Annotated in this window: 48 protein-coding genes, 1 tRNA gene and 2 pseudogenes; 24 read left to right on the top strand and 27 right to left on the bottom strand. The window is 62.6% G+C overall.

The window, feature by feature from the left end; translation table 11 throughout:
- Nucleotides 1–341: pseudogene (locus ACFDTG_RS06435) on the top strand (metal-binding protein); the annotation flags it as partial.
- Here the strand turns inward: ACFDTG_RS06435 and lexA are convergent.
- The 10 genes from lexA to ACFDTG_RS06385 form a co-directional block, all read right to left on the bottom strand.
- A complete protein-coding gene (gene lexA / locus ACFDTG_RS06430) occupies nt 335–1024 on the bottom strand; it encodes a transcriptional repressor LexA (protein ID WP_375290188.1) in 690 nt (229 codons plus the stop codon). The pseudogene ACFDTG_RS06435 and the gene lexA sit on opposite strands and share 7 nt — an antisense overlap.
- A gap of 86 nt (nt 1025–1110) precedes the next feature.
- Complete coding sequence (locus tag ACFDTG_RS06425; RefSeq protein WP_375290187.1) at nt 1111–2295, bottom strand: molybdopterin molybdotransferase MoeA; 1185 nt, start codon at nt 2293–2295, stop codon at nt 1111–1113.
- On the bottom strand, nt 2292–2768 hold the full coding sequence (moaC, locus tag ACFDTG_RS06420) for a cyclic pyranopterin monophosphate synthase MoaC (RefSeq protein WP_375290186.1): 477 nt from the start codon (nt 2766–2768) through the stop codon (nt 2292–2294). Before moaC ends, ACFDTG_RS06425 begins: the two co-directional genes overlap by 4 nt.
- Nucleotides 2769–2942: 174 nt before the next feature.
- A complete protein-coding gene (trpC, locus tag ACFDTG_RS06415) occupies nt 2943–3728 on the bottom strand; it encodes an indole-3-glycerol phosphate synthase TrpC (protein WP_375290185.1) in 786 nt (261 codons plus the stop codon).
- Nucleotides 3725–4717, bottom strand: coding sequence for an anthranilate phosphoribosyltransferase (gene trpD, locus ACFDTG_RS06410; RefSeq protein ID WP_375290184.1), 993 nt, complete (start codon nt 4715–4717; stop codon nt 3725–3727). The genes trpC and trpD overlap by 4 nt, the downstream gene beginning before the upstream one ends.
- Nucleotides 4714–5316 carry an anthranilate synthase component II gene (locus tag ACFDTG_RS06405; RefSeq protein WP_375290183.1) on the bottom strand — a complete coding sequence of 201 codons (603 nt, stop codon included), beginning with the start codon at nt 5314–5316 and terminating at the stop codon, nt 4714–4716. Before ACFDTG_RS06405 ends, trpD begins: the two co-directional genes overlap by 4 nt.
- Complete coding sequence (pip, locus tag ACFDTG_RS06400) at nt 5313–6278, bottom strand: prolyl aminopeptidase (protein WP_375290193.1); 966 nt, start codon at nt 6276–6278, stop codon at nt 5313–5315. Before pip ends, ACFDTG_RS06405 begins: the two co-directional genes overlap by 4 nt.
- Entirely contained in the window at nt 6271–7110 is an 840-nt protein-coding gene (locus tag ACFDTG_RS06395; RefSeq protein ID WP_375290182.1) for a phosphodiester glycosidase family protein, read from the bottom strand. Before ACFDTG_RS06395 ends, pip begins: the two co-directional genes overlap by 8 nt.
- The gene (trpE, locus tag ACFDTG_RS06390) at nt 7107–8621 is read right to left on the bottom strand and encodes an anthranilate synthase component I (RefSeq protein WP_375290181.1); all 1515 of its coding nucleotides are present in this window, start codon (nt 8619–8621) and stop codon (nt 7107–7109) included. Before trpE ends, ACFDTG_RS06395 begins: the two co-directional genes overlap by 4 nt.
- Nucleotides 8622–8643: 22 nt before the next feature.
- Complete coding sequence (locus ACFDTG_RS06385; RefSeq protein WP_375290180.1) at nt 8644–10584, bottom strand: SurA N-terminal domain-containing protein; 1941 nt, start codon at nt 10582–10584, stop codon at nt 8644–8646.
- Nucleotides 10585–10767: 183 nt separating this feature from the next.
- On the opposite strand from ACFDTG_RS06385, the gene tpiA reads away from it, so the two are divergent.
- The 3 genes from tpiA to ACFDTG_RS06370 all read left to right on the top strand — a co-directional run bounded on the left by tpiA (nt 10768) and on the right by ACFDTG_RS06370 (nt 13684).
- Nucleotides 10768–11529, top strand: coding sequence for a triose-phosphate isomerase (tpiA, locus tag ACFDTG_RS06380; protein WP_375290179.1), 762 nt, complete (start codon nt 10768–10770; stop codon nt 11527–11529).
- A gap of 63 nt (nt 11530–11592) precedes the next feature.
- Entirely contained in the window at nt 11593–11955 is a 363-nt protein-coding gene (gene secG, locus ACFDTG_RS06375) for a preprotein translocase subunit SecG (RefSeq protein WP_375290178.1), read from the top strand.
- Nucleotides 11956–12049: 94 nt separating this feature from the next.
- Nucleotides 12050–13684 carry a CTP synthase gene (locus ACFDTG_RS06370; protein ID WP_375290177.1) on the top strand — a complete coding sequence of 545 codons (1635 nt, stop codon included), beginning with the start codon at nt 12050–12052 and terminating at the stop codon, nt 13682–13684.
- A 317-nt stretch (nt 13685–14001) separates the two neighbouring features.
- Here ACFDTG_RS06370 and ACFDTG_RS06365 read toward each other — a convergent pair whose 3' ends face one another.
- Complete coding sequence (locus ACFDTG_RS06365) at nt 14002–14469, bottom strand: Hsp20 family protein (RefSeq protein ID WP_375290176.1); 468 nt, start codon at nt 14467–14469, stop codon at nt 14002–14004.
- Nucleotides 14470–14642: 173 nt separating this feature from the next.
- Here ACFDTG_RS06365 and grxC point away from each other — a divergent pair, with 173 nt between their 5' ends.
- The 4 genes from grxC (at nt 14643) to ACFDTG_RS06345 (ending at nt 16351) form a co-directional block, all read left to right on the top strand.
- Nucleotides 14643–14906, top strand: coding sequence for a glutaredoxin 3 (gene grxC / locus ACFDTG_RS06360; RefSeq protein ID WP_375290175.1), 264 nt, complete (start codon nt 14643–14645; stop codon nt 14904–14906).
- 1 nt (nt 14907) lies between these two features.
- On the top strand, nt 14908–15762 hold the full coding sequence (locus ACFDTG_RS06355) for a carbon-nitrogen hydrolase family protein (RefSeq protein ID WP_375290192.1): 855 nt from the start codon (nt 14908–14910) through the stop codon (nt 15760–15762).
- 8 nt (nt 15763–15770) lie between these two features.
- Complete coding sequence (locus ACFDTG_RS06350; protein ID WP_375290174.1) at nt 15771–16232, top strand: DUF1178 family protein; 462 nt, start codon at nt 15771–15773, stop codon at nt 16230–16232.
- A 42-nt stretch (nt 16233–16274) separates the two neighbouring features.
- A tRNA-Arg gene (locus ACFDTG_RS06345) sits at nt 16275–16351 on the top strand.
- On the opposite strand, the gene ACFDTG_RS06340 is transcribed toward ACFDTG_RS06345, so the two are convergent.
- The 5 genes and pseudogenes from ACFDTG_RS06340 to hppD all read right to left on the bottom strand — a co-directional run bounded on the left by ACFDTG_RS06340 (nt 16352) and on the right by hppD (nt 20171).
- Complete coding sequence (locus tag ACFDTG_RS06340; RefSeq protein WP_375290173.1) at nt 16352–17539, bottom strand: MFS transporter; 1188 nt, start codon at nt 17537–17539, stop codon at nt 16352–16354. It abuts the tRNA gene before it with no gap.
- Between the two features lie 35 nt (nt 17540–17574).
- Entirely contained in the window at nt 17575–17952 is a 378-nt protein-coding gene (locus ACFDTG_RS06335; RefSeq protein WP_375290191.1) for a hypothetical protein, read from the bottom strand.
- 39 nt (nt 17953–17991) lie between these two features.
- Nucleotides 17992–18372: pseudogene (locus ACFDTG_RS06330) on the bottom strand (mechanosensitive ion channel domain-containing protein); the annotation flags it as partial.
- 126 nt (nt 18373–18498) lie between these two features.
- Nucleotides 18499–19062, bottom strand: coding sequence for a VOC family protein (locus tag ACFDTG_RS06325; protein ID WP_375290172.1), 564 nt, complete (start codon nt 19060–19062; stop codon nt 18499–18501).
- On the bottom strand, nt 19059–20171 hold the full coding sequence (hppD, locus tag ACFDTG_RS06320; protein WP_375290171.1) for a 4-hydroxyphenylpyruvate dioxygenase: 1113 nt from the start codon (nt 20169–20171) through the stop codon (nt 19059–19061). The genes ACFDTG_RS06325 and hppD overlap by 4 nt, the downstream gene beginning before the upstream one ends.
- Before the next feature lie 184 nt (nt 20172–20355).
- Between hppD and ACFDTG_RS06315 the strand changes: the two genes are divergently transcribed.
- The 8 genes from ACFDTG_RS06315 to ACFDTG_RS06280 all read left to right on the top strand — a co-directional run bounded on the left by ACFDTG_RS06315 (nt 20356) and on the right by ACFDTG_RS06280 (nt 27761).
- Nucleotides 20356–20673, top strand: a complete 318-nt coding sequence (locus tag ACFDTG_RS06315) for a septum formation initiator family protein (RefSeq protein WP_375290170.1) — start codon at nt 20356–20358, stop codon at nt 20671–20673.
- Between the two features lie 114 nt (nt 20674–20787).
- A complete protein-coding gene (gene pdhA / locus ACFDTG_RS06310) occupies nt 20788–21876 on the top strand; it encodes a pyruvate dehydrogenase (acetyl-transferring) E1 component subunit alpha (RefSeq protein WP_375290169.1) in 1089 nt (362 codons plus the stop codon).
- Nucleotides 21876–23264, top strand: a complete 1389-nt coding sequence (locus tag ACFDTG_RS06305) for a pyruvate dehydrogenase complex E1 component subunit beta (RefSeq protein ID WP_375290168.1) — start codon at nt 21876–21878, stop codon at nt 23262–23264. Before pdhA ends, ACFDTG_RS06305 begins: the two co-directional genes overlap by 1 nt.
- A 91-nt stretch (nt 23265–23355) precedes the next feature.
- Complete coding sequence (locus tag ACFDTG_RS06300) at nt 23356–25311, top strand: pilus assembly protein TadG-related protein (RefSeq protein ID WP_375290167.1); 1956 nt, start codon at nt 23356–23358, stop codon at nt 25309–25311.
- Between the two features lie 20 nt (nt 25312–25331).
- A complete protein-coding gene (locus tag ACFDTG_RS06295) occupies nt 25332–25907 on the top strand; it encodes a TadE/TadG family type IV pilus assembly protein (protein WP_375290166.1) in 576 nt (191 codons plus the stop codon).
- On the top strand, nt 25904–26581 hold the full coding sequence (locus ACFDTG_RS06290; protein ID WP_375290165.1) for a TadE/TadG family type IV pilus assembly protein: 678 nt from the start codon (nt 25904–25906) through the stop codon (nt 26579–26581). The genes ACFDTG_RS06295 and ACFDTG_RS06290 overlap by 4 nt, the downstream gene beginning before the upstream one ends.
- 26 nt (nt 26582–26607) lie before the next feature.
- Entirely contained in the window at nt 26608–27273 is a 666-nt protein-coding gene (locus tag ACFDTG_RS06285; protein ID WP_375290164.1) for a hypothetical protein, read from the top strand.
- A 29-nt stretch (nt 27274–27302) separates the two neighbouring features.
- Nucleotides 27303–27761 carry a hypothetical protein gene (locus ACFDTG_RS06280; RefSeq protein ID WP_375290163.1) on the top strand — a complete coding sequence of 153 codons (459 nt, stop codon included), beginning with the start codon at nt 27303–27305 and terminating at the stop codon, nt 27759–27761.
- Between the two features lie 7 nt (nt 27762–27768).
- Here ACFDTG_RS06280 and ACFDTG_RS06275 read toward each other — a convergent pair whose 3' ends face one another.
- The gene (locus ACFDTG_RS06275) at nt 27769–28737 is read right to left on the bottom strand and encodes an NAD(P)H-dependent flavin oxidoreductase (protein ID WP_375290162.1); all 969 of its coding nucleotides are present in this window, start codon (nt 28735–28737) and stop codon (nt 27769–27771) included.
- Nucleotides 28738–28803: 66 nt separating this feature from the next.
- On the bottom strand, nt 28804–29850 hold the full coding sequence (locus tag ACFDTG_RS06270) for an amidohydrolase family protein (protein WP_375290161.1): 1047 nt from the start codon (nt 29848–29850) through the stop codon (nt 28804–28806).
- Nucleotides 29851–29969: 119 nt separating this feature from the next.
- Here ACFDTG_RS06270 and ACFDTG_RS06265 point away from each other — a divergent pair, with 119 nt between their 5' ends.
- The 3 genes from ACFDTG_RS06265 (at nt 29970) to prsR (ending at nt 33854) form a co-directional block, all read left to right on the top strand.
- The gene (locus ACFDTG_RS06265; protein ID WP_375290160.1) at nt 29970–30269 is read left to right on the top strand and encodes a hypothetical protein; all 300 of its coding nucleotides are present in this window, start codon (nt 29970–29972) and stop codon (nt 30267–30269) included.
- Nucleotides 30270–30411: 142 nt separating this feature from the next.
- Nucleotides 30412–32490 (top strand): XrtA/PEP-CTERM system histidine kinase PrsK, encoded by a 2079-nt coding sequence (prsK, locus tag ACFDTG_RS06260; RefSeq protein ID WP_375290159.1) that lies wholly within the window; start codon nt 30412–30414, stop codon nt 32488–32490.
- Complete coding sequence (prsR, locus tag ACFDTG_RS06255) at nt 32490–33854, top strand: PEP-CTERM-box response regulator transcription factor (RefSeq protein ID WP_375290158.1); 1365 nt, start codon at nt 32490–32492, stop codon at nt 33852–33854. The genes prsK and prsR overlap by 1 nt, the downstream gene beginning before the upstream one ends.
- A 5-nt stretch (nt 33855–33859) precedes the next feature.
- Here prsR and ACFDTG_RS06250 read toward each other — a convergent pair whose 3' ends face one another.
- Both ACFDTG_RS06250 and panB read right to left on the bottom strand, forming a co-directional pair.
- Nucleotides 33860–34924 (bottom strand): DUF475 domain-containing protein, encoded by a 1065-nt coding sequence (locus tag ACFDTG_RS06250; protein ID WP_375290157.1) that lies wholly within the window; start codon nt 34922–34924, stop codon nt 33860–33862.
- Nucleotides 34925–34932: 8 nt separating this feature from the next.
- Complete coding sequence (gene panB, locus ACFDTG_RS06245) at nt 34933–35805, bottom strand: 3-methyl-2-oxobutanoate hydroxymethyltransferase (protein WP_375290156.1); 873 nt, start codon at nt 35803–35805, stop codon at nt 34933–34935.
- Nucleotides 35806–35943: 138 nt separating this feature from the next.
- Between panB and ACFDTG_RS06240 the strand changes: the two genes are divergently transcribed.
- On the top strand, nt 35944–37521 hold the full coding sequence (locus tag ACFDTG_RS06240; protein ID WP_375290190.1) for an amino acid permease: 1578 nt from the start codon (nt 35944–35946) through the stop codon (nt 37519–37521).
- A 72-nt stretch (nt 37522–37593) separates the two neighbouring features.
- On the opposite strand, the gene ACFDTG_RS06235 is transcribed toward ACFDTG_RS06240, so the two are convergent.
- Complete coding sequence (locus tag ACFDTG_RS06235) at nt 37594–38079, bottom strand: pyridoxamine 5'-phosphate oxidase family protein (RefSeq protein WP_375290155.1); 486 nt, start codon at nt 38077–38079, stop codon at nt 37594–37596.
- Between the two features lie 288 nt (nt 38080–38367).
- On the opposite strand from ACFDTG_RS06235, the gene ACFDTG_RS06230 reads away from it, so the two are divergent.
- Both ACFDTG_RS06230 and ACFDTG_RS06225 read left to right on the top strand, forming a co-directional pair.
- Nucleotides 38368–38952 carry a hypothetical protein gene (locus ACFDTG_RS06230; protein ID WP_375290154.1) on the top strand — a complete coding sequence of 195 codons (585 nt, stop codon included), beginning with the start codon at nt 38368–38370 and terminating at the stop codon, nt 38950–38952.
- Between the two features lie 20 nt (nt 38953–38972).
- Nucleotides 38973–40538 carry a DUF6504 family protein gene (locus ACFDTG_RS06225; RefSeq protein ID WP_375290153.1) on the top strand — a complete coding sequence of 522 codons (1566 nt, stop codon included), beginning with the start codon at nt 38973–38975 and terminating at the stop codon, nt 40536–40538.
- A gap of 86 nt (nt 40539–40624) precedes the next feature.
- Here ACFDTG_RS06225 and ACFDTG_RS06220 read toward each other — a convergent pair whose 3' ends face one another.
- The 6 genes from ACFDTG_RS06220 to ACFDTG_RS06195 form a co-directional block, all read right to left on the bottom strand.
- Entirely contained in the window at nt 40625–41020 is a 396-nt protein-coding gene (locus ACFDTG_RS06220; protein ID WP_375290152.1) for a PilZ domain-containing protein, read from the bottom strand.
- A gap of 96 nt (nt 41021–41116) precedes the next feature.
- A complete protein-coding gene (locus tag ACFDTG_RS06215) occupies nt 41117–41728 on the bottom strand; it encodes a DJ-1/PfpI family protein (protein ID WP_375290189.1) in 612 nt (203 codons plus the stop codon).
- A gap of 160 nt (nt 41729–41888) precedes the next feature.
- Nucleotides 41889–42713 carry a glycosyltransferase family 2 protein gene (locus ACFDTG_RS06210; RefSeq protein ID WP_375290151.1) on the bottom strand — a complete coding sequence of 275 codons (825 nt, stop codon included), beginning with the start codon at nt 42711–42713 and terminating at the stop codon, nt 41889–41891.
- A 5-nt stretch (nt 42714–42718) separates the two neighbouring features.
- On the bottom strand, nt 42719–43924 hold the full coding sequence (locus ACFDTG_RS06205; protein ID WP_375290150.1) for a nitric oxide synthase oxygenase: 1206 nt from the start codon (nt 43922–43924) through the stop codon (nt 42719–42721).
- Between the two features lie 61 nt (nt 43925–43985).
- Nucleotides 43986–45521 (bottom strand): B12-binding domain-containing radical SAM protein, encoded by a 1536-nt coding sequence (locus ACFDTG_RS06200; protein WP_375290149.1) that lies wholly within the window; start codon nt 45519–45521, stop codon nt 43986–43988.
- Between the two features lie 137 nt (nt 45522–45658).
- A complete protein-coding gene (locus ACFDTG_RS06195; protein WP_375290148.1) occupies nt 45659–46153 on the bottom strand; it encodes a PilZ domain-containing protein in 495 nt (164 codons plus the stop codon).
- A 150-nt stretch (nt 46154–46303) separates the two neighbouring features.
- Here ACFDTG_RS06195 and ACFDTG_RS06190 point away from each other — a divergent pair, with 150 nt between their 5' ends.
- A complete protein-coding gene (locus ACFDTG_RS06190) occupies nt 46304–47548 on the top strand; it encodes a putative DNA modification/repair radical SAM protein (RefSeq protein WP_375290147.1) in 1245 nt (414 codons plus the stop codon).
- On the top strand, nt 47545–48993 hold the full coding sequence (locus ACFDTG_RS06185) for a UdgX family uracil-DNA binding protein (protein WP_375290146.1): 1449 nt from the start codon (nt 47545–47547) through the stop codon (nt 48991–48993). Before ACFDTG_RS06190 ends, ACFDTG_RS06185 begins: the two co-directional genes overlap by 4 nt.
- The last annotated feature ends 105 nt before the right edge of the window (nt 48994–49098 follow it).

Here is a 49098-nt window from a genome sequence, read left to right as displayed (position 1 = left end):
ATGCTACATGCAGCGCCGATTTCTGCGCCGTCCGCATCGAGAGGGGAGAGCGCGAATGGCAACTCCTCGTGGCGCGGAGCAAGCACTACGTCGAGGCGAGGCAATTGATCGAGGCCTGCGCGCGCGCCGACATCGTGATCGCAGCCCGCAGTATGCCCTGGAGCTGCCGCCCCCGCTGGCTCAAGGCCGACCGCCGATATCTCGCCGAGCAGGGCGGCCTTGCCCTGTTCCTCGACAAGACACCCACACTGCAGGCGGTCGCCGATAGCCAGGGTGACCATGGCTGGTGGCACGGGCGGGGCTCCACCCGCGCGCCCTCAGCCTACCAACCCAATCAGTGATAGCGGCGCAAAAGTCCCGCCAGTTTTCCCTGAACGGCCACCTGAGCCGGTTCATAAAGCTGTGCTTCATAGGCACCATTGGCAGGATCGAGGCAGATCTTGCCATTCACCCGGCGCAGATATTTCAGGGTCGCTTCCTCATTGTCGACCAGAGCCACGACGATTTCGCCGTCGCGCGCCGTGTCGGTACGACGAACCAGCGCGTAATCGCCATCGAAAATCCCGGCTTCGATCATGGAATCGCCTGAAACCTCTAGCGCGTAGTGTTCGCCAGGGCCGAGCAAGGCTGCCGGAACTTGCAGGCTCGATTGACCCTCCAGCGCTTCGATCGGGGCGCCAGCCGCAATCCGACCGTGAAGCGGGATGTCCAGCACGTCGTTGGCGGGCGCCGGCGCGCCGACGCGTGACGGTTTTGCAGGCGCACGATCGTTGGCGGCGACCGGCGCGCTACGGCTCGTCAAGACCGCCTCCTCCGGAGTCTTGATCACTTCCAGTGCACGCGCGCGATTGGCCAGCCTGCGAATAAAGCCGCGCTCCTCAAGCGCGGAAATCAGGCGATGGACGCCGGACTTGCTCTTGAGATCAAGCGCTTCCTTCATCTCCTCGAACGATGGGGATATCCCGGTCTGCTCAAGGCGGACTTGAATAAACCGGAGTAATTCGTGCTGTTTGGCCGTCAGCATTGGGTACGCTCCTGCGTTACGAAGAGATCTTCCCGCAAAAGGAAGGTGAACGAACGAGGAACAAGTAGGCAACTAAGGACGCAACGTCAAGTCAGTCCGCCGTTTTCGAGCCAATAGCAACTCACCATGGATCCTGCCGGTGCCTCCGGAGCGGCTGCGGGTCGGTCAATGAGAAGGTCGGCTTGCGCCAGAGCCTTAAGGGCGCTGCTGTCTCTTTGCGGCAGCGGCCTGGCCCAGCCATCGACGAAGGTAGAGCGCCAAAATTCCCTTCGGTCTCCCCCTACCGGCAGGCTATCCGACACCGGGAGCGTGATGGCCGCAGGCACGGATCTGACCGCCCCCTGTAGCGCCCTGACGAGAGGGAGCACAAACAGGAAAGCGGTCACATAGGCCGAGACTGGATTACCCGGGAGGCCAATAACGATCCGCTTTCCAAGCCTTGCGACCATCAGCGGCTTGCCCGGCCTTATCGCCACGCGCCAGAACGTGATGTCCGCTCCGCAATCCTCTAGCGCGCCATAGACGTGATCGTGTGCGCCAACCGATGCGCCTGCCGTGGTGACGATGACATCGGCATTCCCGGCTGCTTCGACAGCCTCGGTCAATTCTTTGCGCGCATCCGGAAGAGGGCCGATAACGTCTGCATCGGCGCTTGCCGCCCGGACCATCGCGGCAACCATCGCTCCGTTGGAGGACGGTAATTTGTCGGGCGGACAGGTTTCGGGGTTCGCCACGAGCTCATCACCGCATTCGATGATTGCAACGCGCGGGCGGCGGGCAACAGGTACAAGGCCGTGGCCACCGGAACGGGCGAGGGCGATCTGGGCGGGGCTCAGGCGAGTTCCGGCTGCAAGCAGCAACTCGCCTTCCGAAAAATCGAAGCCGCGTCGGCGGATGTGCTTGTTTTCTCGCGGCGGTGAGGCCGTCAACGTCTCGCCAGCCACCTCGCCCTCCTCGACGATGACGATCCCGTCCGTCCCACCGGGGCAGCGGGCGCCGGTGGAAATGCGAACCGCCTGTCCCGGAGAAAGCTCGCCATCAAACTCATGGCCGGCGCGCGCTTCCCCGACCAGGGCCCAGGGGCCGGGGCCCGAGACCGCGAAACCGTCCATCGCGGAGAGATCGGCATAGGGTTGGGTCCGGAAGGCACGAAGGTCGGCAGCCAGCCATCGTCCTCCAGCATCGTCTATCCGGATGTCCTCGGGGGCAAGCGGATCCGCCAGGTTAAACAGGCGCTCCCAGGCCTCTTCAAGCGGAATAGGGGCGCTCATTCCGCGGCGCGCCAGTCGCCCGACTTGCCGCCCGATTTCGCGAGCAGCCGCACGCTTTCGATGATCATGCCCTTGTCCAGCGCTTTGCCCATATCGTACAGAGTGAGCAGGGCGATCGATACTGCCGTCATCGCTTCCATTTCCACGCCGGTGCGTCCGTTGAACGACGCCGTGGACGTCACCCGGATGCCGTTTTTTTCTTTCGCGAATTCAACCGAAACGGCATCCAGTGCCAGGGGGTGGCAAAGCGGGATGAGTTCGCCCGTTTTCTTCGCTGCCATGATGCCTGCGATACGTGCGGTGGCCAGCGCATCGCCCTTGGGCCCGGTTCCATCCCACATCGCGACCAGCGCATCTCCGCTCATCCGGATGCAGCCCGTGGCCGTGGCCGTTCGCGCGGTTCCTGTTTTGCCTCCTACATCGACCATGCGCGCCGCGCCGGATTCATCCAGATGTGTCAGTCGGTTATCCAAGGCTCGCGTCCTTGTCGGGCGAGACCTGGACCGCTTGGACCACGGCCCAGGCAGAAGAATACTGGTATCGAGCGAGAGCGACGCGGGGCGCCTGCGTCGGCGTGGGCGAGTCGGATTTTAGAGGGCATGACATCCACTTTGCATGGCACAAACCGCGCCATGTAGGACAGAACTTTAGCCGTTCAGCAACCTGCGGGTCGCCGCCTCGACATCGTCCTCTCGCATAAGGCTCTCGCCAACAAGGAAGCTCCGCACCCCGGACCGCGCCAGGCGTTCGCAATCCGCATGGCTGGCAATTCCGCTCTCGCCCACCAGCAGCGCGCCTTCGGGCGCGAGGGCAGCGAGACGTTCGGTAGTGGCAAGATCGGTCGTAAAAGTCTTCAGATCGCGGTTGTTGACCCCGATCAGACGGGAGGAGAGGCGCACCGCTCGCTCCATTTCGGCTTCGTCGTGGACTTCAACCAGCACGTCCATGCCCCGCTCCATGGCCGCCGCTTCGATCTCCGCCATCTGCTGATCATCCAGCGCCGCGACGATGATGAGGATGGCATCGGCCCCGATCGCGCGCGATTCGGCCACCTGCCAAGGATCGACCATGAAATCCTTGCGCAGGACGGGAAGGGCGCAACTTGCCCGGGCGTCCATCAGAAAGTCCTCATGCCCCTGGAAGAAACGCGCATCGGTCAGCACCGAAAGGCAAGCCGCGCCCCCCCGGGCATAATCCATTGCGTGCTGGTGCGGGCGGAAGTCCGCGCGGATCAGACCCTTGGACGGGGATGCCTTTTTGATTTCTGCGATCAGGCCGAAGCCGTCCTGCGACTTCGCGGCGAGGGCATTGCGAAACCCGCGCGGTGCCTCGGCGAGCCGGGCGCGGCGATCGAGGTCGTCCAGGGTGGCAAGCCCCTTTCGCGCAGACACTTCCTCGCGTTTGAAGGCGCAGATTTCCTCCAGCTTGTTCATCGGGCCATCGCAATCCAGTTAGCCAGAAGCTGCCGCGCGCGCCCGCTGTCGAGGGCATCGCCGGCCATATCCGCACCTTCCGCCCAGTCCGCCGTCTTACCCGCCACAATCAGCGTTGCCGCTGCGTTGAACAGCACCGCATCCCGATAGGGGCCGGGCGTGCCGAGCAGGAGGGCTTCAAGCGCGCGGGCGTTATGCGCTGCATCTCCGCCCCGGATCGCCTCGATCGGGGCATGGCCCAGCCCGGCGGCGCTCGCATCGACGCGCCGCATCGCGAAATCGTGCTCCTCCACCGCCGCCACTTCATTGCCCCCGGCCAAGCTCAGTTCGTCCAGCCCCTCGTCGCCGGAAACGATGAACGTGCGCGTGGTGCCCAGGCTCGCCAAGGCCTTGGCATAGATAGGAACATAAGCAGGGCGCGCGATACCGATAAGTTGCCTTGAAACACGCGCGGGGTTCGAAAGCGGACCCATCAAGTTGAAGATCGTTCGGATGCCCAATTTCTGGCGGATGGGCTGTATGCGCGCCATCGCAGGATGGTGGTTTTTCGCGAAAAGGAAGCAGATGCCGAGTTCCGTGAGCGTCTGTTCGGCGGTGCGCCCGGCGGCGTCCATATCCAGCCCGAGTTGTTCCAGCGTGTCTGCGGCGCCGGCCTTGCTGCTGGCGGCCCGGTTGCCGTGCTTGGCCACTGGAACGCCGCAGGCCGCTACCACCAAACTCACGGCCGTGGAGACGTTGAGCGTATGGTGCCCGTCCCCGCCGGTGCCGCAGCAATCGACGGCGTCGGTCGGCGCGGCGATCGGAAGCAACCGCGCCCGCAGCGCGCGCGCCGCCCCGGCGATTTCTTCCGCTGTCTCTCCGCGACTGGAGAGGTCGGTCAGAAACCGGGCAATATCATCCTCAGCGGCGTCACCGTCGAGAATCCATCCGAAAACCTCACGCGCCTCGTCCTTGTCTAGGCGCGCTTCGGCTGTGGGGAGTTTCCTCATGCCGACACCGCCTCGACTTCGATGCCGCAGATGGCCAGAAAATTGGCGAGGAGATCGTGTCCGTGTTCCGTTGCGATGCTTTCCGGGTGAAACTGCACGCCATGGATGGGCAGCTCGGCGTGGCGGAAGCCCATGACGGCCGTGCCGTCGAGCCCCGGGGTCTCGCTGGTGGCGTTGATCTGGAGGCTCCCCGGAACGTCCTCGACGATCAGCGAGTGATACCGCGTCGCGGTGAACGGCGAGGGTAGGCCAGCGAACACGCCCGACCCGTCATGCGTGACCGGCGAAGTCTTGCCGTGCATCAGCCCGCCGCGCACCACGCGGCCGCCGAAATGCTGGCCGATGGCCTGATGACCGAGGCAGACGCCGAGCAGGGGCTTGCCCGCATCGGCGCAGGCAGAGACCAGATCGAGGCTGATCCCTGCATCATTGGGGGTGCAGGGGCCGGGGGAGATGAGAAAACCCGCCGCATTCGCTCGCAGAGCGTCGGCAGCGCTCAGCGCGTCGTTGCGCTCCACGCGAACCTCGGCGCCCAGCTCCATCAGGTAATGGACCAGGTTGAAGGTAAAGCTGTCGTAATTGTCGATGACCAGGATCATGCCGGTGGCTTGCCTGCCAGCTTGTCGGTCGCGCGAACCAGACCGTCGATGATGCCAGATTCGCCTGCGCTGTGCCCCGCGTCGTGGACGATCCACAGTTCCGCTTCGGGCCATGCCTTCTTCAGCTCCCATGCCGATGTCGGCGGGGTGCAGATATCATGCCGGCCCTGAACGATGATCCCGGGAATGTCGCGTATCTTGGCGACGTCCCTGAGCAATTGCGCTTCTTCCAGGAAGAAATCTTCCAGGAAGAATTTGGCGCAGATGCGCGCGAAGGGCACCGCTTTGCCCGGATCGCCGAAGCTGTCCATCAGAGCGGGATCGGGCAGCAGTGTGGCAACGCTGCCTTCCCATAGCGACCATTCGCGTGCAGCCGATAGACGGACCTGTTCGTTATCGCTGGTGAGACGATCGTAATAGGCCTGTACGAGATTGCCCCGCTCGTCTTCGGGAATGAGGCCGGTGAAATCGTCCCACTGCTCGGCCATGATCTCGCTCGCACCATAGGTGTAGAGCCAATCCTTTTCTTTCTGCCGCGCCAGGAAAACCCCGCGCAGAACCAGTTCGGTCACGCGTTCGGGATATCTCTGCGCATAGGCAAGCGCGAGCGTCGATCCCCAGCTTCCGCCGAAGGCCTGCCATGCGTCGTGCCCGCACATTTTGCGCAGCTTTTCGATATCTTCCACGATGCGCCAGGTGTCGTTGTGCTCTATCTCGGCGAAGGGCGTCGACTTGCCGCAGCCGCGCTGGTCGAAAAGCAGCACATCGTAGAGGTCCGGGTCCCACTGGCGGCGATGATTAGGGCTCATTCCGCCGCCCGGACCGCCATGCAGGAACACCGCCGGCTTCGCGCCGCGCGTGCCGACCCGTTCGTAATAGAGCGAATGGCCCTCGCCAACCTCGTACATGCCGGCCTCGTATGGCTCGATTTCCGGGTAGAGAGAGCGGTGGGCGTCATTCATCATCGGGCACCTTACGTTCGACGACCAGGATCGGCCCGATCGGGGCGCCGGTGTCCAGCCGTTCGGTAGTGGGATTCCAAAGCTCAGATACGTTGCCGTCCAGGTAGAGCGCGTTGTCGATCTTCAATTCGTCGCGGTAGAAGCGCGCCAGCTTGCCGAAGCTGAGCGGCGCGTTGGAGATGACGAAGTGAGCCCGGCCCTTGTCGTCAACTCCCACCCCATTGCGGATGGCCTTCGACGGGCCATCTTGCGTGATGTCCGGATGCAGTTTTCCATCGATGACGAGCATCGGGCCGGACTGTGTGCCGAAGTCAGGGCGGTCCTGGACGTTCGCCAGAAAATCCTCGGTGCTGCGCACTTCCCAGCGGTCGCCCGTGCCGAAGAACACGCCGTTGGGCTTCATGTGAAAATTGCCCTCGCCGTCGTTGGTATTGAGCGTCTGGAGGCGATTACCATCTTCGACGAAATAGCCGATGGGGGCGCCGTCATCGTCGTACATGCCGGCGTTGACCGCAAAGGCTATATCGCCTTTCTCGCGGGTGGCAGCAAAGGCTGAGAGGCTTCGGAAAATCTTGCCTTCACCATCGGCGAGCGCCGTCGCGATGCGGTGCCGCGTGGGGACGGCGATGCAATCGGTAAGCGATGTGTTCTCGAAAATGATTGATCGGCAGGCGCTTTCCACTGCGCTGCCGACCATCGCGCCGGGGGAAGGTGCGGGGGACGCAGGTCCGGTGGCTCCGACTTCCACGCGTGCCACGGCCTCTCCCGCAGGCTCCGGCTGACACCCGGTAAGCACGGCGAAACCTGTCAGGATCGCGAAGAAGGGCTTCATTGACCGTACCCCGTTTCGCCAGCGAGACGGAATGCCTCAGCGGCCGCTGCGCGCAACGCTCCTGCCTTCGCCTCGCATTCCTTGCGTTCGGACTCCGGGTCGCTGTCGGCGACGATGCCCGCTCCGGCTTGCACATGCATTATACCATCCTTCACCACTGCCGTGCGGAGCACGATGCAGCTATCGATCGAGCCATCGGGCGCAAAATAGCCCACGCCACCGGCATAGGCGCCGCGTGCCTCCGGCTCCAGTTCTGCGATGATCTGGCACGCGCGGATTTTGGGCGCGCCGCTCACGGTGCCGGCTGGGAATCCGGCAAAAAGCGCATCGACGGCATCGCGGCTTGGGTCGAGCTTGCCCACGACCTGGCTAACAATATGCATGACATGGCTGTATCGTTCGATGGTGAAGCTGTCAGTCACCGAAACGCTGCCCCGAGCCGCAACCCGGCCGACATCGTTGCGGCCCAGGTCGAGCAGCATCAGATGTTCAGCGCATTCCTTGGGATCGGCCAGAAGGTCCGTTTCGGCGGCGCGGTCCGCGGACGGAGTGGCACCTCTTGGCCGGGTTCCCGCGATAGGTCGAACGGTGACTTCGCCGTCACGCACACGCACCAAAATTTCGGGACTGGAGCCGACGACCGCAAAGTCCGGCAGATCGAGGAAGTAGAGAAACGGGGACGGATTGACCCGGCGCAGCGCACGATAAAGGGATAGCGGGGGCAGGGGGAACGGACACGTGAAGCGCTCAGCCAGCACCACTTGGAAGATGTCCCCTGCCGCGATGTAATCCTTCGCCCTCAGCACCATATCCCGATAGTCGGCGGGGTCGACCTGCGGTGCGAGAAGAGCTTCGGGCGGCTCCTGAGCGAGGCGCGGTTCAGGGGGTAGAGACGCCGTCAGTCGCGAGAGCGCGCTGTCAATCCGTTCGGATGCGGCGGAAATGGCGAGGTCCGCGTCTTCCGCTTTCCAGATCGGCGCGATGCAGAACAGCTCCTCGCCGAGATTGTCGAACACCAGAAGAAGGGTAGGACGAACGAACAGAAGATCGGGCAGGCCGATACCGGGAGCTTGCGGCCGGTCGATATCTTCGACCAGTCCCACGGTTTCATAGGCAAAATAGCCGACCACGCATGCAAGCGCAGGGGGCAGCCCCTCTGGCACGTCGATGCGGCAGGTGGCGAGCAGTTCGCGCAGTTCCGAAAGCGGATCGCCGTCAACGGCCACAAATGCCTCACGATCGGTTTTCCACCGCCTGTTCAGCTCGGTCTGGCCATGAGCGCTTCGCAGCACCAGGTCGGGATCGATGCCCAGCAAACTGTAGCGACCGCGCGACTGCCCGCCTTCCACCGATTCCAGCAGGAAATCGCCGCGGCCAAGCTCGATCAGCCGCAATGCGGCGCCCACCGGAGTTAGCGTGTCCGCCACCACTCGGCGCCACACCAGCGCTGGGTTGCCACTTGCCAGGCATTCTCGCGCCCGCGCCGCGCCCTCCGGCTGCTGATTGCTCATGGAATGGGCCGTCCCGACAGGATCAGTTCTCGCCGGTAAGCTGCCTGCGCACAGCCTCCAACGCCTCGGGATTGCGCGCAACCCCGACAGCCTCGCGCATCGCCAAGACGGCCTGCTGCGCCAGCTCCTGGCTGAAAGCGGTCGAAAGCTCGCTGTTGATCTGCGCCGCGATCGGATCGTTGTTTTCGAGTTTGCCAAGCTCGACCCGGTCGAGATCGACAACATACCAGCCGGCATTCGCGGGCGCTTCGAGACGCTTTGCCGTACCTTGCGCCATGCTGAACAACAGGGCCAGCGGAGGAGGTGTACGTCCCCCCTGTTCCAGAAGCGCCTGGCGCGTCATCGAGACATTCTCAGGAGCGGGAATCGAAACCTTTTCGGCTGCCATCGCGGCTGCAAGAGTCGATCCCTTGCCAACCTTGGCCAGAATACGGTCGGCCGCAGCCTTGGCGCGCTGCGATCCCACCGACTGCCGCCAAACGCTCGTTACATCGTCCCTTATTTCCGCAAGCGGAGCAACGGCAGACGGCGTAATTCTGTTCACCTCGAAGATTACGAAAGACTCCGTGTCCGGAACCTGCGCCACCTGCGGCATCGATTCATCCATCTGGAATGCAGTGGCCAGCACCGGACGCAGATCGTCAGGCACACCCTCCGTCGTACCGGCGGCGTAGGCCCGCCCATCCGCCGTGAGCGGTGCAGTCGACTTGGGCTCTACTCCGATTTCGCGCGCGATTTCGGCCAGCGTCGCACCCCCATCGAGCTCCTCTTCGGCCCGCGCGGCCAGATCGGACAAGACGCGGACGCGGTTTTCGGCGGTCAACGATTCGCGAATGGCCGGCGCTGCGGCGTCACGAGAGATGCCCGCTATCCTTTCGACATTGTCCACCCTTGCGATCTGCCAGCCAAGTGCGCTCCGCGCCGGTGCGGTAAGGCTGCCCTCGGCCGCTTCGAAATAGGCCTTGGCAACCGCTTCCGAGGCACTGTCGACGAGGCTGGCGCGGCCGACATCGGAGAGTTGCGAGGTTCGCAGCCCCGCTGCGCGGGCGGCCGCATCCAGCGATGTGCCCCCTGCGACCTGCTGCACGATTGCATCGGCAGCTTGCTTCGTAGGCACAACCAGCTGGGTGAAGCTTCGCTGCTCCCGGGCGCGATATTGCGCGATGTTTTCCTGATAACGCGCGGTTATTTCCGCTTCGGTCGGCGCAATACGGCCCTGCACCTGGGCCGGTCCGAACAGGGCATATCTCAGAACCCGGCGCTCGGGGCGTATGAATCGCGAGCGTGCCGACTGATAGAATTGGGACAGGGTTGCCGCGTCCGGATCGCCCGTTGGTGCAAAGGCAGCGGATGAGAGCAACCCGATGGAACCGGTCCGCCTTTCCTTGAAAAGACGAGCGTATTGGGTCGTTGCTGCCTGAGGGTAACGCAGGCCAACGGACGAGGAGCCAAGCAACTGCTGGGCCAGAAGGCCGCTGGCGAGATCGTCCCGCACCATGCCATCGGAAATGCCCTGGGCGGCAAGTGCAGCCTTGTAGGCGTCGGCACTGAAATTGCCGTCGGCACCGCGGAAGGCCCCGATCTGGCGAATCTCGCTGTTCACCAGATTGTCGCCGGCGCGCAGGCCCTGAAGGCGCGCATATTCGGAAATGGCCGCCCGATCGATGAGCTGATTTAGAGTCGCCTGCAACCCGCCCTGGGCAATGAAGGCTGGCATGGAAAGCGTGGGATTCTGTTCGCGAGCACGCTCCAGGGCCGCGCTGGCGGCGCGCGCCAGCATGGTTTGGGTAATCTCGGTCTCCCCCACCACCGCGGCGTTTTCCCCGGTTGAGAGGCCCTGTCCGCCCCCGGCGGTGTTGGCGACATCGGCACTGGCAAACGCCAATGCAATCAGGCCGAGAAATACCAGCGTGAGAAGCAATCCCAGCTTGGACTTGAAGATATTACGGAAAAAACTGAGCATGGAAGTTGGCCGGATCGCTTGCGTTGGATCGTGAGGGGGAGTGCAGCCGCGCGCTTTATCGACCCTGTCGCGCGGGCACAACACTCTCTCAAAGGGTTTTGACTGATCGGCTGCTCTCGGCTAGCGAGCCCGACCGGCCGCCATGCTGTTGCGGCGCTACATCCACAAAGGACGGGACAGACTATGGCCGAGAGGCCCTATATCGTGGGTAATTGGAAGATGAACGGCGGGCGGGCGATGCTCTCCGAAGCGCGCGCGATCGACCGCGCCGCGCAGCGCCTGATGAAGGCCGAGGTCGCACTGGCACCGCCTTTCACGCTGATTCACGCGGTTCATAAGGAAGTCGAGCAGATCGGTGTCGGCGCGCAGGATTGCCATGCCAAGCCTGACGGTGCGCATACAGGCGACATCTCGGCGACTATGGCTGCCGATGCGGGCGCCAAATTCGTCATTCTCGGCCACAGCGAGCGCCGCACGGACCACGCGGAAAGCGATGAGCTGATTGCCGCGAAGATGACGGCGGCGCTCGATGCCGGGCTGCGCATCATCCTGTGCTGCGGCGAAAGCCTGGAAACGCGCGACGCCGGCGAGGCAGAAGCGTTCGTTTTGGGTCAGCTTCGCTCCGCGCTCCACCTCGTCGAGGAGCCAGCGGAACGCCTGACGATCGCTTACGAGCCGATCTGGGCGATCGGCACGGGGCGCACCGCCGAGCCCGACGATATAGAGGGAATGCATGGTGCGATCCGCCAGCTTCTAGTGGAAACTTTCGGCGAGGAAACCGCACGGCAGGTTCGCATTCTCTATGGCGGTTCGGTCAAGCCGGAAAACGCCCGCGACATCCTGGCTCTCGAGAATGTCGACGGCGCTCTTGTCGGCGGAGCGAGCCTGTCCGCCGAAAGCTTTCTCGGCATCGTCCACGCCGCAGTCGACGACGATCAGGGTTGACCTTGCCCGCCCGGTGGGCGGCGCTTACATACCCGACGATCCATTCCGAACGGACCCCTACGCATGTTTCTCTTCATCACCGTCATCCAGGCCATCGTCGCCGCCGCTCTGGTCGGCGTCGTCCTCATGCAGCGTTCCGAAGGGGGCGGGCTGGGGATCGGGGGCAGCCCCACCGGCATGTTGAGCGCACGCGGTGCCGCTGACTTCCTGACTCGGGCAACCAAATGGCTCGCGGTGCTTTTCGTGGCCCTTTCGATCATCCTCGCCGCCATGGCAGTGGAAGGTGCCGGCACTGGCGACCTGGAGACGACACTCGACCGCACCGCCGCTCCGGCTGCTCCGGTAGACCCGCTGGCAGCGCCGCCTCCGGCGTCCGCGCCTGAATCGACGACCGCTCCGGCGGAATCGGATCCGCTCGCCAACTGATCCGCCGATTTCTGTGGATCGTGCGTCTTCCCGCCTGAAAGCGGGCAGTTCCCACTTGCGCCGAATCCCTCACTCTGACTAAGGCTCGCCTCCCATGGCGCGGTATATTTTCATCACCGGCGGCGTGGTCTCCTCGCTCGGCAAAGGTCTCATGGCGGCATCGCTTGGCGCCCTTTTGCAAGCGCGGGGCTACAAGGTCCGCATTCGCAAGTTCGATCCCTATCTGAACGTCGATCCGGGGACCATGAGCCCCTATCAGCACGGCGAGGTCTATGTGACCGATGACGGGGCCGAAACCGACCTCGATCTCGGGCACTACGAACGCTTCACGGGCGTTTCCGCCAAGCAGGCGGATAACGTGACGTCGGGCCGGATTTATCAGGAGATCATCGCGCGCGAACGGCGGGGCGATTATCTCGGCGCGACGGTTCAGGTCATCCCTCACGTCACCGATGCGATCAAGGCATTCGCGCTGGCGGATCAGGACGATCACGATTTCATTCTGTGCGAGTTCGGCGGCACCGTCGGCGATATCGAAGGCCTGCCTTTTATGGAGGCTATCCGGCAGCTGAGAAACGAGCTGGAACCGGAGCAGAGCGTGAGCGTGCACGTGACCCTGGTGCCTTACATAAAGGCGGCGGGCGAACTGAAGACCAAGCCCACGCAGCACTCCGTGCGCGAACTGGCAAGCCTCGGCATTCAGCCGGACATCCTGCTGTGCCGGGCGGAGCATCCCATACCCGACGGCGAGCGGCGAAAGATCGCGCAGTTCTGCAATGTCCGCAAGGAAGCGGTGATCCCGGCGCTTGATGCGTCTTCGATCTACAGCGTACCCTTGCAGTATCACCACGAAGGGCTGGACGCGGAAGTCTTGCGGGCATTCCGCATTGACGATGCCCCCGATCCGGACCTTTCGCGCTGGCACGATGTGGTGGATCGCTTCACCCATCCGGAGGGCGAGGTTACGATCGGCGTGGTCGGTAAATACGTCGGTCTTCCCGATGCCTACAAGAGCCTCAACGAGGCCTTGATTCACGGTGGAATGAAGCACCGGGTCAAGGTTCACGTCAAATGGCTGGACGCGGAGTTGTTCGAGGGGAACGATGCCGATCTGGCGGCCAGGCTTGAACCGATGCACGGCATCCTGGTTCCAGGCGGGTTCGGCGAGCGTGGGAGCGAGGGGAAGATCGCCAGCGTCCGTTTCGCACGCGAGCGCAAGGTTCCGTTCCTGGGTATTTGCCTGGGAATGCAGATGGCCTGCATCGAAGGCGCCCGCACTGCCGGCTTCTCGAACGCATCCTCCACCGAGTTCGGCGAGACCGAAGAGCCGGTCGTGGGCATCATCACGGAGTGGATGAGCGAGGAGGGCCTGCAGACCCGCGAGGCGGAAGGGGATCTCGGCGGAACGATGCGGCTTGGGGCTTATGAAGCCAAGCTCGATGGCAACAGCCGGGTTTCGAGCGTCTACGATGGGGCGACGTCGATTTCGGAACGCCATCGTCATCGTTACGAGGTGAACGGAAAATATATCGAGCCGCTGGAAAAGGACGGCCTGATCTTTTCAGGGATGTCTCCCGACGGGTTATTGCCCGAGATCGTCGAACGGCCAGACCATCCCTGGTTCATAGGGGTGCAGTTTCACCCTGAACTGAAGTCTAAACCGTTCGATCCGCACCCGTTGTTCGCTGGATTCATTGGCGCGGCGCTCGATCAGGCACGACTGGTGTGATTTTTTTCGCTTCGATTGAGTAGCATTAACTACCTAGGTTAATTGGTGAAAATCAATCAAACGAGATCGGCGGAAAAGTCTGATCTGCGCACCTGTTTGTCGATGCGCTTTATCTTATGCTAATAATTTGGCACGGCAGGCCTGAAGGATCTGGCGCGGCGATATCTTCAGCCTAGCGCCTCAGACCAAGAGCTTGCTTCGGCACGGGCTGTCTTTTGCGACCCGGACAGCCGATATCGAGGCAGGGCGGCGTACATACGTCGCGGGGGTGGCGCGCAAGCACCACCCCCTATTGATTTTCAGACTATCGAAGGTTGTCAGGCGGCTTTGGTATCGCCTTCATCCTTCTGCACGATCTCCAGGCCTTGCTTGCCCAGAGCGATCTTCTTGGGCTTCATGGCCTCAGGAACTTCGCGCACCAGATCGATGACCAGCAGACCATCCGCCAGGTCAGCATTGGCCACGCGCACATAGTCGGCCAGTTCGAAGCGACGTTCGAACCCGCGATTGGCGATGCCTACGTGCAGCATTTCGCCATCGCTCTCGTCGTCACGCTTCTTGCCAACGATGGTCAGCAAATTCTGCTGCGCAGTGATATCCAGATCGTCGGACCGAAAACCGGCCACGGCGAGCGTGATGCGATACGAGTCCTCGCAGCGCCGCTCTATGTTGAAAGGGGGGTAGTTTTCGCCGGAATTCCCGCGTGCCTGACTTTCGAGCAGATCGAAAAGACGGTCGAAACCAACGGTGGTGCGGCGATAAGGGGTAAAATCAAGTCGGTTCATTGAAACAAATCCTCCATTGAGCAATTCGTTAAACAAAGGCCCGAATAACCGGCGCCTTCGATACACACCCGGCAGACCGTGTGGTCCTGCCGGATACATTCCAGATAAGTGCGCGCACTTGCCTTTCAAGTGTGCAGCGCACAGGATCGAACGAAGCAATTCAGGAAGCTGCGATGTCCCAGCCCGAAGTCACCATCTACACCAAATTCGGTTGCGGTTTCTGCGCCCGCGCCAAGCGCCTGCTCGATTCGAAGGACGTTCAGTATACCGAGCATGACATTACATTCGGGGGTGAAAAGCGCGATGAAATGCTGTCGCGCGCGCCGGCGGCGCGCACCGTTCCCCAGATCTTCATCGGTGATATGCACGTCGGCGGATCCGACGATCTTGCGGCACTGGAAAGTCAGGGGAAGCTGGATGAAATGCTGACGGCGTGACCTGATGCGGATTGCCGTGCTTCAGATGAATTCGGGCATCGATTCCGATGCGAATTTCGAGGCCATCAGGGACGCCGCTTTCGCTGCCGCGGACGGTGGAGCAGACGTGCTGTTCACACCCGAAATGTCGATGCTCCTCGATCGTGACCGCAAGCGTGCCGCTTCAAAGATCGCGAGCGAAGCAGAGAGTGCTTTCGTCTCGTCACTGGTCGATCTTGCCAAAAATAGCGGCACTCACATCTGTCTGGGTTCCATGGCGGTGGCGACGCCGGACGGGCGCTGGGCCAATCGCTCGATGATCTTTTCGCCGAGCGGCGAAGGCGTGGTCGCGCGTTACGACAAAATGCATATGTTCGACGTGGACCTCGCGAATGGGGAAAGCTGGCGCGAATCGAACGCCTATCGCCCGGGTACCGAGGTCGTTACGCAAGATCTTGCGGTCCAAAGGACGACGGAAACCGGAGAGCAGGACGAGACGATCCGGGTCGGCCTCTCGATATGTTACGATCTTCGCTTTCCCGCGCTTTACGATGCGCTGGGCCGCAAGGGCTGTGATGTAATCGCGATCCCGGCCGCCTTTACCGTGCCGACCGGCGATGCCCACTGGCATGTGCTCTTGCGGGCGCGGGCAATCGAATCGAGCGCATATGTCGTCGCGGCGGCTCAAGTGGGTGAGCATGAGGATGGGCGGCGCACCTATGGCCACAGTCTGGTGGTCGACCCATGGGGGGAAGTCCTGCTCGACATGGGTGACGACAAGCCCGGTCTTGGCTTTGCGGAAATCGATTTGTCGCGCATCTCGGCAGTGCGGAGCCAGGTGCCCAGCCTTGCCAATCGGCGAAAAATCGCCACTTGAGTTGGCCGATGATGGTGTTTCAACTTGCTTGCGACGATGCGCACAGTTTCGAAGGCTGGTTCCGCTCGTCCGACGACTTCGCCCGGCAAATGGCTGAAGGCATGCTTCAATGTCCGGTGTGCGGGAGCCTTTCGATCGAAAAGGCGCCGATGGCCCCTGCGGTAGCTGCCAAGGGCAACCAGGTTAGCGGTGGTACGCGCGTGGATCGCCAGATGTCCAAGGGACTCGTGCCCAAGGAAGTGGCGGAGGCGTTCAAGGCTCTTGCAGCCGCCCAGGCCAAGGCCCTGAGCAAGAGCGAATGGGTGGGCGACCGCTTCGCCGAAGAAGTCCGTTCGATGCATTATGGCGAGAGCGAAGAGAAGCAGGTACACGGCAGCGCGAGCGGCAAGGAAGCTGCGGCCCTGATCGAAGAGGGAATTTCCGTCGCGCCCCTTCTCGTACCCATCGCGCCACCCGACAAACTCAACTGAACATTGTCACGCACGCCGTGCTCGCCTATCGAGCCGCTCGGCGCGCCCGTAGCTCAGCAGGATAGAGCATCAGATTCCTAATCTGGGGGCCACAGGTTCGAATCCTGTCGGGCGCACCATCAGCTTTCTGCCTGTCGAGCCAAGAAGCACAGGCCGGTGAGCACGATGGAGAGAGTGAGCAGAAGCGCGCAGGTTCCGTTCCAACCGAAGCTTTCGTAAGCTGCCGTTCCAGCGACGCTGCCAATTCCGCCGCCCACGAACATTATCACGATGTAAATCGTCGTCAGTCGATTACGCAGTGACGGAGCGAGCGACAGGAAGGTCATTCTTCCGGTAACATCGATCCCCGGTCCGACGAGATTGACGAGCACTAGCGGGACGACGAGGCCTAACAACGATCCGCCCATCAACCAGAAGAGAGCTATCCCGCACAATTGGATCGACGCGAGAATGGACCGCGCCTGTCGCGCGCCGATTCTGTCGGACCAGCGCCCGAGGCGAGGTGTCGAGAATATGCTGACTGCGGCAATCGCGGCGAGATAGCCCACCGTATCCGTGCCATATCCCATGGAAGGGCTGGTGAGGTAAAGGGCGAGGGCAAGCCAAAGGCAGATGAACTGCGCGAAATTCAGTCCCTGGATAATGCCCGACAGCAAAACCTCGCGATGGCGCGCGATCAGGGGAAATAGCGACACCACCAGGGACAGATATGGTTCTGAAGCGCGATCGCGCTCGCCCGATTCCATGACCTTCGGCATTGCCAACGTCACCGCCAGCATCATCGCGGTAGCGATCCAGTAGACCCATCGCCAGCCAGCATATTCGGCCACGACACCTGCACCGACCCGCGCAACCAGAATGCCGAAGATGACCCCAGCAGTCAGCAAGGCGGTGACATGGCCCAGCCGCTCAGGCGCCACCCTCTTCGAAGCGTATGCGGGCAGGATGTAAGGAGCTATAGTGAAGAAGCCCAGAACCGTCGATCCAACGAGAAACCAGACAAAGTCGTTCGCCACGCTCATGCAGAGCAGAGATGCCGTCTGACAGGCAGTGAAGATTATCGTCAGCCGCTTGTTGGAAATCCGGTCCCCCAAAGGCAGCAGGAGCAGGATGCCGAGCGCGAGGGCGATCTGGTTCGCGGCCGGGACCAAACCGATCTGTGCGTGGCTGACTGCGAAATGGTCCGCCACCTCGCCGATTATCGGATGGATGTAATACGCATTGGCCGTGACGACCGCCGCCGCCATCGCCAAGGCATATTCCTGACCGCGAGACAGAGTGTGGACCTTGGCCATCTGCCTCGTCACGTTCCTTCACGTTCGCTCAGCGGGCGCTGACGTGTTCAGTCCGCTGAGCTGTTTGCACCGCCTAGGGGCACGCGCTCCTTGAAGGTATGTGTGATGTAGGGGAAGGGGATTTCGATGCCGGCGTCGTCTAGCGCGCGCTTGATGGAACGAATGACGACATCCTTGGTTTGCCAGCCTTCTTTCGGCTTGGCACCGGACCACCATCGCACGAGGTAGTCGACCGAACTCGAATTGAACTCCCGGGCATACACCTCGACGCCGCGATCGGTTTCTACGGTTTCGGCCCCGCTTACGGCCTTGGTGATAATCTCCGCCGCCCGGTCGAGATCGGTATCGTAAGACACGCCGACCACGATCTCGTGGCGACGCAGCGTCTCGTCGGTCAAGATCTTTACCGGGTTCTTGAAGATCATCGAGTTGGGCACAACAGTGAGTTCGTTGGAAAGCGCGCGCACATGCGTTTCGCGAAGCGTGATGTGCTCAACCTTGCCAATGATACCTTCGCACTCAATGACGTCGCCAATGCGCATCTTTTCGCGCAGCATGATGAGAACGCCAGCCAGGAAATTCTCGAATATGTCCTGAAACGCAAAGCCGATAGCGACCGCCCCGATGCCCAGACCGGCGAGGGCACTGGCAGGCGTGAACCCGGGAAGCACGACAGCCGCGGCAATCAGCAGACCCATAATCCATACACCCAGGCGCGCGAGCGTGCGCACAAGTTGCTTGAGGCTTTCGCGCATTCTGGCGTGATCGACGGCACGCCCGGCGACATTTGCTGCAAAGCGGGCGACGAAAAACGTGATGAAGAGGACGACTAGCGCAATCGCCATACTCGGAAGCGCGGCAACGAATTCCGCACTCATCGATCTGAGCTGCCTGCTCAGCACGCCAATATAATCCACCGTAGACTCCCTTTCGCCACCCAACGATAAAACGCTAGCGGGGGTTCCGAAGCGTCAGGCCTTCGTATGTTCCTGGCGGGCAAGGTCATGCAGCCAATCCGCGTGGCGCGGCGCCTTCTTGGTCTTGCTCCATTCGTCCAGCATCAGCGGCGCGACGCGCTTGAGCTCGGCATATTGCTCGTCCGTGCCGATGTCGGCGGCAAGTTCGACGCGATGCCCATTGGGATCGAAGAAATAAATCGACTTGAAGATACCGTGATGGGTGGGACCCAGCACTTCGACGCCTTCACCCTCGATATGCGCCTTCGCGGCGAGCAATTCCTCTTCCGAACCGACACGAAAGGCGAGGTGCTGCACCCATTTGGGCGTATTCTCGTCGCGGCCCATATCCTGCTGGTTGGGCAGCTCGAAAAACGCCAGGACGTTTCCGTTTCCGGCATCCAGAAAGACATGCATGTACGGATCGTATTCGCCCGTGGAGGGGACATGGTCCTCGGCAAAGGCAGTGGTGTAATCCATCCCGAGCACGCGGCCATACCATTCAACCGTTTCCTTGGCGTCCTTGCACCGGTACGCGGAGTGATGAATTCCGCCCAGCTTGACCGGATGGGCGCTCATTGCGCAGGCTCCGTTTCGGGCTGTTCGACTGACAAAGCGCCACGGCGGATCTGATCGCGCTCCATGCTTTCAAACAGGGCCTTGAAATTGCCTTCGCCGAAACCGTCATCGCCCTTGCGCTGGATGAACTCGAAAAAGACCGGTCCGACCTGCGCTTCGGCAAAAATCTGCAACAGGAGGCGGGGGCTATCCCCCTCAGTGGTGCCATCGAGCAGGATGCCGCGCATCTGCAACTGCTCCGTGTCCTCGCCATGGCCGGGCAGGCGTTCCGGCAACATCTCGTAATAGGTGGCGGGCGGGGCCGTCATGAACGGGACGCCAAGCTCTTTCAGGCGATCCCAGGCGGTGAGAAGATCGTCGGTGATCAAGGCGATGTGCTGGATTCCCTCGCCATTGAACTGCTTGAGGAACTCCTCGATCTGGCCCTTGCCGCCTTCGCCCTCTTCGTTGAGCGGGATGCGGATTTTGCCGTCCGGGGCAGTCAGGGCCTTCGAGGTGAGGCCGGTGTATTCGCCCTTGATGTCGAAGAACCTGATCTCGCGGAAATTGAAGAGCGTCTCGTAGTAGTCGGCCCAATACTTCATCCGGCCGTTATATACGTTGTGAGTGAGGTGATCGATCACGTCGAAGCCGGCGCCTTCGGGATGCCTTTCGACGCCCGGAAGGTACTCGAAATCGATGTCGTAGATCGAAAGCCCTTCGCCGTTTTCATCGGCGTAGCGATCGATCAGATAGACTATGGCGCCGCCGATTCCGCGTATTGCGGGAATGCGTAGTTCCATCGGACCGGTCTCGACAGGCACGGGCTCCGCGCCCCGCTTCAGAAGCTCGTCGTAGGCGCGCCGCGCGTCGCGGACCCTGAAACCCATGCCGCAGGCGGATGGCCCATGTTCGCGGGCGAAAAACCATGCCGCACTGCGCGGCTCGTAGTTGAGGATGAGGTTGATCTGTCCCTGGCGCCAAAGATCGACATCCTTGCTGCGATGCGTTGCCACTTGCGTGAAACCCATCGCCTTGAAGACAGGCTCGACGATGCCCTTTTCAGGGGCGCAGAACTCGACGAATTCGAAGCCGTCGAGCCCGATCGGATTTTCGAAAAGGTCGGTCATGGTCTCTCCTAAAGGATTTAGTTTCAATAGTTACCAACTATGGATTGGGGCTCGCTTCGTCAAGTCAACGGGGTGGCTGCATTTCGGGTTCCGCGACGGTTTCGCGATAAACTGCGCGTAATTCCCGACCCGAAGCGCCGACGCCCCTTGTCTTGTTCGACCAGTTGTGATTCTAGAGATAGTCATGGTTCGCAAACGCCACTCTCTTCGTTTCTCCCTGCCGGAAAGGCGCGCGGATGCGATTGCCCTGGTCGGCCTGCTCGCGCTCGCGGGGCTTGCCATTGCCGGGCCGTCAGGTCTGTTCGCGTGGAGCGAAAACCTTCGTCTGAGCGAGGCGCGTCAGGCGCGGCTCGCCGTTCTCGAAGCGGAGCACGGCGAATTGAAGAACCGCGTCGATCTGCTCGATCCCGAGCATGCCGATCCCGATCTGGCGGGCGAATTGGTTCGCAGCGAGATGGGGCTGGTCCATCCGGACGAGGTTGTCATCCGCATCGACGACTGAGGAAGGTCGCATTATCGTGCGGTCAGTTGTTTTCGCCCCGTTGCACTAGCGTCAATCCTGCGCCTATAGGCCGCGAGAAACAGCCTGCCAGCTACCATCCAAGAGGACATACAATTGGCTCGAGCGCCCAGCAAGAAAGCATCGCCCAAGACCAAGGCGCCGTCTCCGTCAGAGCCCGGCGAGGACTTTGCCCTTCGCAGTTTGCAGGAAGCGCACGAAGAGCAACGACGGTTCGATGCGAGCGTCGACCAGATGCTGCATTTTTACGAGCAGATGCTGTTGATCCGCCGGTTCGAGGAACGCGCCGGCCAGCTTTATGGGCTCGGCCTGATCGGCGGGTTCTGCCACCTCTACATCGGGCAGGAAGCCGTCGCCGTCGGGTTGCAGTCAGCCCTCACCGAGGGGCTGGACAGTGTGATCACCGGTTATCGTGATCATGGGCACATGCTGGCCTATGGTATCGATCCTAAGGTGATTATGGCCGAGCTGACCGGTCGGCAGGCCGGCATATCCAAGGGCAAGGGTGGGTCGATGCACATGTTCTCGACCGAGCATCGCTTCTACGGCGGACACGGCATCGTGGGCGCACAGGTGCCACTGGGCGGCGGGCTGGCCCTCGGGCATCAATACCGCGGAGACGGTGGGCTGTGCCTCGCCTATTTCGGGGACGGTGCCGCCAATCAGGGGCAGGTCTACGAAACCTTCAACATGGCATCGCTGTGGAAGCTCCCCATCGTGTTCGCGATCGAAAACAACCAGTACGCCATGGGTACCGCCGTTGGCCGATCCAGCGCCGAAACGGAATTCTACCGCCGCGGCACCGCCTTCCGCATTCCCGGTATGGACGTGAACGGGATGGATGTCCTCGAGGTGAGGCAGGCCGCTGAAATCGCGTTCGATTACGTTCGCGAAGGCAACGGCCCGGTTCTGCTGGAGCTCAACACCTATCGCTACCGCGGGCATTCGATGTCCGATCCGGCAAAGTACCGCACCCGCGAGGAAGTGCAGGACATCCGCGAGCACAAGGATCCGATCGAAGGGCTCAAGAAGCAACTGATCGAAGCCGGGAAGAGCGAAGAAGAATTGAAGGATATCGACAAGCGCATCCGATCGACCGTCTCTGAAGCGGCCGACTTTGCCGAGAATTCGCCGGAGCCCGATGCGTCCGAGCTCTACACCGACGTACTGGTGGAGAACTACTGATGGCAATCGAACTCAAGATGCCCGCCCTTTCTCCGACGATGGAAGAAGGGACGCTCGCCAAATGGCTGAAGAGCGAGGGGGACGAAATCGTCGCCGGTGACATCATCGCCGAAATCGAGACCGACAAGGCGACGATGGAGTTCGAAGCCGTGGACGAGGGTACGCTCGCCAAGATCCTGATCCCCGAAGGGACGGAAAACGTGAAAGTCGGAGCCGTCATCGCCACGATGGCAGGCGAGGGTGAAGACGTGGACAGCGCTGCCTCCGCACCGCCGCCACCCCCCGCCGAAGAGAAGCAGGACGAGAAGAAGGAAGCCGAAAGCGACGAAGGCGAGCAGAAGGCGGCTAAGCCATCGCGCGATACCCAGTCGATCAAGGATCCTGAGATTCCGAGCGGAACCGCGATGAAGACCGTCACCGTGCGCGAAGCCCTTCGCGATGCGATGGCCGAAGAAATGCGCGCCGACGAGCGGGTTTTCGTGATGGGCGAGGAGGTTGCCCAGTACCAGGGCGCCTACAAGGTCACGCAGGGTCTGCTCGACGAGTTTGGACCCAAGCGGGTGATCGACACGCCGATCACCGAATACGGCTTCGCCGGCATAGGCACGGGGGCTGCCATGGGCGGCTTGCGGCCCATCGTGGAATTCATGACCTTCAATTTCGCCATGCAGGCTATCGATCACATCATCAATTCGGCGGCCAAGACGAATTACATGTCCGGCGGTCAGATGCGCTGCCCAGTGGTGTTCCGTGGCCCGAACGGGGCGGCCAGCCGCGTGGGTGCGCAGCACAGCCAAAACTACGGGCCGTGGTACGCCAGCGTGCCCGGCCTGGTAGTCATCGCGCCTTATGACGCAGCCGATTGCAAGGGCCTGCTAAGAGCTGCGATCCGGAGCGAAGATCCGGTCGTTTTTCTCGAGAACGAACTGGTTTACGGGCGCAGTTTCGACGTGCCCGACATGGATGAATGGGTCCTGCCGATCGGCAAGGCGCGGATCATGCGCGAGGGGGCGGATGTGACCATCGTCGCCTATTCGATTGCAGTCGGGTTTGCATTGCAGGCGGCCGAGGCTCTTGCCGAGGAAGGCATCGAGGCGGAGGTCATTGACCTCAGAACGCTGCGCCCGCTCGACAAGGAAACGATCCTCGCAAGCCTTGCGAAGACAAATCGCCTGGTCATCGCCGAGGAAGGATGGCCTACCTGTTCGATCGCCTCCGAAATTATCGCGATCTGCATGGAAGACGGCTTCGACCATCTCGATGCGCCGGTGCTGCGTGTCGCGAATGAGGACGTTCCGTTGCCATATGCGGCAAATCTGGAAAAGGCTGCCCTGATCGATGCTCCGCGTATCATCAGCGCCGTCAAGAAGGTCTGCTATCGCGATTGATTTGGTTGGCGCGCGTTAACACGGCGCCTTTACGCTTCCTTAGGCGTAACCCGATTATGGGATGGCCCCTATGCATCACGCTAGGGGTCACATGGCGAATTCGGGCATTCGAGCTGCGCTGAGGGCTCTCTTCCGGGAGGCGGCGGGCAACATCCTGCCGATGACGGCGGCGGCCATTTTCGTGCTGGCCGGTCTCATCGGCGGCGGTGTCGACATGTCGCGCGCCTACCTGGTCAAGAACAGGCTCCAGAGCGCGTGCGACGCGGGCGTTCTCGCCGGACGAAAGGCCGTGACGACCGCCGGTTTCGATGCGGCAGCCCGGAACCAGGCGACCACTTTTTTCAACACCAACTTCGATTCCAACGCCATGGGTGTGTCGGGAACGACCTTCGTCCCGGTTTCGAGCGACAGCGGGAATACGATCGACGGCACGGCTTCAACCGTTCTGCCAATGTCGATCATGAAGATCTTCTCGTTCGAGACGATGCCGCTTTCGGTTTCCTGCCAGGGGTCGATGTCGGTCGGCAACAGCGACGTGATGTTCGTTCTCGACACCACCGGATCGATGGCCTCGAACATCAATTCCACCGACACCACCGTCCGCATGGCGGCTCTGCGCAGTTCAATGAAGAGCTTCTACGACACGGTGGCGGCGGCAACGGCGGGGTCGAATGCGCGCGTTCGCTTTGGCTTCGTGCCCTATTCGACAAACGTCAAAGTGGGCGCGCTGATCCGCGCGGTGAATCCGGATTACATTGCCAACACGGTTACGCTTCCGTCCAGGCAGGCGCAGAAATTCTCGCATTATGCCAGCCCCGTCTATGCGTCGGGCACCAGCCCAATCAATCTCGGCTACGGCGATTACTATTATTACGACAGCGTGCGGTACTACAGCAATAGCTCTTGCCAGTCGGCATCTCCAGCGAACACGGACTGGACCGATTACAATTCAGCCACCAGTGGCGACGATACATATATAAATGCGGACGGAGACAGAATACGCGAGGTATGGACATCGCAACCACAGTATCGATTGTATTACACTTGCCTTAAGCAAAGTGGCAGCAAGTACTATATAATTTATCGCTATGAGGTTCGAGACGAGAAAGACTGGGAAACATGGACCGAAGAAGCGATCTACGTCGCCTCAAATGCAGCCGAGGCCACCCGGTTCGGCTATCTGAACCTCACCTACAACGTCACGTCTTTCAAAAACGGTGGCACCTTGACAACTCTCACCGGCTACAACTCGTCCTCGACACCCGCTTACCGCAACCAGAACTGGACTTGGAACGGATGTATCATAGAGCGGGACACCGTCGCATCCGGATCGATCTCCTTCGTGTCGGGCAGTATCTCGCCCAGCGGAATGTACGATGTCGATATCGACTACATTCCCAACAGCGATGCGACCCGCTGGCGCGTGCACATCCCCGGGCTTGCGTATCGCCGCTATACGAATGGCTACCTCAATAGCCTTTCGACCGAAGATTACAGTCAATATGGAAACGGGGTCACTGGTACCTGCGTCAGCAAGGCTGCGCGCGCCCTGGCACCAATGAACGAAAGCGATTTCGACGCTTACGTCGATTCTCTCCCGACCTCCGGCAACACCTATCATGACATCGGCATGATTTGGGGCGCCCGCATGATCTCACAGGACGGCATCTTCGCCGCTACGGTGAATCAGCCTCCGGCAAACGGCAACTCGGTGGCGCGCCACATCGTGTTCATGACTGATGGCGTGATGGATACCAACAACGAGCAGTACAATGCCTGGGGTCTGGAATGGCACGAAAGGCGCGTGACGGACGACGGCGGCACGGACGAAGTCGCCCGGCATACCCAGCGCCTGCTTGCGGCTTGCGCGGCGGCCAAAGCGAAAGGGATCCGGGTTTGGGTCATTGCATTGTCGACCGGCTTGACCACCGACCTGCAGAACTGCGCTTCGACCAACAGTGCGTTCACCGCCAGCGATTCGTCCCAGCTCAACGCCCACTTCCAGGAAATCGCCAAGAACGTCGGCGAACTGAGGATCACGCAGTGAGCCGGGGTGCCGCCCCCGTGATGAGAGCTATCGCATCCGACCAGCGCGGTGCGGCGATCATGGAGTTCGGGCTCGTCGTCTCGGTCTTCATGATGATGATGATGGGCATGTTCGACTTGGGTCAGCGCATGTATCTCCTGTCGGTCCTGCGGGGCGCAGCCGAGGATGCCGCGCGCAAGTCTTCGCTGGGGGGTGCGACGCCCAGCACGCTCGATGCGGAGGTTCTAAGCACGGTTCGCAACGTGGCGCCCGGTGCCACGATCAACACGACCCGCCAGAGCTATTTCGATTTCGCCGACATCGATCGGTCCGAACAATGGAACGACGTGGACTCCAGCGGGGCTTGCGACAACGGGGAGGCCTACGTTGACGAAAACGGCAACGGCCAATGGGATGCCGATATCGGTGTTTCCGGCAACGGCGGCGCGGGTGACGTGGTGCTTTACACTGTCTCGATCACTTACGATCCCCTGTTTCCCATCCCCTTTATCGATAGCAGCGCAGGCTCCCGGACTCTCTCAGCCTCGACGGTGAAGAAGAACCAGCCGTTCGCGTCGCAGACATCGTACGGTTCGGTGGCGAGGTCTTGCACATGAGCGCCTCCTCGCATTTCCGCCCCTCCAGGGTGCGGAGCTGGTGTGCCCGGTTGCGCCAGGATTCGCGCGCTTTCGCGCTTACCGAATTCGCTATCGTGGCGCCCACCTTCGTCACTCTGGGCATGTTCGGCGCCGAAGTCGCTTACATGGCCTCGATCAAGATGCAGATCAGCCAGATCTCGCTCGGCGTGGCCGACAATGCGGCGCGCCTGGGCCAGTCGGACAACAGCGGTGTCGCCCCGACCGTCAACGAGTCGGACGTGACAGCCGTGCTTCGGGGCGCGGTCTATCAGGGGGAATCCATGGGCTTCAACGCCCACGGCCGGATCATCCTAAGCAGCCTGGAATTCAGCGACGCGCACGCCAAGCAGTACATCCACTGGCAGCGCTGTGCCGGCAGCAAGAATGTCGCAAGCCGCTTCGGGAACGATGGCAGCAACAACGGGCTCGGCAGCACGCCGATCACCGGAATGGGCTCGGGATCCACGCCCATCACGGCGTCGTCCGGTTCCGCGGTGATGTTCGTGGAGGTCAGCTACGACTACCAGAAGCTGTTTCCCCTAATCCCGGTCGGACAGAATGCAACCTTTCGGGAAGAGGCCGCCCTGATCATCCGCGACGACCGTAATCTGACGCCGGGGCTGTCCGGAACAAACACCTCGCCTTGCACTTGAGGGGGTATGGCGGATAGATCGCGATAATGCAGCGCGGCCCCGACGTTCCATCGCTCACCGAGCCGCAAACCCCGGCACTGAAGCTCGCGCTGTCCACGGCCAGACCAAGCGACCGAGCGACTTATGCGGCGCTGTTCGCTCTCGACGAGCGCCTGAGCAAGGCAATCGCTGCCACCGGGGAGGTGATGCTCGCGCAGATCCGGCTTGCCTGGTGGCGTGATGAACTGGCGAAAGATCCCGAGACGGCCGCGGCAGATCCCCTGCTGACCGGCCTGCGCAAGTTTTTCGGGAGTGAAGCGGGCAGGCTGGCGGATCTCGTGGACGGGTGGGAGGCCGCGTTGGTCGGCGAGGACGAGCTTGCACGCTGCGAACAATTCGCCGCCGGTCGCGCAAGTGCGTTTGCACTGCTGTCCGAAGTGGTGGGGGAAGAGAGCCAAGCATCGGAAGCCAGCCGCGCCGGCAGACTCTGGGCGATGGCCGATCTGGCAAGCGGCATCGCCGGGGGCGAGCTCGCCGGTGTTGCGCCGGAATTGGCCGGCGCGGATCGCGCGCTTTCGCTCCCGCGCGCCCTTCGTCCGGTCGCCGTCGTGGGTGGGCTGGCGAGACGAGCCCTGCGCCGCCGGGGCGCACCGCTTCTGGGGGATCGCATGAGCCCGCTTGCAGCCCTGCGTCTTGGCTTGCTGGGGCGATAGTCTATCGGGGGCATGATGGAGGGCGCAGGATGAACAGGCTGATTCTTGGAGCATCCGGGGCGCTCGTGTTCGTGGGAATCGGGCTGTTCTGGATACAGGGGCGGGCGCAAGTGGAGCGCGGCGCTCCGCCGCCAGCGCCGGAAGTGGCGACCGCGCAGCCGACAGATATTCCCAGCGCCGATGTCAGCGGATTGAATGGTCCGCCGCCGCCCGAAGCCACCGAACTGACCAAGGAACAGCAGCGTTTCGGTCGCTACGACCGCGATCGCGATGGGCGCATCACGCGCAACGAAATGCTGTCCACCCGCACCAATGCGTTTCGCAAGCTGGACCGAGACGGCAACAACCTGCTCGATTTCGAGGAATGGGCCGTCACCACGGTCGACCGTTTCGAAAGCGCGGATGCGAATGGAAATGATGAACTCGACGCCGCCGAATTCGCCACCACGAAGCCGAAAAAATCGGCCAAGCCCCGATGCCGATGCTGACCTGGCGCTAGCCGAGCGCTTTGGTCAGAGCTTGGCGAGCCTCCAGATACTCCTTTTCGAGGCGCGCTACGGTCGCCTCGACAGGCGCGACTTCGGTGACGGTGCCGATGCCCTGCCCAGATCCCCAGATGTCCTTCCAGGCCTTTGCCTTGGTGTTGCCACCGCTGCCGAAGTTCATTTTGCTGGGATCGCTCACCGGCAAATCGTCGGGATCGAGACCGGAGGCTTCGATGCTGGAGCGCAGATAATTCCCGTGAACGCCGGTGAACAGGTTGGTGTAGACGATTCCGTCGGCGCTGCCCGCAACGATGCCGTCCTTGTAGCCCGGCTCCGCATTGGCTTCCGCGGTCGCGATCCAAGGGCTGCCGATATAGGCGAAGTCCGCCCCCAGCGCCTGAGCCGCGAGAATGGAGCGCCCGTGCGCGATCGATCCCGACAGTGCCACGAGACCGGCGAACCATGCGCGAATTTCCTGCATGAGGGCGAAGGGCGAAAGCGTGCCTGCGTGACCGCCCGCACCGGCCGCCACCGGGATCAGGCCATCGGCACCTTTTTCCACCGCCTTACGGGCGAATGTGTTGTTGATGACGTCGTGCAGCGTGATGCCGCCCCAGCCGCGCACTGCAGAGAATATATCCTCGCGGGCGCCCAGCGAGGTTATCATCAGCGGAACCTGCCATTTGGCGCAGGTCTGCATGTCGGCTTCCAAGCGGTCATTGGTGCGATGCACGATCTGGTTAACCGCGAACGGTGCGGCGGGGCGGTCGGGATGGTCCCGGTTATGCGCCGCCAGCTCTTCCGTAATGCGGTGAAGCCATTCGTCGAGCTCGCTCTGGGGCCGGGCATTGAGCGCCGGGAAACTGCCGACGATACCCGCCTTGCACTGTGCGATTACCAGTTCGGGGCCGGACACGATGAACAGCGGGGACCCGATGACCGGCAGGCGAAGCCGGTCCAGAGGCGCGGGAAGGGGCATCTACAAACTCCGTTGCGGATAAAAATCTATTGACCGGTAGGTCCAGCGGGGAGGCAAGTCCAGACGCTAGGATGGCAGGACGTGTTCGATGCGATAGGTCTTCGCTGCGGTGGCGGAAAAGAGACGGGCTTTTTCCTCGTCGCTCGCCGAGTTGGCGATGCGCTTGAACGCGTTCCACAGCTCTACATAACCGGCGCCCCAGCGATCGACCGGGTAATTGCTTTCGAACATCGCCCGCTCCGTCCCGAAAGCCTCGATGCAGGTCTCGATGTAGGGACGCCACATTTCGGCAAGCGCCTGCGAACCATAGCCTTTGGCGGGACCTTCTTCGGGCATTCCGCAAAAGGCCATCGCCAGGCCGCCCAGCTTTACGGATACATTGGCGCACTCCGCCAACTCGAAAATGTTCGTGCGCCAACGCCCGAAATGTTCGGGCAGTTTGCCGCGGTAGCTGGCGGTGTTAAGAGGGGTTCCGCAGTGGTCCAGCACGATGGACTGACCGGGAAAGGCTCGGGCCAGATCGATGACATCGGGCAGCTGCGGTTCCAGGACCCAGCTGTCGAATGTAAGCCCATACTCGGCATAGGCGGCCATGCCGACGCGAAAGCTGTCGGACGTCATCACGCCTTCGGGGGAATGAAACGGCGGGCCCAGGACCTCTGCGTCCGCATCCCAAGCCGTCGCGTGGCGGATACCGCGGAAGCGCCCGTTACCCGCAGCGACAAGCGCCTCGATGACGGGTTTGACTGCATCCCCCATAGTCAGATCCGCATGGCCGACAATCCCCGCGCAGGGCCGATAATCGCCATAAAGACCGCTGGCGCCCTGAGCGGCCACGCCGTTCACGAACTCGACCTCGCCGACGACCTTCATGTCGTCACCCCGACTGGCATCGTAGAAGGCGCCGCATTCCATGAAGACCGTCGCAACGACATTGTGACCTGATTGGGTATCGGCCTGCAGTGCGTCGAAGGTATAATGTGCCGCGCCCGAAATCGCTTCCAGAAAGGGGTGCCGCGGCTCCGGGAAGGCGGGCAGGATCGGCCGTAAATCCCATAGGTGGTGGTGCGGATCGACGATCGGCAGGTCGGGCTCGAGAATTTGCTCGGGCATGAATGTCTCTCTCCAGTCTTTTGTTCGTTTCGTGTCATGCCGGCGCACTGGTGGCAAGCGAACCCGAGACGGGCAATTGGCGTTGGGGAGCGCAACAGTATCTATGGAAGGGCAATCGCGTGACCGAAGAACGTATTACCGAAACGAGGACGCCTTCCGGCGATACGCACAGGACGCATACGGTTATCACCGATGGCCCCGCGCGCTCTGGCGGTGGAGCCACCTGGATCGTTCCGCTGCTGGTGCTGGCCTTGGCAATCGTGGGAATCTATCTCTTTACGCAGCAGAGCGGCGCGGAAGTGGCAAAGGACAATGCAATCGCCGGTGCGGCCGACAGCGTTTCGGACGCCGCCGACCAGGTGGGCACGGCGGCGCAGAACGCCGGCGACGCTGCGCGCGATGCCGTGGACGGGGAATAACGGTCCCCTCATTGTCTTGAAGCTCGTGTAAAATTTACCGACATTTCATCGTCCGCACCTAAGATGCGGCCATGGGCAGCGAGCACCACCGGCTTACAACCACCAATCGGCGGGTGAAGCGCAATGTCCGGCGTCTGCGCTGATGACCGGAGTTCTTGCCCTTTTCCTGTATGGAGCATGTGCGATCGGTGCAGGCTTTGCCGCCCTCGCGGTCCTTCGCCGAAACGCGCGGGTCCAGGCCGAGCGATATTCTCTGGTGCTGGCCCTCGCAGTCACGGCTGCGTGGGCGGTGGCTGTCGCGGCGCTGGGCGTCAATCATGAAATAGTCTGGTGTGCGGAGGCGCTGCGCAACCTGGCGTGGCTGTTTACCGGCTACCGCATGTTCGCCAACGATGGTCGGCACGAGGCGGTTGCCCAGGTCAGGCCGCTGGTCGCGGCACTTCTCATTGTTGAAAGTCTGCAATTCATTCTTCTCGGATGGCGCGAGGCGGACGGCGTGCTGGCAATAGCGGCCCTGCTGCGCATGATGGTTTCTGCCGGTGCGCTGGTGCTCCTCCACAATCTTTATGGCGGCGCGGCGGACAGCTCACGACGGTTGTTGGCATGGAGCTGCGGCGGGATCGCGGCCTTCTGGGCCTTCGAACTCAATCTCCATACCATCGCCTATCTCACGGGCGGCGCCGCGGAAGAACTCAATCTGCTGCGCGCTCTTTTCGCCATAGGTCTGGTCTTGGCGGTCGGCATTGGCGCCAGCGTGCGCGCGCCCAATCTGGCGTTCCGGCCCTCCCGCGCGCTGACCTTCAGCACGCTGTCCTTAGGGATCGTCGCGATCTACTTCCTCACCATGATCGCGCTCGCCAATGGAGTGGCGCGATTCGCGGGCGATCTGGCCCAGGTCACGCAGGTCGCCTTCCTTCTGGCGGCCGCGGCCCTTTCGCTCCTCTGGCTTCCTTCCGAGCGGCTGAGGAACTTGGCACGCACGGCGGTGCTCAAACACCTTTTCCGGCACCGATACGATTATCGCAGCGTATGGCTGCGTTTCACGCGCACCATATCGGGGGCCGGCCAGTCCACAGGGGGCCTGCACGAGCGAGCAATCCGCTCGCTGGCGAACATGGCCGACAGCCCGTCCGGCCTGCTGCTCACACCGTCGGACGATGGCACTCTGACGCTGGCGTCCCGGTGGCAGTGGGCCACCGCCGAAGTGCCCGCCATCGCCCTGCCGAGGGCACTCGTGCGCCGGATCGAACGCGATCCCACGATCCTCGATCTGGACTGCATGCGGGCCGATCGGGAAACCGCGACGGATCACGTGATCCCCGATTGGCTCTGCGAAGAGAATCGCGCCTGGGCGGCGATCCCGCTTCTCCATGGCGAAAAGCTGGTCGGCGTCGTCATTCTGGCGCGGCCGGAAACGGGGCGTAGTCTCGACTGGGAGGATCACGATCTGCTCGGCATCGCGGGCCAGCAGGTTGCCAGCTATCTGGCGGAGCAGGCGAGCCAGGAAGCGCTGCGTGACGCGGAGCGCTTCGACGAATTCAATCGGCGGATGGCCTTCGTGATGCACGACATCAAGAATCTGTCCAGCCAGTTGGGCCTCCTGTCGCGCAACGCCGCGAAGCACGCCGACAATCCGGCGTTTCGCGACGACATGCTGATTACGCTGCGCAACAGCGCCGACAAACTCGACGCGCTGGTATCCCGCCTCGGCCGTTACAACGCGAGCAAGCCCGAACAGGCGCAACCGGTGGAACTGGTGACGCTGGCTAGGGAGCTGGCCAGGCGATTCGCATCCCGGCGCGAAATCCTCGTCCAGGGCGACAGGACCTGTTCGGTCATGAGCCACCGCGACACGCTCGAACAGGCCCTCGCGCATCTCATCCAGAATGCGGTGGATGCCAGCGATGCCAATGGCACGGTAACGCTTTCGGTCCGCAGTTCCGGTCTTCGCGGCGAGATTTCGGTTATCGACACGGGCGCCGGAATGAGCGCGGAATTCGTGCGATCGGGGCTGTTTCGTCCCTTCGTTTCCACCAAGGGGAACGGCTTCGGTATCGGGGCATGCGAAGCGCGCGAGCTTGTGCTGGCGATGGGCGGCCGTCTCGATGTCGAATCCCGCGAAAAGCTGGGTTCGCGGTTCACCGTAAGTTTTCCTCTCGCAGAGGCACTTCGCCTTCGTGATCGATCCGCCACCGCCGCCCCGAAGGAAGAAGCCGCCTGATGTCCGCGCATAAACCCAAACTGCTCGTGGTCGAGGATGACGACGGTCTGCAGGCCCAGTTGAAATGGGCGTATGAGGATTTCGAAGTCGTGCCAGCCAGAGATCGCGCAAGCGCGCTTGTGGCGCTGCGGTCGGAGATGCCCGATGTCGTGACACTCGACCTCGGTCTGCCGCCCGATCCGGACGGCACCGCCGAAGGGTTCGCAGTTCTCGATGCCATCATGGCGCTCAAGCCCGATACCAAGGTGATCGTGGCCTCGGGGCACGGAGCGAGGGAAAGCGCGCTGGAGGCTATCCAGCGCGGCGCCTACGATTTCTATCAGAAGCCGGTGGATATCGACACGCTCGGCCTGATCGTCAGCCGCGCCTATCGACTGCATCAGATCGAGGCCGAAAATCGCCGTCTGAGCGAAAAGGTGGACGAGGACAAAACCGTGCTCGGCCGCATGATCACGGCCGCGCCGGAAATGATGAAGGTGGCCCGCACGATCGAACGCGTTGCCAATGCCGATGTGTCAGTCATGCTTCTCGGGGCGAGCGGGACCGGCAAGGAACTGCTCGCGCGCGGCGTCCATGAGTCCAGTGCGCGACGGGAAGGAGCCTTTGTAGCAATCAATTGCGCGGCGATCCCTGAAAACCTGCTTGAAAGCGAATTGTTCGGTCATGAGAAAGGGGCCTTTACCGGGGCCGTGAAAACGACCGAGGGCAAGATCGAGATGGCAAACGGCGGCACGCTGTTTTTGGACGAAGTTGGCGATATTCCGCTGCCCCTTCAGGTAAAGCTGCTCCGTTTCCTGCAGGAGCGCACAATCGAGCGCATCGGGGGGAGAAAGGCGATTGCCGTCGACACCCGTATCGTCTGCGCGACGCATCAGAATCTGGAGGCTATGATCGCCGCCGGAACCTTTCGGGAGGATCTGTTCTACAGGCTGGCCGAGATCGTAGTGCGAATTCCGACCCTGTCCGAGCGCGCAGGAGATGCGGTCTTGCTGGCCAAACATTTCCTTGCGCGCTTCGCATCGGAAATGAACCCGCAGGTGAAGGGCTTCGCCCCCGACGCCCTGGCGGCGATCGATAGCTGGAACTGGCCGGGCAATGTTCGCGAGCTGGAGAACCGGGTGAAGCGGGCGGTTATCATGGCCGAAAGCAAGCTCGTCTGCGCCGACGATCTGGACCTGGGAGAGAGCAATGGCGAGACTGAAACGATGCTCAACCTGAAGGCGGCCCGCGAGCAGGCTGACCGCCGCATGATCCGCCAGGCCTTGGCCCGCAGCGAGGGCAACATTTCACAGACCGCCAAGCTGCTGGGTATCAGCCGCCCGACACTCTACGATCTTCTCAAGCAATACGACATGCAGGCCTGACCGTCCTAATGGCTCTGATTGGCGAGCTCAGGATGCCGTTTGTTGAACCTGACTGACCACCACAGTGACAAACCGATCATCACCGCACCGATGACGCCGGTGATCGTTTCGGGGATGTGCCAGCGTGCCGATGCGAGCATGATCCCACCCAGCGCAATGATCGCCCAGAACGCGCCGTGTTCGAGGAACCGATATTGGGCAAGCGTACCCTGGCGGACCAGATGGATCGTCATCGAGCGTACGAACATAGCCCCGATCGAAAGGCCCAGTGCGATTATGACCATGTTGTTGGAAAGCGCGAAGGCACCGATCACGCCATCGAAACTGAAACTGGCGTCGAGGACGTTGAGGTAAAGAAATCCGCCCAGCCCATTGCGCACCGCCGCGCCGGTCAGGTCCCTTCCTTCCTCACTCATTTCCAATATCGTATTCAGCCCCTCGACCGCGATGAAGGTCACGAGGCCTAGGATGCCGGCGATGAGGAAGGTCAACGCGTCCTCATCCGGCAGCAAGCTGGAAATGCCCCAGAGACTAAGCAGAAGCAGGACGATTTCCGCTGCCGGCAAGGCGGCGAACTTCGCCAGATTGCGTTCTATCCAACGGATCCAGTGAATTTCCTTCTCGCGGTCGAAAAAGAACTTCAGGCCGACCATCGCCAGGAATGCGCCGCCGAACCCGGCGATCCCGACGTGCGCGCTACTGACAATTCTCTCATATTCCGCCGGATTGTTCAGCGAGAGTCGTACTGCTTCCACAGGGCCGATGCCCGCCGCGACGGCGACGATGGCCAAGGGGAAAACGATCCGCATGCCGAAAACCGCGAAGGCGATGCCCCAAGTGAGGAATCGCCGCTGCCACACCTCATCCATCTTTTTGAGCACGGATGCGTTGACCACCGCGTTGTCGAAGCTGAGCGAGATTTCCAGTACGGCGAGGACGAAGACGATCCACAGCACTTGTGCCATGCCAGCCAGTGTCCCGGTGCTCGACATCCCATACCAGGCCGCCAGCGCAAGACAGACGGCCATGAAGACCAGTGAAAATGTATAATGGCGGAGGATCTGTCGCATCTGGCTGGTCAGTCCTTCGGCTGATATGTCTGGTCGCTGGATGGGAAGCTACGGGCGCGGACATCTTCGGCATATTTGCCTGCCGCTTTTGAAATGACTTCCGCCAGGTTCTCGTATTTCTTCACAAATCTCGGGACACGTTCAAACATCCCAAGCATGTCTTCGGTCACCAGAACCTGACCATCGCATTCGGCACTGGCTCCGATCCCGATGACCGGAATATCAAGCGACTGCGTGAGGGATATCGCGATCGGCTCCAGCACGCCTTCCGCCACGACTGCGAAGGCCCCGGCGTCTTGTACCGCCTTGCCGTCCGACAGGATTTTCTCGTGTTCCCTCTGGCTTCGACCGCGCGCGCCATAACCGCCCAGCACGTTGACTGCCTGCGGGGTCAGCCCGACATGCGCCATCACGGGGATGCCGCGCGAGGACAGAAAGGCGATTGTCTCGGCCATGGAATCGCCGCCTTCCAGCTTGACTGCTGCACATCCGGTTTCTGCCATGATCCGGCGCGCAGTTTCGAAGGCCTGCTCTTTGGATCCCTCATAACTGCCAAAGGGCATGTCGACGATAACCAGGGCGTGGTAACTACCCCTCACCACGGCCGCACCGTGTGCGATCATCATGTCGACCGTTACCTGCAACGTAGTGGGCAATCCGTAGATCACCTGGCCAAGTGAGTCTCCGACCAGCAGCATGTCACAGTGCTCGTCCAACAACTGGGCTTGCCGCGCCGTATAGGCCGTCAGCATCACGAGCGGATCGCTGGTCTTTCCCTCCTTCTTATGATCCCGGATGGCGGGTACCGTCAGGCGCTTGCGAGGTCTGGGGGTTGGGGTAGCGCGACTGGTCGCGGTGTCGAGCTGAAAGGTCGTGGACATGGGCTGCACCTACACAGCAGCACGGGCGTGGGAAAGCCACGAGATTGCGCCTTGTATTGCGGGAGTCTTGCGCTAGCGTCGCGCCGCAGGTGTCGCGCGATCTTGCAGCGTCACCTGTTACGGGAGGAACAGGGTTACATGCTACTCGATCGGGTCAAGCCGCTCGACGCCATTCTGGCTACGGCGGAGAGTAAGAGCCTCAAACGCACGTTGGGCGGCTTTCAACTGATGCTCTTTGGCATCGGCTGCATCATCGGCACGGGGATCTTCGTCCTTACTGCCGCCGGTGCCCAGAAAGCGGGGCCAGGGCTGATGCTGGCGTTTGCCATCGCAGGCGCAGTCTGCATCGTGGCCGCGTTCTGCTATGCCGAGGTGGCCGCGATGATCCCGGTCGCCGGATCCGCTTACACGTATAGCTATGCCTCAGTCGGGGAGTTTCTGGCCTGGACGGTCGGATGGGCCCTGATCCTGGAGTATGCGGTCGCCGCCAGCGCGGTTTCGGTCGGATGGTCGGGCTATTTCTCGGGCACGATCCTCAATGAGTTTCTCGGCATTCAACTCCCGGCATGGCTTGCCGCGGGCCCGTTGGCGCTCGGCGGCGCGCCCGGTGGCTTCATCAACCTTCCGGCTCTCGTGATCGCCATGCTGGTAACCTGGTTGCTGATGATCGGGACCAGCGAAAGCGCCAAGGTCAACGCTGTTCTCGTCGCCATCAAGGTGACCGCGCTTACAGCTTTCGTTGCGTTGACACTGACCAGCTCGGAATTCGATGCCGCAAACTTCAACCCCTTCCTTCCCGCTGGCGTATTCGGCGGGTTCGGCACGGGGCTGGGTGCAGTCGGTGCGGCCGCCACGATCTTTTTCGCTTACGTTGGCTTCGATGCGGTCTCGACCGCGGCGGAAGAGACCAAGGACCCGCAGCGCAATGTTCCCTTTGGTCTTATCGGCTCGCTACTGTTCTGTACCGTATTCTACATCCTTGTGGCGGCCGGTGCGATCGGGACGATCGGTGGACAGCCGATCATGGGTCCGGGCGGCATTCCTTTCCCCGCCGGGTCTGAAGAACTGGCGCGTCAATGTGCGTTGCCGGAATATTCCGGAGCGCTGGTTTGCTCCAACGAGGCGCTGGCCCATGTGCTCCGCGCGATCGGTTTCTCCGCTATCGGCAACATGATCGGTGTCGCCGCCTTCCTCGCACTGCCGTCGGTCATTTTGGTTCTGATCTTCGCCCAGACCCGTATCTTCTTCGTGATGAGCCGCGACGGACTGCTGCCCGAAAAGCTCAGCACCGTGCATCCACGCTGGAAGACGCCACACATCGTGACCTTCCTGACCGGGTTGGTGGTTGCGTTCGGCGCTGCGTTTCTGCCTGTCGGCGTGCTGGCCGATTATGCCAACGCGGGAACGCTCTATGCCTTCTTCATGGTGGCCGTTGCCGTGCTTGTTCTGCGGAAGAAGGATCCCGAGCGGCATCGTGCGTTTCGCATGCCGGCGGCCTGGATCATCGCGCCGTTGACCATCATCGGCTGCCTGTTCCTCTATCTCAATCTGCCAATCGAAGCGATTCTCGTGCTTCCCGGCTGGGGGATTCTGGGGCTGTTTGTATATTTCTTCTACAGCCGGTCGCGCAGCCATCTCGGGCGCGGTATCGTGACTGTGGTGGACGACATAGAGGGTAATGAGGACATGATGCCGATCGACACACCCAAGTCCTGATAGCTGCCGATACGAAAAGGGCCGCTCTTCACGGGGCGGCCCTTTCTATTTGTGGTGTGAAGGGGGCCGACGCTAGAGCGCGGCTTCCTTTACGTGGCGTTCTTCGGCTTCGTCTTCGACATACATGCCGAGCGCCATTTTTGCCGTGTTGAGAAGGCCGAGGTCGCCGTCCCAGATCTCTGCGGTGCCAAGGTCCATCCGTAGGAACAGGATGTCGGGATCGTCCTTGCCACCATCGTACCAGGCTTCGACGAAGTTATTCCAGAACTGGTCGAAGCGCTCCTGGCTGGTCTCGCGCACCAGATTGCCATCGAAACGGGCGTAGATGTCATGCCCCTTGCTCTGGAAGGTGGCGGTTGCCGGACCCAGGGCAGCAAAGTCGCTCTTGGTATGCGTGAAAAACCAGATTGAGCTGTTGGCATCCTTGTCCAGCTGTGGGCTCATCGGCACCGCAGTCTCGGTGCGGTTCTTGAGCTCCAGGAAAAGGAAGGGTGAGTCGGCGAGAGATTTCCAGAACTTCTTTTTCAGTTCGTCGGGATTTCCTTCGGCATGTTTCATCGTGCTCTCCTTGCGTTGCGTTGACCTATCAATGTGCGAACGCCGGGATCGGTCCCGGTGTGGAGAGATCGTTGCGATTTCGCCAGGATTGGAACATAAGATGAACATATGAGTCGGCCTGCCATGATCCACCAGCTATTTCCTCGCCGGAACGAAATGCCATTGCTGCCATCCCAGCCCAGCACGCGATGGCGTCCGGGGCTTGGGGGGGTCTGCCACAGCGAGATCTTCGCCAGTGGGACTGACGGTGGTGGAACGGGGAGTGCGCTTGCCCTGGCGCTCGATGATATGAGAAGTGGCCGGCGGATGGAGGGTGGCGAGATCGAGGATCGCCGCTCGATCCTGTGGGTGCAGACGCGCGATGCCGCCCGTGTGAACGGCCGACCGTACCGTCCTGGGCTCCCCAGGGAAATCCGGCACCGGATCGTCCATGTTCTGGCGCGGAAGGCAGAAGATGCGCTGTTCGCTATCGAAGAGGGGGTTCGATGCCGTGATATGGCCTTCGTGGTCGGGGAAATCCTGGGCAATCCAAAGGCGCTCGATTTCACCGCTTCGCGGCGGCTGACGCTGGCGGCCCAGCGGCATGGGGTCTCGCTGTATCTGGTGAGACTGGATGCCGAGCGGGATCTGTCCTCGGCCCGGTTGCGCTGGCAGGTTTCCAGCGCGCCTTCGGCGCCCGACGCATGGGAGGTCCGCGCTCCGGGGGCGCCTGCCTGGCATGCCGAACTGTTCCGCGCCCGTGGACACCCGCCCGGACGATGGATCTTGACCGGGCAGGGCGGGGATCTGGTCGCGGCCAAGCCCTTAGAAACCGCGCAGAACACACCAGTACCGGCAGCAGGACCGTCAAGAGCCCTTGCGGCGGTTCACTGATGCCGCCGCCCCGCCGCATTATGTCGCTGTGGCTCGCCGCGCTGGCGATGGACCGCCATAGGCTGGCCCACGACTCCGAAAGCGACGGCAAGCCGCTGGTTCTCATAACCCATACCGCCCATGGCCCGCGTATCGAAGCGGTGAGCCGTGCAGGGGGCGAAGCAGGAGCGCGGGTCGGCATGATGCTGAGCGATGCGCGGGCCCTGTGCCCGCAGATCCTCACCGCGCCGTATGATCCGGCCGGCGATCGTGCGTTGCTGGAACAGCTGGCGGTCTGGGCCCTGCGCTGGGGCCCGTGGACGGCGCTCGACCCGCCTGACGGCCTGCTGGTGGATGTGACCGAGGTGCCGCATCTGTTCGGCGGGGAAGCCAGGCTCATGGCGGATGTAGCGGCCTGTTTTGCCAGGCGCGGTCTGGGAATACGGGCGGCGCTTGCCCCCACGGCGGGCGCAGCCTGGGCGCTGTCGCATTTCGGCCGCGCCGGTGCGATCCTCGATACGGGGGAAAGCATCGTCTCGCGCCTCGCCGATCTGCCCGTTGCCGCGCTCAGGCTGGATGATGAGGTGGCGAGTGTGCTCAAACGGCTCGGCATCAAGCACATCGGGCAGCTGGCCGGGGTGGAAGAGGGCATCGATGGCAAGAATTCGGGGCGCGACGCTCTCCAGCGGCGCTTCCGCAATCGCCGTTCTCCTGCCGCCAACCCCTTGGTTCGGCTCGATCAGTTGCTGGGCCGTATCCCGGAGCCGTTGTTGCCGGTGGTGCCGGTCGACCTGCCATTGGTCCAGCGCCGGCTAATGGAACCGATCCGTCACCGCTCTCTTCTGGATCGCATCGTGGCCGATCTTGCCGAGGACATGGCGCGCGAGCTCGAGGGGCGCGGGGAAGGAGCCCGGCGCCTGGAACTGGGGTTTTGGCGGGTAGATGGCGTAGTGACCGTGCGCCGGCTTGAACTGGCGGCACCGACCCGGGAGGCGGCACATATATCCCGTCTTTTTAATGGTAAGCTGGACGATATCGATGCCGGTTTCGGGATCGAGATGGTGCGATTGCGGGCCAGCTGGTCGGAACCGCTTGCGCTGGCACAAGGCGACTTCGAGGCGGCGGCGGAGCGGCACGGCACATCGCTGGCCGCCTGCATCGACCGGCTGACCGCGCGGCTGGGGGAGGGGGCAGTCACTCGTCCGGTCCCCTTTGCCAGCCATTTGCCCGAGCGCGCCCAGCGCTGGCAGCGACCGCTGGCACCTGAGCCCGCTTCACAAGAAACCTTCGATTTCCATAGCAGACCTTTGAAGATGCTAGAAAAACCCGAAAAGATCGCCGTGCTCTACGCCACCCCTGACGGCTATCCCCAGCGGTTCCGCTGGCGTGGCACGGTGCATGATGTGGCGCGCGTGGAGGGGCCGGAACGCATCGCCCCGGAGTGGTGGCGCGAGAGGGGAAGCACGCGATTGCGGGACTATTACCGGATCGAGGATCGGCAGGGCAGGCGTTACTGGATCTATCGCTGCGGCCTGATCGGCGATGGGCGGGGCAGCGATGCGGCGGGCGCGGCGCCGGACTGGTTTCTGCAGGGCCTGTGCGCCTGAGGGCCCCTAAAAGCCCAAAGATCTGTCGATCACCCACTTGGTCATTCACCCAAGTAGGCGGAGCGACGCACCGAACGCAATCAGTCTCAACCTCTGGTCGGACGAATTCCGGGTCTGAGCGCGCGCAGAGAGGAAGATTGCCCGATCACCCGCCCGAAACGGCCCTGGGCACCCTGCTCGCCGCTGGCGGTGCGTGCGACGATGGTATTGTCGATGGGGCGGTCGAAATGGAGGCCGCAGCGCCCGTCGCTGGACCACATCACCCGGCAGGGGCGGTCCTGGTCGCCCCACAGCAGCCGGGCGCTGGTCCCGGCCAGAGGTGGCTTCTCGGTTTCGAACCGCGCGCCCGATTCGGACAAATCGCTGATCCGCCCCGCCCGCTCGCCGCTCGGCAGAACCAGCTGCGCGTGGCAGTCGACGGTCAAGCGCTGATACGCCCTGCGATCGGCGGCGTGCGCCGTCCGGGACAGATAGGATGCCATTATCGCTCGTTCTCCAGATATCCCCGCTGTGACAGAATTGGGTTAATGGAGCCTTTTACCCCATGCTTGCCGCTACATTAACCATGCGGGCGGCTGTCAGGGAGCGCGCCGGTCCAGTCGCGCGCGCGCCGCACTTACCTTGCTCAGCCGATCGGCCTGGGATTGCGCCGTCAGAGCCCGCACTCTTTCGACGGTCTCCTCCCCCGCGCTTTCGGGAGAGCCGGCATCGAAGGGCGGCTGGGGATCGTATTCCAGGGCGAGTTGCACCGCTCTGGCATGATCTTCCCCCCTTATCCGGGCAACCAGCGCCAATGCGAAATTGATACCGGCCGTCACCCCGCCCCCGGTCACGACATTGCCATCGAATACAACCCGCTCCGCCACCGGGATGGCGCCGAATTCCGACAGCATGGGGCGCGAGAGCCAGTGGCTGGTTGCCCGTTTTCCGGTCAAGAGCCCGGCGGCGCCGAGGACGAGGGAGCCGGTGCATACGCTGGTGATCCAACTGGCCGAAGCCGCAGCGGTGCGCAGCCACGCAATGCAATCCGGATCGAACATCGCATCGTCCGCCCCCGCGCCGCCGGGCACGCAGATGACATCGGGCGCCGGGCAGTCGGCAAAGACGCAGGTCGGATTGATCGAGAACCCAGCATCGGTGGCAACAGGGTCGAGTGATCCGGCCACCAAATCGAGAGAAACATTGCCCAGCCGCGAGAGGACCTAGGCCGGACCCGTCAGGTCCAGCTGCGTTACTTTCGGGAACAGGACAAAGGCTACCGAGACGGGATCCATCGCCCGCGAGACCCAGCCCGCCCGAATCACACCCGCGATCCGCAACGTTCCGCCTGCCACGGTCCTGACCAGCGCCCTACCGCGAAGTCTCGTCGCGATACCAGCCACGGCGGGGCAGGGCGGACAGGAGCCGCGCGGCCAGAACCGATCCGACGTAGAGTAGCACATTGACCCATTGCGACGGTGTGTGCAGCGTCTGCGCGATCGCCCGGTACTGGCCGGGTGCATGCGGCGGGGCGTATCCCATGGCGCGCATCTGGCCGTGTCCGTCGTGCCAGCGGGCGCGCACGCCGAGCCAAGCCGTCATGCTACGCGGCGGCCGCACCGTGACCACGACATCGGGCACCACGCGTTTTCGCCCGTCCGGAATTCGCGACTCGATGAAGGCATCGTCCGCAAGCAGATCGGGAAACTCGCCCCACCGCGCACGCCCCGCCGCACTCACCCCCAGAACATGGTGATAGGCTGCGCCTTGCGCGTGCGGCAGTGACAGCCAGACCATAAGGACGCGCCGCATCTGGGGTCCGACGCCCGCCAGATCGAACACCATGCGCGGCGAGACCAACTCCACCGGCGCAGTAAGGCAGGTGGCGAGCCGCGCCAGGTCGGCGCCGTGGATCAGCACGTCCGAATCCACGTAGAAGCGCGAAGCAAAGCGCGCGCGAGCCTCCCCCTCGCGGATCGCCACGGCCTTGCCGCGCGGCGCAGTGAGGATAATGGCGCGCCGTCCCGCGATCCGTTCCAGTATGGTCTCGCTGCCGTCGGTGCAGCCGTTGCAGACGAAGATGAGCTCCCAATCCTCCGGCAGGCCGTCCATCAGCGCGAGTGCCGTTTCGCCCAGCCGGCTCGCTTCGTTGTGAACGGGCACAATGACGCTGAAGGGGGCGGGCGTGCCGGGCACGGGCGTCAGTCGCGGCGCCGCCGCCAGTTGCGATAGCGGCCACGCAAGCGGCGCATTCGGTCCTGGACCCGGGTGGTATGTGTCTCGTCCGAATAGGTTTCGCGCAGCGCGACCCCATCGGTTGCGCGCGAACGATAGAAATTGGGGACCGCGCCCAGATCCGTCATCGGCAGGTGGAACACCGGGCATCCCGCGCTCGCCTGCGGCGGCACAATCCATGCCCATTCGCCCGATGGGGGGCGCCCGGCGGCCCGCTCACGCCGGTCGAAGATCATGTATTGCTCGCTCGCCGAATGGTGATCGATGATGGTGACTCTGGCCGAGCGATAGGATTCCAGCACCGCGCGATTGAGTTCGATCAGGGTGCGATCCTTCCAGAACATGTCCTGCCCACGCTGCGTGGCGAAGCCGAAAGCTCGGGCCGCTGGCAGCAGCATATCGTATCGGTTCTCATCCGCGAAGTTCCGGCTGGCGATCTCGGTGGCCATGTAGAACCCGCTGAAGGGCGCGCAAGGATAGTCGATCCCGCCGATGGTCATGATCATGCCGCTGACACAAGGTACAGCATACCAGCGCAGCCCCAGTTCGGCGAGGGCGGGGTATTCGGGATGGCGGATCGGCACTTCGCGCGCGACATCGGCGGGGATGTCGTACAAGCGGCGGTTACCATGTGTGTCACGGATGATGAGCGGCAGCAGGTCGAAAGGGCCGGGCGTTTGCGGCGCGGTCCAGCCAAGCTGCTTCGCGATGCGGGTGAATTCGATGTTCCGCCGATCGCCGATCACTTCGCCATCGGCGAAATAGCCCGCGTATTGCAGCACCTGGTCGTTCTCGATGAAACAGGGAGAGGCGCCGGGCGCGGCGGGCGCGAAGACCGACATGACCGATTGCAGTTTCCCGTCGCGATCGGCTCGTCGCATATGTTCGAAGGTCCGCGCGGCGATGGTATCGGGATCGCTGGTGTCGCGAAAGTCCAGCACCACCAGCGACGACCAGAGCGAGCGCCCGATGCAGCGCGCGTGGTTGCGCCAGGCGATGCGCGCGCCGAAAACCAGCTCCTCGGGCGTATGGCGATAAGTGCCGGTGCGCTTCAGCTCCGCGGCCACGGCGGCCTGGCGCCTGGGGCACGACTGGCCATCCATTGGCGGGGCTTCGCGATAGTGGCGAGCGATGAAGGCGCGCGCCTCCTCCAATCGCTCGCCGGGGGTCAATCGCCTCAGCCTCCGTTCGAGCGGGCTCGATCGGCTCTTGGAATCGCGGGCCTGCACCGGACTACATCAAACCGTCAAAAGCGGCCGCGGCGCGCCTCACCGGTTTGCGGTTGATGGCGTAGACCGCGCGCGCGACGCGAGCCTTCGCCTGCCGATAGGGACGCCCGTACCCTTCGGGATTGCGGTAGAGCGCGCGGGCGTTGCGATCGTCCATCCTGGTCACCGACATGGGGAATCGGTCCGGCATGGCCAGCAGGTCGTTGTAGATCTCGGTATCCTCGATCACCGCGAAATCGTTGAAGCGGACACGGTCGATATAGGCCGCGTGCTCTTCCAGGAACTCGGCCGTCAGCTCCAGATCCTCGGGCGTTTCACCAGGAAACCCCTTGAAGGCGGTGCAGCGGACACTCAGCCCGGCTTCGTGGGCGGCGCGGATGAAGGCCGAATTCCCCTCTACCGTCGTCCCCTTGTTCATTGCGTCCAGCATTCGCTGGCTCCCGCTCTCCAGCCCGAAGCTGACGCGGCGCATCCCCGCATTGACCGCGGCGCGCAATTCGCGCGGGGTCAGGCCGTTGTCGCGGCGCTGGTCGACATGGATCGTCCCGACCCATTCGGCGCCGGGGACGTAGCGCTGCACCTGATCGACGATGCCGCGCAGCATGCCGGGATGCGAATTGAGCTTCAGGTCCAGGAATAGGAAATTGGTGGTGTTGTGGCGCTGCGACTGTTCGCGCATCTCGTGCATCACCGATTCCACGCTGCGGGTGCGGAAAGTCCTCCCGCTGACCGAGACGACATCACTGCAGAAGCTGCACTTGTCCCACTGGCACCCGCGCCCCGTCATCACCGGCACCACCGGGAAGCGATAGCGATCCCAGGGAAAATCTGTGAAATCTGGGACGGGCGTACGGTCGAGATTACGCAGCGGTGGGGCCGGGGGCCCACGGCGCCCGTCCGGAAGGGTCACGCCGGGAATGGCCAGCATCTCGTCCGGCTTGCCGATCGCCGCCAGCAGGGCATCGAGGCCAAGATCGGATTCGGCGCCCACCACGGCGGTGACGCCCGGGATCTGTCGCCAGACCTCCGCGGTTCGCGGCAGATTGAAGACCGGCCCGCCTAGGATCACGGGAATGCCCCGTGCCGCGGCGATGGCGGCGAGCGCGCGGACCGACTTGTAGTGCTGAAGATAGGCGGAGATCAGCAATACGTCCGGCCCCTGCTCCAGCGCGCGTTTCGTCTCGCGCACCACCCGGGGATGCACCTTGTTGTTCCAGGTAAAGCGAACCCTTCGGGCCGTATCGCGCATCAGGCGGAACGAGGGGCGGGTGGACAAGTGGATGCGGCGCATGGCCTGATCGCGCCAGCTTTCGCGCCGTTCGCGCTCGGCGGCGGGCACGTCATTCGCCAGCGGAGACAGCAGCTCGACCGAATGGCCGGCGTTTCGCATCGCTGCCACCAGCAAGCCGACCGCCAGCGTCGGAAACGTGGAGAAATTGTTGAGATCGACGATCAGCGCCTTGCGACCGACCTGCGCGCGCGGCGTCGCCAATGGCTGCGCCACCCCGGTTTCCCGAATAGTTTCGAAATCAGTTTTCACGACCCTGTTTCGCACCCCCAGACGCGATTCCTGTCTTTTGTATCAGACGGAGCGGACGCGTGAAGTCCTTCTTCCAGACCTATTTGGGATATGTGTCGTTCTGGCAAACAATGGTGCCGGGCAGTCCGGGCAGCCCGTCAGCGCACCAACCGCAGCCGCGAGAGGCGAGCCCTGAGAGACCCTGCGCCTCTGGCCTTGGTCTGCCCGGCTTCGTCGGTGAGTTCGCCGCTGCCGTTCTCGGAAGAGACCAGTGAGGCACGGCGCCCGCGGGAGGCGAGGGGGATGTTATCGAACTGGGCCACCGGCCCTGCGGGGATCTCGATCATCTCGCCCGATCGCTCGACCAGCTCGGGTCCGACAGGCCGTTCGAACACGACGCCGCAGGCCTGGTTCTTGCTCCAGACCACGGTGCAGAACTGTTCCTGGTCGAGCCAGCCCAACAGGCCGCTGGTGCCGGGTGTGGGCGGTTCGGGCGTGTCGAACTGGGCCCCTCGCACGGATAGGTCCGTAAGCCGCCCCTCGCGCATGCCCCCCGCCATCTTCAGCGTGGCCGGACAGTCCACCTGATAACGCTGCACCACGCGGCGGTCCGGCATCTGGGAGGATTTGAGATTGGTGTGTGACGATGTCACGCGCGACTCCTTTTGAGACAGCCTAATGTGCGGCCCGACTGGTTAAGGCAAACCTGCCGCCAATGGTTACCGGGCGGGGCCGGGAGAGGAAATTCGCCCGATGCATCATTTGTGATTGGCGAATCCATAAAGAGAACATATATGGAACGAATGGCGTCGCAAACCATCCTCGAAAAGCTCGAAATCCTTGCCGATGCGGCGAAGTACGATGCCTCCTGCGCATCGTCGGGCACGGCGAAGAAGGACTCGCTGGGTGGAAAGGGAATCGGATCGACGGAGGGGATGGGCATCTGCCACGCCTATGCCCCGGACGGGCGCTGCATCAGCCTGCTCAAGATCCTGCTGACCAACCACTGCGTTTTTGATTGCCACTACTGCGTCAACCGCAAGAGCTCGAACGTGCGGCGCGCGCGCTTCACGCCGCAGGAGGTCGCCGATCTGACACTGGCGTTCTATCGCCGCAATTACATCGAAGGGCTGTTTCTTTCCTCCGGTATCATCAAAAGCTCCAACCACACGATGGAACAGATCGTGGAGGTGGCGCGCATCCTGCGCGAAGAGCATGATTTTCGTGGCTACATCCACTTGAAGACCATTCCGGAGGCCGATCCGGAACTGGTGCACCAGGCCGGCCTCTATGCCGATCGCGTGTCGATCAATGTCGAACTACCCACCAATGCCGGCCTCACCCGGCTGGCGCCCGACAAGGATGCCCGCCAGATCGAAGGGGCGATGGGCCATGTGAAGGGCGACATCGCCGAGGCGAAGGACGCCAAGAAGCGGTTTCGCAATGCGCCGCGTTTCGCGCCTGCCGGCCAGTCCACCCAGATGATCGTGGGGGCCGATGCGGCTACCGATGCCGATATTGTTGGTAAAGCCAGCCGTCTCTACGACAGCTTCCGCCTGCGGCGCGTTTATTACAGCGCCTTCAGCCCGATTCCCGATGCCAGCGCGGTGCTGCCGCTGAAACGCCCACCGTTGATCCGCGAACACCGGCTCTACCAGTCCGACTGGCTGATGCGCTTCTACGGCTACAAGCCGGGCGAGGTGATGCAGGCGACCGAAGCCGACGGCAATCTGCCGCTCGATATCGATCCCAAGTTGGCCTGGGCGCTCAAGTTTCGCGAACGCTTTCCGGTGGACGTCAATCGCGCCAGCAAGGATGAGCTGCTGCGGGTGCCGGGCTTGGGGGTGAAGGCGGTGGGCAAGATCCTCGCCAGCCGCCGCCACCGCACCCTGCGGCTGGAGGATGTCGCGCGGCTGACGCTGTCGCTCACCAAGGTGCGCCCTTTCATCTGCACCGCCGACTGGCGCCCGCTGGTTCTGACCGATCGGGCGGACCTGCGCGCGCTGCTGGCACCCAAAAGCGAGCAGCTGGAGCTGTTCGCCGCATGACCGCGCTCCAGCATGTGAAGCTCGGCACCTATTACGTGGTGAACCTGCCAGAGCCGGACGATTTCGACCTCTGGCGCGAACGCGCGCGTGCCTTGGTCCAATGCGATGTTCCGCCCGACCGGATCGCCTGGGTGGCGCCGGGCGGCAATGCGGACCTGTTCTCCCATGGGGAGCGGCGCATGCCCGTGCCCCCCGCGGATGCGAGCGAGGTGCGCGCCAACAAGCGCTTCGTCAGCCTGTCGAAGAACGGGATCCTGCATTCGGACCCCGAACGCTTCGCGCTGCTCTACCGCCTGCTTTGGCGGTTGCAGGCGAACGGGCGGCTGATGGAGGACAAGGCCGATCCGGAGATCCGCCGCCTCGAAGAACTGGACAAGAACGTGCGGCGCGACAGCCACAAGATGCACGCCTTCGTCCGCTTCCGTCTGGTGGAGGATGAGGAGGGGGCGGAGCACTACGTCGCCTGGTTCGAGCCCGAACATCACATCCTGCGCGCCAATGCCGGTTTTTTCGTACGCCGCTTCGCCAATATGCGCTGGTCGATCCTGACGCCGGCGGGCTCTCTCCACTGGGACGGGGAGCGCGTAACCGAGGGGCCACCCGCGCAGCGCGGCGATGCGCCCGGCGGCGATCCGATGGAGGATTTGTGGCGCAGCTATTACGCATCGATCTTCAATCCCGCGCGGCTGAAGATCGGCGCCATGCTAAAAGAAATGCCCAGGAAATACTGGAAGAACATGCCCGAAGCCGCTCTGATTCCAGAGCTTATCGCGGGCGCGCAGAAGCGGGAGAGCACCATGGTCGACGCCGGATCGCTGGACATGGGCGAAAGGCCCGAAACGCTGGAGGCCATTGACAAGGCGATCCACGCCTGCCGCCAGTGCCCGATCGGAAACCTAGATAATCATGCGGTGATGGGGGAAGGGCCACAGGACTACGGCAAGGGCTTTTCCGGCCTGATGATCGTGGGCGAACAGCCGGGCGATCAGGAGGACCAGGCAGGCCGCCCCTTCGTCGGGCCGGCCGGGCAATTGCTGGACCGACATCTGGAACGCGCCGGTATCGAGCGGCGCGCCGCCTATGTCACCAATGCGGTCAAGCATTTCAAATTCGTGCAGCGGGGAAAGCGCCGGCTGCACCAATCGCCTGCCGCCAAGGAAATCGACACCTGCCGCTGGTGGGTGGAGAGCGAGCGGCAGATCGTGCAGCCCAGTCTGGTGCTGGCCATGGGCGCCAGCGCGGCGCGTGCGATGCTGGGCAAGACGGTCAGTATTTCCAAGGCGCGCGGCACGCCGATTCCGCTCGCGGACGGGAGCGAACTATGGGTCACCGCGCACCCCTCCTACCTGCTGCGCCTGGATGGCGCGGCGCAGGAGGAACAGGCGCGGCTCTTCGACGCGGATCTGGCGGCGGTGAAGGAGCGGCTGACGGAACTGGCGGGTTGAACCTGCCCCTCCCTGGAACGGGGAGGGGGGCCATCCGCGGGCTAGAGGACACGTGCTGCCGACGCTGCGCTTGCGGTTCGTGCCCCGCCACCCTGCCACCCCGCC

Origin of the sequence: Qipengyuania sp. (assembly GCF_042095715.1) — a bacterium.
Classification (GTDB): domain Bacteria; phylum Pseudomonadota; class Alphaproteobacteria; order Sphingomonadales; family Sphingomonadaceae; genus Qipengyuania.
The sequence above is the reverse complement of the archived record's forward strand: the minus strand, read 5'-3'. Positions and strand labels throughout refer to the sequence as shown.

What these genes read in the sequence shown, in the direction of transcription:
- lexA (WP_375290188.1), bottom strand. Translation starts at nt 1,024, where the DNA reads ATGCTGACGGCCAAACAGCACGAATTACTCCGGTTTATTCAAGTCCGC.
- ACFDTG_RS06425 (WP_375290187.1), bottom strand. Translation starts at nt 2,295, where the DNA reads ATGAGCGCCCCTATTCCGCTTGAAGAGGCCTGGGAGCGCCTGTTTAAC.
- trpC (WP_375290185.1), bottom strand. Translation starts at nt 3,728, where the DNA reads ATGAACAAGCTGGAGGAAATCTGCGCCTTCAAACGCGAGGAAGTGTCT.
- trpD (WP_375290184.1), bottom strand. Translation starts at nt 4,717, where the DNA reads ATGAGGAAACTCCCCACAGCCGAAGCGCGCCTAGACAAGGACGAGGCG.
- ACFDTG_RS06405 (WP_375290183.1), bottom strand. Translation starts at nt 5,316, where the DNA reads ATGATCCTGGTCATCGACAATTACGACAGCTTTACCTTCAACCTGGTC.
- pip (WP_375290193.1), bottom strand. Translation starts at nt 6,278, where the DNA reads ATGAATGACGCCCACCGCTCTCTCTACCCGGAAATCGAGCCATACGAG.
- ACFDTG_RS06395 (WP_375290182.1), bottom strand. Translation starts at nt 7,110, where the DNA reads ATGAAGCCCTTCTTCGCGATCCTGACAGGTTTCGCCGTGCTTACCGGG.
- trpE (WP_375290181.1), bottom strand. Translation starts at nt 8,621, where the DNA reads ATGAGCAATCAGCAGCCGGAGGGCGCGGCGCGGGCGCGAGAATGCCTG.
- ACFDTG_RS06385 (WP_375290180.1), bottom strand. Translation starts at nt 10,584, where the DNA reads ATGCTCAGTTTTTTCCGTAATATCTTCAAGTCCAAGCTGGGATTGCTT.
- tpiA (WP_375290179.1), top strand. Translation starts at nt 10,768, where the DNA reads ATGGCCGAGAGGCCCTATATCGTGGGTAATTGGAAGATGAACGGCGGG.
- secG (WP_375290178.1), top strand. Translation starts at nt 11,593, where the DNA reads ATGTTTCTCTTCATCACCGTCATCCAGGCCATCGTCGCCGCCGCTCTG.
- ACFDTG_RS06370 (WP_375290177.1), top strand. Translation starts at nt 12,050, where the DNA reads ATGGCGCGGTATATTTTCATCACCGGCGGCGTGGTCTCCTCGCTCGGC.
- ACFDTG_RS06365 (WP_375290176.1), bottom strand. Translation starts at nt 14,469, where the DNA reads ATGAACCGACTTGATTTTACCCCTTATCGCCGCACCACCGTTGGTTTC.
- grxC (WP_375290175.1), top strand. Translation starts at nt 14,643, where the DNA reads ATGTCCCAGCCCGAAGTCACCATCTACACCAAATTCGGTTGCGGTTTC.
- ACFDTG_RS06350 (WP_375290174.1), top strand. Translation starts at nt 15,771, where the DNA reads ATGATGGTGTTTCAACTTGCTTGCGACGATGCGCACAGTTTCGAAGGC.
- ACFDTG_RS06335 (WP_375290191.1), bottom strand. Translation starts at nt 17,952, where the DNA reads ATGATCTTCAAGAACCCGGTAAAGATCTTGACCGACGAGACGCTGCGT.
- ACFDTG_RS06325 (WP_375290172.1), bottom strand. Translation starts at nt 19,062, where the DNA reads ATGAGCGCCCATCCGGTCAAGCTGGGCGGAATTCATCACTCCGCGTAC.
- hppD (WP_375290171.1), bottom strand. Translation starts at nt 20,171, where the DNA reads ATGACCGACCTTTTCGAAAATCCGATCGGGCTCGACGGCTTCGAATTC.
- ACFDTG_RS06315 (WP_375290170.1), top strand. Translation starts at nt 20,356, where the DNA reads ATGGTTCGCAAACGCCACTCTCTTCGTTTCTCCCTGCCGGAAAGGCGC.
- ACFDTG_RS06305 (WP_375290168.1), top strand. Translation starts at nt 21,876, where the DNA reads ATGGCAATCGAACTCAAGATGCCCGCCCTTTCTCCGACGATGGAAGAA.
- ACFDTG_RS06300 (WP_375290167.1), top strand. Translation starts at nt 23,356, where the DNA reads ATGGCGAATTCGGGCATTCGAGCTGCGCTGAGGGCTCTCTTCCGGGAG.
- ACFDTG_RS06295 (WP_375290166.1), top strand. Translation starts at nt 25,332, where the DNA reads ATGAGAGCTATCGCATCCGACCAGCGCGGTGCGGCGATCATGGAGTTC.
- ACFDTG_RS06290 (WP_375290165.1), top strand. Translation starts at nt 25,904, where the DNA reads ATGAGCGCCTCCTCGCATTTCCGCCCCTCCAGGGTGCGGAGCTGGTGT.
- ACFDTG_RS06285 (WP_375290164.1), top strand. Translation starts at nt 26,608, where the DNA reads ATGCAGCGCGGCCCCGACGTTCCATCGCTCACCGAGCCGCAAACCCCG.
- ACFDTG_RS06280 (WP_375290163.1), top strand. Translation starts at nt 27,303, where the DNA reads ATGAACAGGCTGATTCTTGGAGCATCCGGGGCGCTCGTGTTCGTGGGA.
- ACFDTG_RS06275 (WP_375290162.1), bottom strand. Translation starts at nt 28,737, where the DNA reads ATGCCCCTTCCCGCGCCTCTGGACCGGCTTCGCCTGCCGGTCATCGGG.
- ACFDTG_RS06270 (WP_375290161.1), bottom strand. Translation starts at nt 29,850, where the DNA reads ATGCCCGAGCAAATTCTCGAGCCCGACCTGCCGATCGTCGATCCGCAC.
- prsK (WP_375290159.1), top strand. Translation starts at nt 30,412, where the DNA reads ATGACCGGAGTTCTTGCCCTTTTCCTGTATGGAGCATGTGCGATCGGT.
- prsR (WP_375290158.1), top strand. Translation starts at nt 32,490, where the DNA reads ATGTCCGCGCATAAACCCAAACTGCTCGTGGTCGAGGATGACGACGGT.
- ACFDTG_RS06250 (WP_375290157.1), bottom strand. Translation starts at nt 34,924, where the DNA reads ATGCGACAGATCCTCCGCCATTATACATTTTCACTGGTCTTCATGGCC.
- panB (WP_375290156.1), bottom strand. Translation starts at nt 35,805, where the DNA reads ATGTCCACGACCTTTCAGCTCGACACCGCGACCAGTCGCGCTACCCCA.
- ACFDTG_RS06240 (WP_375290190.1), top strand. Translation starts at nt 35,944, where the DNA reads ATGCTACTCGATCGGGTCAAGCCGCTCGACGCCATTCTGGCTACGGCG.
- ACFDTG_RS06235 (WP_375290155.1), bottom strand. Translation starts at nt 38,079, where the DNA reads ATGAAACATGCCGAAGGAAATCCCGACGAACTGAAAAAGAAGTTCTGG.
- ACFDTG_RS06230 (WP_375290154.1), top strand. Translation starts at nt 38,368, where the DNA reads ATGAGAAGTGGCCGGCGGATGGAGGGTGGCGAGATCGAGGATCGCCGC.
- ACFDTG_RS06225 (WP_375290153.1), top strand. Translation starts at nt 38,973, where the DNA reads ATGTCGCTGTGGCTCGCCGCGCTGGCGATGGACCGCCATAGGCTGGCC.
- ACFDTG_RS06220 (WP_375290152.1), bottom strand. Translation starts at nt 41,020, where the DNA reads ATGGCATCCTATCTGTCCCGGACGGCGCACGCCGCCGATCGCAGGGCG.
- ACFDTG_RS06190 (WP_375290147.1), top strand. Translation starts at nt 46,304, where the DNA reads ATGGCGTCGCAAACCATCCTCGAAAAGCTCGAAATCCTTGCCGATGCG.
- ACFDTG_RS06185 (WP_375290146.1), top strand. Translation starts at nt 47,545, where the DNA reads ATGACCGCGCTCCAGCATGTGAAGCTCGGCACCTATTACGTGGTGAAC.